This is a genomic window from Collimonas fungivorans (genome assembly GCF_001584145.1).
In the GTDB taxonomy this organism is placed as follows: Bacteria; Pseudomonadota; Gammaproteobacteria; order Burkholderiales; family Burkholderiaceae_D; genus Collimonas; species Collimonas fungivorans.
The window spans coordinates 2,236,577-2,294,247 of the sequence record NZ_CP013232.1; the positions used below are offsets into that span (position 1 = coordinate 2,236,577).

47 protein-coding genes (2 of these 47 running past the window's edge) are annotated in these 57,671 nt (G+C 61.5%); 26 read left to right on the forward strand and 21 right to left on the reverse strand.

Annotated features, from left to right (window positions below; translation table 11 throughout):
- The 7 genes from CFter6_RS09660 to CFter6_RS09690 all read left to right on the forward strand — a co-directional run.
- A protein-coding gene (locus tag CFter6_RS09660; protein WP_061539751.1) for an L-threonylcarbamoyladenylate synthase crosses the window boundary here: on the forward strand, positions 1-527 show its 3' portion. 97 nt of this gene lie to the left of the window's left edge; 527 of the gene's 624 nt are visible here — the last part of the coding sequence; its start codon lies off the left edge, out of view; its stop codon occupies positions 525-527.
- 135 nt (positions 528-662) lie between these two features.
- Complete coding sequence (locus CFter6_RS09665; RefSeq protein ID WP_014005661.1) at positions 663-1,322, forward strand: site-2 protease family protein; 660 nt, start codon at positions 663-665, stop codon at positions 1,320-1,322.
- 35 nt (positions 1,323-1,357) lie between these two features.
- Positions 1,358-2,560: a tryptophan--tRNA ligase gene (locus CFter6_RS09670; RefSeq protein WP_061539752.1), complete on the forward strand. Its 1,203-nt coding sequence runs from the start codon at positions 1,358-1,360 to the stop codon at positions 2,558-2,560.
- A 43-nt stretch (positions 2,561-2,603) separates the two neighbouring features.
- Positions 2,604-3,176 carry a class I SAM-dependent methyltransferase gene (locus CFter6_RS09675; RefSeq protein WP_061539753.1) on the forward strand — a complete coding sequence of 191 codons (573 nt, stop codon included), beginning with the start codon at positions 2,604-2,606 and terminating at the stop codon, positions 3,174-3,176.
- A 141-nt stretch (positions 3,177-3,317) separates the two neighbouring features.
- Positions 3,318-4,196: a 4-hydroxy-tetrahydrodipicolinate synthase gene (dapA, locus tag CFter6_RS09680; RefSeq protein ID WP_061539754.1), complete on the forward strand. Its 879-nt coding sequence runs from the start codon at positions 3,318-3,320 to the stop codon at positions 4,194-4,196.
- Positions 4,197-4,248: 52 nt separating this feature from the next.
- Entirely contained in the window at positions 4,249-5,427 is a 1,179-nt protein-coding gene (gene bamC / locus CFter6_RS09685; protein WP_061539755.1) for an outer membrane protein assembly factor BamC, read from the forward strand.
- A gap of 68 nt (positions 5,428-5,495) precedes the next feature.
- Positions 5,496-6,272 carry an MBL fold metallo-hydrolase gene (locus CFter6_RS09690; RefSeq protein WP_061539756.1) on the forward strand — a complete coding sequence of 259 codons (777 nt, stop codon included), beginning with the start codon at positions 5,496-5,498 and terminating at the stop codon, positions 6,270-6,272.
- 93 nt (positions 6,273-6,365) lie between these two features.
- On the opposite strand, the gene CFter6_RS25970 is transcribed toward CFter6_RS09690, so the two are convergent.
- Together CFter6_RS25970 and CFter6_RS09700 are read right to left on the reverse strand one after the other, a co-directional pair.
- Complete coding sequence (locus tag CFter6_RS25970) at positions 6,366-6,680, reverse strand: hypothetical protein (RefSeq protein WP_041741578.1); 315 nt, start codon at positions 6,678-6,680, stop codon at positions 6,366-6,368.
- A 517-nt stretch (positions 6,681-7,197) separates the two neighbouring features.
- The gene (locus tag CFter6_RS09700; RefSeq protein ID WP_061539758.1) at positions 7,198-8,319 is read right to left on the reverse strand and encodes a cupin domain-containing protein; all 1,122 of its coding nucleotides are present in this window, start codon (positions 8,317-8,319) and stop codon (positions 7,198-7,200) included.
- Positions 8,320-8,497: 178 nt separating this feature from the next.
- Between CFter6_RS09700 and CFter6_RS09705 the strand changes: the two genes are divergently transcribed.
- Complete coding sequence (locus CFter6_RS09705) at positions 8,498-9,040, forward strand: FKBP-type peptidyl-prolyl cis-trans isomerase (protein WP_061542287.1); 543 nt, start codon at positions 8,498-8,500, stop codon at positions 9,038-9,040.
- A gap of 101 nt (positions 9,041-9,141) precedes the next feature.
- Here CFter6_RS09705 and CFter6_RS09710 read toward each other — a convergent pair whose 3' ends face one another.
- The 5 genes from CFter6_RS09710 to ilvD all read right to left on the reverse strand — a co-directional run bounded on the left by CFter6_RS09710 (position 9,142) and on the right by ilvD (position 17,401).
- Entirely contained in the window at positions 9,142-10,107 is a 966-nt protein-coding gene (locus CFter6_RS09710; protein WP_082814681.1) for a hypothetical protein, read from the reverse strand.
- A gap of 64 nt (positions 10,108-10,171) precedes the next feature.
- Complete coding sequence (gene mutS / locus CFter6_RS09715; protein ID WP_417924795.1) at positions 10,172-12,760, reverse strand: DNA mismatch repair protein MutS; 2,589 nt, start codon at positions 12,758-12,760, stop codon at positions 10,172-10,174.
- 173 nt (positions 12,761-12,933) lie between these two features.
- Positions 12,934-13,827: a hypothetical protein gene (locus tag CFter6_RS09720; RefSeq protein WP_061539759.1), complete on the reverse strand. Its 894-nt coding sequence runs from the start codon at positions 13,825-13,827 to the stop codon at positions 12,934-12,936.
- 110 nt (positions 13,828-13,937) lie between these two features.
- A complete protein-coding gene (locus CFter6_RS09725) occupies positions 13,938-15,242 on the reverse strand; it encodes a TIGR03862 family flavoprotein (protein ID WP_061539760.1) in 1,305 nt (434 codons plus the stop codon).
- Between the two features lie 272 nt (positions 15,243-15,514).
- Positions 15,515-17,401 (reverse strand): dihydroxy-acid dehydratase, encoded by a 1,887-nt coding sequence (gene ilvD / locus CFter6_RS09730; protein WP_061539761.1) that lies wholly within the window; start codon positions 17,399-17,401, stop codon positions 15,515-15,517.
- A gap of 322 nt (positions 17,402-17,723) precedes the next feature.
- Between ilvD and metC the strand changes: the two genes are divergently transcribed.
- Positions 17,724-18,935 (forward strand): cystathionine beta-lyase, encoded by a 1,212-nt coding sequence (metC, locus tag CFter6_RS09735; protein ID WP_150118691.1) that lies wholly within the window; start codon positions 17,724-17,726, stop codon positions 18,933-18,935.
- Positions 18,936-18,940: 5 nt separating this feature from the next.
- Here the strand turns inward: metC and CFter6_RS09740 are convergent, their stop codons facing one another.
- Positions 18,941-19,408 (reverse strand): Lrp/AsnC family transcriptional regulator, encoded by a 468-nt coding sequence (locus tag CFter6_RS09740; RefSeq protein ID WP_061539762.1) that lies wholly within the window; start codon positions 19,406-19,408, stop codon positions 18,941-18,943.
- 199 nt (positions 19,409-19,607) lie between these two features.
- On the opposite strand from CFter6_RS09740, the gene CFter6_RS09745 reads away from it, so the two are divergent.
- Positions 19,608-21,500 (forward strand): autotransporter outer membrane beta-barrel domain-containing protein, encoded by a 1,893-nt coding sequence (locus CFter6_RS09745; RefSeq protein ID WP_061539763.1) that lies wholly within the window; start codon positions 19,608-19,610, stop codon positions 21,498-21,500.
- A gap of 123 nt (positions 21,501-21,623) precedes the next feature.
- Here the strand turns inward: CFter6_RS09745 and CFter6_RS09750 are convergent, their stop codons facing one another.
- Positions 21,624-22,229 (reverse strand): DUF2242 domain-containing protein, encoded by a 606-nt coding sequence (locus tag CFter6_RS09750; protein WP_061539764.1) that lies wholly within the window; start codon positions 22,227-22,229, stop codon positions 21,624-21,626.
- 124 nt (positions 22,230-22,353) lie between these two features.
- On the reverse strand, positions 22,354-23,211 hold the full coding sequence (locus CFter6_RS09755) for a metal-dependent hydrolase (protein ID WP_061539765.1): 858 nt from the start codon (positions 23,209-23,211) through the stop codon (positions 22,354-22,356).
- A gap of 88 nt (positions 23,212-23,299) precedes the next feature.
- Here CFter6_RS09755 and CFter6_RS09760 point away from each other — a divergent pair, with 88 nt between their 5' ends.
- The 3 genes from CFter6_RS09760 to selD all read left to right on the forward strand — a co-directional run bounded on the left by CFter6_RS09760 (position 23,300) and on the right by selD (position 26,223).
- The gene (locus CFter6_RS09760; protein WP_082814683.1) at positions 23,300-23,953 is read left to right on the forward strand and encodes a TetR/AcrR family transcriptional regulator; all 654 of its coding nucleotides are present in this window, start codon (positions 23,300-23,302) and stop codon (positions 23,951-23,953) included.
- Positions 23,954-24,047: 94 nt separating this feature from the next.
- Positions 24,048-25,109: a tRNA 2-selenouridine(34) synthase MnmH gene (gene mnmH, locus CFter6_RS09765; RefSeq protein ID WP_061539766.1), complete on the forward strand. Its 1,062-nt coding sequence runs from the start codon at positions 24,048-24,050 to the stop codon at positions 25,107-25,109.
- A 58-nt stretch (positions 25,110-25,167) separates the two neighbouring features.
- Positions 25,168-26,223 (forward strand): selenide, water dikinase SelD, encoded by a 1,056-nt coding sequence (gene selD / locus CFter6_RS09770; protein ID WP_061539767.1) that lies wholly within the window; start codon positions 25,168-25,170, stop codon positions 26,221-26,223.
- Here the strand turns inward: selD and CFter6_RS09775 are convergent, their stop codons facing one another.
- The 7 genes from CFter6_RS09775 to CFter6_RS09805 form a co-directional block, all read right to left on the reverse strand.
- Complete coding sequence (locus CFter6_RS09775; RefSeq protein ID WP_061539768.1) at positions 26,224-27,636, reverse strand: PepSY-associated TM helix domain-containing protein; 1,413 nt, start codon at positions 27,634-27,636, stop codon at positions 26,224-26,226.
- A 30-nt stretch (positions 27,637-27,666) separates the two neighbouring features.
- Complete coding sequence (locus tag CFter6_RS09780) at positions 27,667-30,027, reverse strand: TonB-dependent receptor (RefSeq protein WP_236904592.1); 2,361 nt, start codon at positions 30,025-30,027, stop codon at positions 27,667-27,669.
- Between the two features lie 100 nt (positions 30,028-30,127).
- The gene (locus tag CFter6_RS09785; protein ID WP_082814684.1) at positions 30,128-30,523 is read right to left on the reverse strand and encodes a DUF2946 domain-containing protein; all 396 of its coding nucleotides are present in this window, start codon (positions 30,521-30,523) and stop codon (positions 30,128-30,130) included.
- 189 nt (positions 30,524-30,712) lie between these two features.
- Entirely contained in the window at positions 30,713-31,627 is a 915-nt protein-coding gene (locus CFter6_RS09790; RefSeq protein WP_061539771.1) for a DUF6999 family protein, read from the reverse strand.
- Positions 31,628-31,643: 16 nt separating this feature from the next.
- The gene (locus CFter6_RS09795; protein WP_061539772.1) at positions 31,644-33,524 is read right to left on the reverse strand and encodes a StlD/DarB family beta-ketosynthase; all 1,881 of its coding nucleotides are present in this window, start codon (positions 33,522-33,524) and stop codon (positions 31,644-31,646) included.
- Positions 33,514-34,389 carry a fatty acid desaturase gene (locus CFter6_RS09800; RefSeq protein WP_150118692.1) on the reverse strand — a complete coding sequence of 292 codons (876 nt, stop codon included), beginning with the start codon at positions 34,387-34,389 and terminating at the stop codon, positions 33,514-33,516. Before CFter6_RS09800 ends, CFter6_RS09795 begins: the two co-directional genes overlap by 11 nt.
- Positions 34,379-35,158, reverse strand: coding sequence for a sterol desaturase family protein (locus CFter6_RS09805; protein WP_061539774.1), 780 nt, complete (start codon positions 35,156-35,158; stop codon positions 34,379-34,381). The genes CFter6_RS09800 and CFter6_RS09805 overlap by 11 nt, the downstream gene beginning before the upstream one ends.
- A gap of 432 nt (positions 35,159-35,590) precedes the next feature.
- Here CFter6_RS09805 and CFter6_RS26165 point away from each other — a divergent pair, with 432 nt between their 5' ends.
- Entirely contained in the window at positions 35,591-37,171 is a 1,581-nt protein-coding gene (locus tag CFter6_RS26165) for a hypothetical protein (protein WP_205631461.1), read from the forward strand.
- A gap of 89 nt (positions 37,172-37,260) precedes the next feature.
- Here the strand turns inward: CFter6_RS26165 and CFter6_RS09815 are convergent, their stop codons facing one another.
- Positions 37,261-37,950: a GntR family transcriptional regulator gene (locus CFter6_RS09815; RefSeq protein WP_041741587.1), complete on the reverse strand. Its 690-nt coding sequence runs from the start codon at positions 37,948-37,950 to the stop codon at positions 37,261-37,263.
- 204 nt (positions 37,951-38,154) lie between these two features.
- Here CFter6_RS09815 and dctP point away from each other — a divergent pair, with 204 nt between their 5' ends.
- From dctP to CFter6_RS09870, 11 genes are all read left to right on the forward strand, one after another.
- The gene (gene dctP / locus CFter6_RS09820; protein ID WP_061539776.1) at positions 38,155-39,174 is read left to right on the forward strand and encodes a TRAP transporter substrate-binding protein DctP; all 1,020 of its coding nucleotides are present in this window, start codon (positions 38,155-38,157) and stop codon (positions 39,172-39,174) included.
- Positions 39,171-39,764 carry a TRAP transporter small permease gene (locus CFter6_RS09825; RefSeq protein WP_061539777.1) on the forward strand — a complete coding sequence of 198 codons (594 nt, stop codon included), beginning with the start codon at positions 39,171-39,173 and terminating at the stop codon, positions 39,762-39,764. Before dctP ends, CFter6_RS09825 begins: the two co-directional genes overlap by 4 nt.
- On the forward strand, positions 39,764-41,113 hold the full coding sequence (locus CFter6_RS09830) for a TRAP transporter large permease (RefSeq protein WP_061539778.1): 1,350 nt from the start codon (positions 39,764-39,766) through the stop codon (positions 41,111-41,113). The genes CFter6_RS09825 and CFter6_RS09830 overlap by 1 nt, the downstream gene beginning before the upstream one ends.
- A complete protein-coding gene (gene mdcA / locus CFter6_RS09835) occupies positions 41,110-42,774 on the forward strand; it encodes a malonate decarboxylase subunit alpha (RefSeq protein ID WP_061539779.1) in 1,665 nt (554 codons plus the stop codon). The genes CFter6_RS09830 and mdcA overlap by 4 nt, the downstream gene beginning before the upstream one ends.
- A gap of 55 nt (positions 42,775-42,829) precedes the next feature.
- Positions 42,830-43,144 carry a malonate decarboxylase acyl carrier protein gene (gene mdcC / locus CFter6_RS09840; RefSeq protein WP_061539780.1) on the forward strand — a complete coding sequence of 105 codons (315 nt, stop codon included), beginning with the start codon at positions 42,830-42,832 and terminating at the stop codon, positions 43,142-43,144.
- Positions 43,141-44,046, forward strand: coding sequence for a biotin-independent malonate decarboxylase subunit beta (locus tag CFter6_RS09845; protein WP_061539781.1), 906 nt, complete (start codon positions 43,141-43,143; stop codon positions 44,044-44,046). The genes mdcC and CFter6_RS09845 overlap by 4 nt, the downstream gene beginning before the upstream one ends.
- A gap of 8 nt (positions 44,047-44,054) precedes the next feature.
- Positions 44,055-44,765 carry a biotin-independent malonate decarboxylase subunit gamma gene (locus tag CFter6_RS09850; protein WP_061542291.1) on the forward strand — a complete coding sequence of 237 codons (711 nt, stop codon included), beginning with the start codon at positions 44,055-44,057 and terminating at the stop codon, positions 44,763-44,765.
- Positions 44,749-45,414, forward strand: coding sequence for a malonate decarboxylase holo-[acyl-carrier-protein] synthase (gene mdcG, locus CFter6_RS09855; protein ID WP_061539782.1), 666 nt, complete (start codon positions 44,749-44,751; stop codon positions 45,412-45,414). The genes CFter6_RS09850 and mdcG overlap by 17 nt, the downstream gene beginning before the upstream one ends.
- A gap of 149 nt (positions 45,415-45,563) precedes the next feature.
- Complete coding sequence (mdcB, locus tag CFter6_RS09860) at positions 45,564-46,496, forward strand: triphosphoribosyl-dephospho-CoA synthase MdcB (RefSeq protein ID WP_150118693.1); 933 nt, start codon at positions 45,564-45,566, stop codon at positions 46,494-46,496.
- 90 nt (positions 46,497-46,586) lie between these two features.
- Positions 46,587-47,723 (forward strand): ABC transporter substrate-binding protein, encoded by a 1,137-nt coding sequence (locus CFter6_RS09865; protein ID WP_061539783.1) that lies wholly within the window; start codon positions 46,587-46,589, stop codon positions 47,721-47,723.
- 36 nt (positions 47,724-47,759) lie between these two features.
- Positions 47,760-48,686: an ACP S-malonyltransferase gene (locus CFter6_RS09870; RefSeq protein WP_061539784.1), complete on the forward strand. Its 927-nt coding sequence runs from the start codon at positions 47,760-47,762 to the stop codon at positions 48,684-48,686.
- A gap of 7 nt (positions 48,687-48,693) precedes the next feature.
- Here CFter6_RS09870 and CFter6_RS09875 read toward each other — a convergent pair whose 3' ends face one another.
- On the reverse strand, positions 48,694-49,599 hold the full coding sequence (locus tag CFter6_RS09875; RefSeq protein WP_061539785.1) for a LysR family transcriptional regulator: 906 nt from the start codon (positions 49,597-49,599) through the stop codon (positions 48,694-48,696).
- A gap of 21 nt (positions 49,600-49,620) precedes the next feature.
- Between CFter6_RS09875 and CFter6_RS09880 the strand changes: the two genes are divergently transcribed.
- Complete coding sequence (locus CFter6_RS09880; RefSeq protein WP_061539786.1) at positions 49,621-49,926, forward strand: hypothetical protein; 306 nt, start codon at positions 49,621-49,623, stop codon at positions 49,924-49,926.
- 21 nt (positions 49,927-49,947) lie between these two features.
- Here the strand turns inward: CFter6_RS09880 and CFter6_RS26770 are convergent, their stop codons facing one another.
- The gene (locus CFter6_RS26770; protein WP_335340313.1) at positions 49,948-54,231 is read right to left on the reverse strand and encodes a glycoside hydrolase family 94 protein; all 4,284 of its coding nucleotides are present in this window, start codon (positions 54,229-54,231) and stop codon (positions 49,948-49,950) included.
- Positions 54,228-57,671, reverse strand: partial view of a hypothetical protein gene (locus CFter6_RS26775; protein WP_335340314.1) — the 3' portion only. The gene runs 1,029 nt beyond the window's last position; only the last 3,444 of its 4,473 coding nucleotides appear in the window; its start codon lies beyond the right edge, outside the window; the stop codon is at positions 54,228-54,230. The genes CFter6_RS26770 and CFter6_RS26775 overlap by 4 nt, the downstream gene beginning before the upstream one ends.

Here is a 57,671-nt window from a genome sequence, read left to right on the forward strand (position 1 = left end):
CGACCGATTGCTGTTATGCGCTGGTCTGCCAGCTCGACAACAAGGATGCGGTAGAGCGCGTAAGGCGTATCCGCGGTGTCGACGACAAGCATCACCTGACGATGCTGTGCCGCGACCTGAGCGAGATTTCGCTGTACGCCAAGGTCGACAACCGCCAGTTCCGCCTGTTGAAAAGCGCAACCCCGGGCGCGTACACGTTCATCCTGGAAGCGACCAAGGAAGTGCCGCGCCGCCTGAGCCATCCGGCGCGCAAGACCATCGGCCTGCGCGTGCCGCAGCACAGCATCGTCAACGCCGTGCTGGAAGAGCTGGGGCAGCCGCTGATCGGCACTACACTTATCTTGCCTGGCGAGGGCCATGCCCTGACCGATCCGGAAGAGGTGCGCGGCCAGCTGGAAAAGCAGATCGAACTGGTGATCGACGGCGGCGCCTGCAGCCTGGAGCCGACCACGGTGATCGATCTCACCAGCGATGAACCGGAGCTGATACGCCAGGGGCGCGGCGACGCCGGCTTGTTTGGCTTGTGAGCCTGCGTGAGGCTATACACCCGGCCCTTTGCAGTGCTTGTCTTTTTATAATTTTCTGCCTGCGATACAGTCCGATACAGTTCTTTTGCCAGATGCTGCCTCGGGCTTTAACGCCCCTCTGATAGAATCCCGCCCATGAATGATCTTATCCAAACCGTCGCCGTGTATGCCTTGCCCGTGCTGTTCGCGATTACGCTGCATGAAGCCGCGCACGCCTACGCCGCCAAGTATTTCGGCGATTCGACCGCTGCCATGCTGGGACGCATGAGCCTCAATCCGATCAAGCACATCGACCCTTTCGGCACTATCCTGATTCCGATACTGCTGTATTTTTCCACCGGCGGCGCCTTCCTGTTCGGCTACGCCAAGCCGGTGCCGATCAATTTCGGCCAGCTGCGCAAACCCAAGCGCGACATGGCCTGGGTGGCGCTGGCGGGGCCGGCGGCGAATTTCGTGATGGCGCTGATCTGGCTGCTGGTGCTGATCGCCTTGGCGGCGTTCCAGGTGCAGGAAGATTTCTTCGCCTTGATGGCGCGCGCCGGCATCCTGACCAACCTGGTGATGTTCGCCTTCAACCTGTTTCCGATCCCGCCGCTGGATGGCGGCCGCATCCTGACCAGTTTGCTGCCCAACAAATACGCCTATAAATTTGCCCAGATCGAGCCTTACGGCTTTTTCATCGTGATGGGCCTGGTGCTGTTGAAAGTACTATATTTCTGGATGACGCCGGTCATGGCGATTGCCCGTACTGTCCTGCAATGGATAGTGTCGCCGCTGTTATTCTTGTTAAACTGAAATTGTTCCCCCTTTTCTGACCGCTCATACCGACTATGTATCCTGACCGTGTTGTCTCTGGCATGCGCCCAACCGGCGCCTTGCATCTTGGCCACTACCACGGCGCCCTGAAAAATTGGGTAAGGCTGCAATCCGAATTGCCTTGCCTGTTTTTTGTCGCCGACTGGCATGCGCTGACCACGCATTACGACGATCCGAGCCTGATCGAAACCAGTACCTGGGACATGCTGATCGACTGGCTGGCGGCAGGGGTCGATCCCTCGCAGGCGACTCTGTTCATCCAGTCCAAGGTGCCGGAGCATGCCGAACTGCACCTGCTGTTGTCGATGGCGACGCCGCTCGGCTGGCTGGAGCGGGTGCCGACCTACAAGGACCAGCAGGAAAAGCTGGCCGACCGCGACCTGGCGACCTACGGTTTCCTCGGTTATCCGCTGCTGCAGGCGGCCGACGTCCTGATCTACCGCGCCAGCCAGGTGCCGGTGGGCGACGACCAGGTGCCGCATATCGAAATGATGCGCGAAATCGCGCGCCGTTTTAACCATTTGTACGGCAAGGAAAAGGGTTTTGAAGAGAAAGCCCAGGAAGCCGTCAAGAAGCTCGGCAGCAAACGCGCCAAGCTCTACAACGAACTGCGCACCGAATTTCAGCAGCAGGGCAGCGAAGATGCGCTGGGACAGGCCAAAGCCATGCTGGACGACGCCCAGAACCTGTCGATGATCGACCGTGAACGCCTGTTCGGTTTCCTGGAAGGCAGCCGCAAGCTGATCCTGTCGGAGCCGCAGGCGTTGCTGACCGAAGCCTCGCGTTTGCCGGGGCTGGACGGGCAGAAAATGTCCAAGAGTTATGGCAATGCCATCGCCCTGCGCGAAGACAAGGATGTGCTCAGCAAGAAGGTGCGCACCATGCCGACCGATCCGGCGCGGGTGCGCCGCACCGATCCCGGCGATCCCGACAAATGCCCGGTGTGGCAATTCCATGTGGTGTACTCCGACGACGCTACCCGGCAATGGGTAGGCAAGGGCTGCCGCAGCGCAGGTATCGGCTGCCTCGAATGCAAGCAGCCGGTGATCGACGCCATCGTCAAGGAGCAGGAGCCGATGCACGAGCGCGCCCAGCAATACCTGGACGATCCTTCGCTGGTGCGGGCGATCGTGGCGGACGGCTGCGATCATGCGCGCAAGCTGGCGCAGGATACGATGCGCGACGTGCGCGAAGCGATGGGGCTGAGCTATAGCTGAGCCAACTTCAAATTGCATCAATTCAACCGATAAGCAGGCAGGCGTGGCGATAAATCCGGTTTCTCCCTGGGTCAGCCGCTTCGGCGGCCTGATACCGGCCGCAGCCGGTCCTGTGCTGGACCTGGCTTGCGGCAACGGCCGCCATGCCATGTGGCTGGCGCAGCGCGGGCTGGAGGTGCTGGCGGTCGACCGCAACCCTGAACTGCTGGCGGAGGTAGCAGCGTCCGGCATAGCGACGCTGCAGATCGACCTCGAGACTGGCCCCTCGGAGCCGTTGTCGGCCTTGTTCCAGCCGCAGCGCTTCAGCGCCGTGGTGGCGACCAACTACCTGCACCGACCCCTGTTTCCCCTGATATTGTCTAGCGTGGCGCCACATGGCATCCTGCTATATGAAACGTTTGCCGCCGGCAATGAGCAATTTGGCAAGCCGTCCAGCCCCGATTTCCTGCTCCAGCCCGGCGAATTGCTGGCCCTGCTGGCGGCCGACAGCGCCAGCCGCTGGCATGTGCTGGCTTTCGAGGACGGGTTCGTGGAAGGGCCGAAACCGGCCATGGTGCAGCGCATCTGCGCCGTCAAGCAGGCCGGCGGCCTGGCGCCAGCCCTGCGGATTGGGTGAGGAATTGGATGAAAAGCCTGGCGCAGCCTATAGGTGGATTGCTATTAGGCAACTGTATTTGTAAGCTGTTTTACAAGCGGAAATACCCACAGCCACTATGATCCGCTACAATCAGTCTTTTATTTTTTCGCATTCACGATCATGATCAAGGGCAGCATTGTTGCAATCGTTACTCCCATGCATACCGACGGCAGCCTCGACTTGCCAGGTTTGCGCAAGCTGATCGACTGGCACATCGCGGAAGGGACCGACGCCATCGTTATCGTCGGCACTTCCGGCGAATCGCCGACAGTCACGGTGGAAGAGCACTGTGCCCTGATCAAGCTGGCGGTCGACCATGCCGCCAAACGGATTCCCATCATCGCCGGCAGCGGCGGCAATTCCACCGCGGAAGCGATCCAGCTGACCCGTTTCGCCAAGGAAGCCGGCGCCGACGCTTCGCTGCAGGTGGTGCCTTACTACAACCGGCCGACGCAAGAAGGCATGTACCAGCATTTCAAGAAGATCGCCGAATCGGTCGACTTGCCTATCATCCTGTACAACGTGCCGGGCCGCACCGTGGCCGACATGAGCAACGAGACTATCCTGCGCCTGGCGCAGGTGCCGGGAATCATCGGCGTCAAGGATGCCACTGGCAATATCGGCCGCGGTTCCGACCTGATCCGCCTGGCGCCGCCTGAATTCGCCGTCTATTCCGGCGACGATGCGACCGCCATGGCGCTGATGTTCTGCGGCGGCAAGGGTAATATTTCGGTGACCGCCAACGTCGCTCCGCGCGACATGCACCTGCTGTGCGTCGCTGCCATGGACGGCAATGTCGCCGAAGCTGTCAAACTGAACAACAAACTTTTACCGCTGCATAATAAATTATTTGTTGAGCCGAATCCTTTGCCTGTGAAATGGGCTCTCACAGAGATGGGCATGATGTCCGACGGAATCCGTCTGCCATTGGTGCCGCTGGCCGCCGAGTACCATGCAACGGTGCGGGCGGCGCTGCGTGAATCGGGTGTATTACAATAAACTGCGCTGACAGGCGTTTCCATTTCTCTCGTTTTTTTGATCCTGTATCCACATGACTATTCGCAAGAACATTTCATCGACTCAAATCAGTCTCACACAACGTGGCGTTGTCATCGCTTTGGCGCTCGCCGGTCTGGCAGGATGTTCGTCGATCGGGTCGGTGCTTGAGCCGGATCGCATCGATTACAAAAGCGCAGGCAAGGTGACGGCGCCGAAACTGGATATCCCGCCTGACCTGACCCAGTTGCAGCGCGAGAATCGTTATGCGATTCCCGAATCGAACGCAGGCACCGCCACCGCTTCCGGCTACAACCTGGAGCAGGGCGTGACACGCCCGGCCGAAGCTGCCGCCGCAGTCGCGCCGAACGCCGCGCCGGACATGCATATCGAACGCGACGGTTCGCAGCGCTGGCTGGTGGTGAAGGCCACCCCTGACAGCCTGTGGCCTAAGGTCAAGGATTTCTGGCAAGACTCGGGTTTCCTGATCAATGTCGAAAATCCGGAAACCGGCGTGATGGAAACCGACTGGGCGGAGAACCGCGCCAAGATCCCGCAGGATTTCGTGCGCAACACGCTGGGCAAGGTCTTCGATTCCCTGTATTCGACCGGCGAACGCGACAAGTTCCGCACCCGCCTGGAACGCGGACCTAACGGCACCACCGAAATCTACATCAGCCACCGCGGCGCGGAAGAAGTGCTGTCCGGCGCGCAGAAGGAATCGAGCATCTGGACTGCCCGCGCTCCCGATCCGCAGCTGGAAGCAGAATTCCTGGCGCGCCTGATGGGCCGCCTGGGCAATGACGAAGTGAAGGCCAAGGCTGCTGTCGCCAATGCGCCATCGCTGCAAGCACGTTCGAAGCTGGTCAAGAATGCCGCCGGCGATTACGTGCAAGTTGACGAAGGTTTCGACCGCGCATGGCGCCGTGTTGGCCTGGCGCTGGACCGCGTCGGCTTCACGGTGGAAGACCGCGACCGCACGCAAGGCCTGTACTTCGTGCGCTACGTCGACCAGGACGCGGACGCCAAGGACAAGAAATCGGACAAGGGCTTCTTCGCCAGGATGTTCAGCAGCTCGGATAGCGACAAGGCAAAGAATGCGGCCAGCTACCGCATCCTGGTCAAAGGTTCCGACACCGGCAGCCAGGTCGCAGTGCTGAACAAGGAAGGCAAGCCCGAATTGTCGAAAACATCCGACAAGATCCTGGCCCTCTTGAACGAACAGCTGAAGTAAGCTGAAGTTAAACTGTTACGCAGTCGTAAAAAAGCAATGCGGCTGTCTTCCTGTCACCAGAGCTACCCTTGAAATTCGCAAGTCTGGGTAGCGGCAGCGAAGGCAACGCGTTGCTGATTTCAGCAACGTCAGGCAGCGCCGTCACCAACGTGATGCTTGACTGCGGCTTCGGCATCCGGGAAACCGAACGCCGCCTGGCCCGCCTGGGCCTGGATGGCGCCGCACTCTCCGCAATTATCGTCACCCACGAACACCAGGACCATATCGGCGGCGTTTTTAAGTTCGCTCGCCGCCATCGTTTGCCTGTGTGGCTCACCTACGGTACTTACCAGGCCTTGCGCCAGGACAGCACGGCCGATGTCGCGGTCCGTTTTTGCCGTGACGGCGATGCCTTCGCCGTCGGCGATCTGCAATTGATTCCCTATACGGTCCCGCATGATGCGCGTGAGCCGGTCCAGTACGTCGCCACCGACGGCGATCGCCGGCTGGGCGTGCTGACCGATGCTGGCAAGCTGACCGAGCACCTGGTGCAAGCGCTGGGCGGCAGCGATGCGCTGGTGCTGGAATGCAATCACGACAGGCAGATGCTGAGGGATTCGGCGTATCCGCCGTCGCTCAAGCGCCGCATAGGCGGCGAATACGGCCATCTGTCGAACGAGGCGGCGCGTGAAATCCTGGCGGCGCTGGATCAGTCGCGTTTGCGCAAGGTGGTTGGGGCGCACTTGAGTGCACGCAACAATTTGCCTGAGCTGGCGTATGCAGCGCTGTGCGGCGCCCGCTGCAGCGAATCGGTGGAGGTGACGATAGCGTGCCAGGAAGAAGGCTTTGGCTGGATCGAGATGTAATGCGGGACGTGTAGGGCGCGGGAGATATTTACCCGATGTTCCGGGCAAGAAAAAAGCCGACCCAGGGGTCGGCTTTTTTTAAGCAACCAATGATTACTTGGAAGCAGCAGGTGCGGCAGCAGCTTTAGCAGCGTCAGCAGCAGCGTCAACAGCTGTGTGAGCAGCATCAGCAGCAGCGGAACCAGCAGCAGCAGCAGCGGAACCAGCAGCAGTTGCAGCGTCAGCAGCAGCCGAACCAGCGGCAGTTGCAGCAGCAGCAGCGTCGGATGCAGCGGATGCAGCAGCGTCAGCAGCAGGAGCAGCGACGGATGCAGCAGGAGCAGCGTCAGCAGCAGGAGCTTCGTCTTTTTTGCCGCAAGCAGCCAGAGTCAGAGCCAACAGGGATGCGATCAACAGTGTTTTTTTCATGAATGTTCCTTCAGTAGTAATCAAAAATTTTGCGATGAATAATTACCGGTAATTATCGCTCTACAGGATGTTTTCGCAGTGCTTTGCCGGGACTGCGCATCGCGATGCAACAAAAACTTTCCAGCTCAGAATTATAGCTGGAATTTGTTAAATATGACATTAACGGTTTGCTATTTGGTAAGAATTTGTATCAATGCAACAGCACCTTCACATGTCCGGGTAAACGCCGCTGTTTTGTTGGTGACAGGCGGTAGCCATACATGCTCGGTTTGTCGTTGAGCGCGCATTTGCCGTCGTTGCATGACTAATCGCAGTAAATGCGTATGAATATCCGCTTTCGGTGATTTATTTGTTAAATAATGTGAATTACAGATAATGTTTATACAAATCGGATTAAATATTAACTTCGCTATATGTTTTATTATTAATGGCATTAAAACAAAGTTATATTTATTCTATATCGGGGTTTTAACTCTACAGGGTGGGCATGGCTGCCCCCCTACGCGCATTCAGCTGCTCAGCCGAGCGTAATCCAGCCGTCTTCGTACCAGGTATGGAGCGCCTCCAGCACATCGGTGGAAACCTTGGCGGCGTCTTCGCTATCGAGCCGGCGCTGGTCAGCCAGCAATGTCAACGAAGCTTTGTCGGCGCGGCCGGCAGCAAACGATTCGCCATTGATGAATACATGCTTGCCGCGATACAGCATCTGGGTCTTGCGCGACAGCGCCACGCCACGCTTGTGTAGTGACACGGTAAAGCGCGCCAGGGTCAGGGGCCGTGGCGGCGATTCGAAAAACACGCTGGCCTTGGGTTCGGACAAATACTCGCCGACGAAAATGGCGATATCGTCTTCTGTGAAGCGTACCTTGTTGAGCTCGTCCGAGATTTGCGCCAGCATGCCGGTGCCGATTTCAGCCGGATGCTTGCTGGCTTGCAGGTCCGGGTCGGCATAGCGCCCCGGCAGGTCGATCGAATCGGCCATGAACTGCAGGAAAGCTTCGCCCAGCTCCTGGAACGGCGGCGCGCGGAAGCCGATCGAATACGTCATGCATTCGCCGATTGCGGTGCCGTCGTGGGCGTATTGTGGCGGCAGGTAGAGCATGTCGCCCGGTTCCAGGACAAATTCCTGCTCCGGTTCGAAGTTCTTGAGTATCTTCAGCGCGCTGCCTTCGACCAGGGTCAGGTCCTGGGTAGCGCCGATTTTCCAGCGCCGCTGGCCGTGGGCCTGCAACAAAAACACATCGTAGGAGTCAAAGTGCGGACCGACGCCGCCGTTATCGGTGGCATAGCTGATCATCAGGTCATCCAGCCGTGCATCGGGGATGAAGCGGAACTGGCGCAGCAGGGCGTCGGCGCCGTCGTCGTGCAGGTTGACGCCTTGCACCAGCAGGGTCCAGTCTTTCTGCGCCGTGCTCGGCAGTTCCGGGGCCGGGCCGTTGCTGACTTGCCATTGCTGCTTGAAATGGGTCACCAGGCGCGATTCGACGTCGTCGCGCCGGGCCAGTTCAAACAGGGCGTCGGGCGACAGCAGGGGAATGAAGCCAGGCAAAGCCTGGCGGATCAGCAGGGGTTTTTTGTGCCAGTAATCGCGTAAGAATCGCGCGGGCGACAGGCCGCCCAGGAGTGTTGAATTTTTCATGCCGCCATTATATCGGGTTGCATGCCTTAAAATGAGGGCAGGGAATCTGGATTCGACGCGCAATCAAGGCGGTGCAGGCCGTTTGGATGGGCTTAGTACGTAATTTTTTGCTATCTCGGCAAGACGGGACCGTTCCGGCGGGTATAATCCGAACGCATGTTAAATGAAAGGAATGATCATGAAGATTGCCAAAAATACGGTAGTGACTGTACGCTACAAATTGTCAGATGCCCAAGGCAATCTGATCGAAGAAAGCAGCGAACCGATGGTGTATTTGCACGGCGGTTACGAAAACACGCTGCCGAAAATCGAAGAAGCACTGGATGGCAAGGAAGTCGGCTATCAGACCGAGCTGCAGGTTGAGCCGGACGACGCGTTCGGCGAATACGATTCGAACCTGGTCAAGATAGAGCCGCGCAACCGCCTGCCGACGCCGCTGGAAGTCGGCATGCAGTTCGAGGGCACGCCGGACAACGAGGATGAAGAAGAACAGGCATTGATTTTCACGGTGACCGATATCGCCGATGACAAGGTTGTGCTGGACGGTAATCATCCGCTGGCCGGGATTGCCCTGCGTTTCGACCTGAGCGTGACGGAAGTGCGCGCTGCCTCGGAAGAAGAAATCGCCCATCAGCATGTGCATGGCGCCCATGGCCACGACCATGACGATCATGACGACGATGGCGCTGACGATCATTTTCGCAGCCATCCTATCCACTAAGCTGTCAGTGTCTTGCGCCGTGCAACTGTGACGGCGCCTGAAAAAAAGCCGCAGACCTGTTCTGCGGCTTTTTTGTTTTCAAACAACCGGCTGAGGCGCGGCTAGCGGCGCGACAGCGTAGGCTGGTCGGCAGGTTTTCCGAGTTCGAACAGTTTCGGGCTGGCCGGGTCCACCGTGACTTTCAGCCAGCCGGCGGGGACTTCCAGGTCGCCCAGGTTGCGCTGCCAGACGATATTCGCGGGATTGGGCGAAGCGGTCCCGTGCGGTCCGTGGATTACGAGCACCTTGCCCTCGAAATGCGCGGCGTGTGAATTGATGCGCTGGCGGATTTCGGTAAAGCCGTCACGCTTGACGTTGAAGTCGAACACACGATGGCGCTGGGTGGCCAGCGGATCGCCGTCGCAAAACAGGACCACCGCATCCGATTTCTTCTGCGACGCATTCAGGAAAACGCGCTGCAGCCATTCCCGGTTGGCGATCTGCCGGTCTTCGAATTCGCTGTTGCGGCCGCCTTCCGCCAGGTAATGGTTATTGGCGGCGGGCAGGTTGATGGTGGCGAACACCACGTTGCCGATTTCCCAGCGCGCATTCTCCACGTAGCTGCGGAATTTCGGCGAGGTCGATTGCCGGATCAGCGGGATCTTGCTGTCGCCAAAAGAAAATTCGTCGGAAAAGAACAGGTCGCGGATCCGGCCCAGGCGTTCTATTGCGGCGGAGCGGTCGGCCGTGGTTCTGCACGTCACCCAGTCGCTGGCCGACAGAGAAACGATCAAGCCGTTTTTTGCGCTGCTCAGCAAAGCCTTGCGCTGGCCGTACAACTTGTCGGTGCACGGCTCGCTGCTGGCCTTGATGCCGTTCGCCACCACAAACGCCAGGTTGTCGGCGTCGGTTTCGCTGATGGCGCTGCGCAGTGCTGTTTCATCGGCATTGCTGCGAAACACATGTGCAATCACGCCGAAACTGAAGCCGTTGGTTTGCGCCAGCACCGATCCGCAATTTGCCGCCAGCGCCAGCAGCAGCACTAGCTGAAGCGGCAGTGCGCGGCGCGGGCGGACGAACATGCTCATCAGCTTTTCTGCCCGTTGCTGAGATGTTTAAGCCGATACAGCTGCTCCAGGGCTTCGCGCGGAGTCAGGGCATCGGGTCGATGCTGTCCAGGGCGATCAGCAATTCGCTGTCCAGGACCTCGCTGCCGGCGGTTTCATCGATGTCCAGACTGGCGGCTTGCGCAAACAGGTCGAATTGCGGCGTCGGCTGCATCGATTGCGATTCCAGCAAAGCCAGGTGCTTGCGGGCGGCGCGGATCACCGGCGCCGGTACGCCGGCCAGCTGCGCCACCTGCAAGCCGTAGCTCTGCGATGCGGGCCCTGCCTGCACTGCATGCAGGAAGACGATGCTGTCCTTGTGCTCGACCGCCGACAAATGGACGTTGGCCGCAGACGGATGCAGGTCCGGCAGCTGGGTCAGTTCGAAATAATGGGTGGCGAACAAGGTGAAGCTGCGGGTGGCGTCGATCAGGTGGCGCGCGATCGCCCACGCCAGCGCCAGGCCGTCGAAGGTCGAGGTGCCGCGGCCTACTTCATCCATCAGCACCAGCGAGTTTTCGCTGGCGCCGTTGAGGATCGCTGCGGATTCGGTCATTTCGACCATGAAGGTGGAACGGCCGCCGGCCAGGTCGTCGGCGGCGCCGATGCGGGTGAAGATGCGGTCGATCGGGCCCAGCACGGCGCTGTCGGCCGGCACGTAGCTGCCGACGTAGGCCAGCAGGGTGATCAGCGCCACCTGGCGCATGAAAGTCGATTTACCGCCCATGTTGGGGCCGGTGATCAGCAGCAGCTTGCGTTCGGTTGACAGCTGGCAGTCGTTGGCGATGAAGCGTTCAATCTGCTTTTCCACCACCGGATGGCGTCCCTGCACGATCTGGATCGCCGGTTCGTTCACCAGCCGCGGTACGCACCAGTCATGGCGCGCGGCATGGTCGGCCAGCGCCACCAAGGTGTCGAGCTGGGCCAGCGCGTGGGCGATGTTTTGCAAGGTGCCGATATGCGGCGCCAGGTCTTGCAAGATCTGGTCGTACAGCGCTTTCTCGCGGATCAGCGCGCGTTCCTGCGCCGACAGGGCCTTGTCTTCAAACGCTTTCAGTTCCGGCGTGATGTAGCGCTCGGCATTCTTCAGGGTCTGGCGCCGGCGGTAATCGTCAGGCACCTTGGTGGTCTGGCCGTGCGTGACTTCGATGTAGAAGCCGTGCACCTTGTTGTATTCGACGCGCAGGTTGGCGATGCCGGTGCGTGCCCGTTCACGCGTTTCCAGGTCGACCAGGAACTGGCCGGCGTTTTCCGACAGTCCGCGCAGTTCATCCAGTTCGGCGTCGAAGCCGGTGGCGATGACGCCGCCGTCGCGCACCATGGTCGACGGCTCGGCCGCGATCGCGGTCTGCAGCAGCTGCAGGCAGTCGACCGGGGTTTCCAGCGCGCTTTGCAGCTCCTGCAGCAGCGGCACTTGGTTTTCAGCTTGATTTTCGCTGCCGCACATGGCGATGTCGGCGCGCAGGGAGTCCAGCTGCAGCAGGCCGTCGCGCAAGCCGGCCAGGTCGCGCGGCCGCGCCGACAGCAGGGCGATGCGGGCGGTGATCCGTTCGATGTCCGGCACCGCGCTCAGCGTACTGGAAATGGCGCTGCCGGTATCGGCGGCAATCAAGGCGCCGATCGCCGCATGGCGGCCGCGGGCCACTGCCTGGTCGCGCTTGGCGTGGTGCAGCCAATGGCGCAGCAGGCGCGAGCCCATTGCGGTGCGGCAGTGGTCCAGCAGCGAAAACAGGGTGGGCGCGCCGGACGAGGCATCCTGGCCGCGTATGGTTTCGGTCAGTTCCAGGTTGCGCCGGGTGGCGGCGTCGAGGCCGATGAATTCGTTTTCGGTTTCAACCGTGAGCGTGCGCACATGCTGCAAACCCTTGCCCTGGGTCGACTGCGCATAACGCAGCAGGGCGCCTGCGGCGCCGATGGCAGCGCTCAAGCCCTCGGCGCCGAAGCCGCCCAGGCTGCTGACGGCGAGCTGGTCGAGCAGCGCTTTCTGGCCGTTGGCGATATCGAAATGCCATTCTGGCACGGTGGTGGCCTTATCGACCACGGCGCTGCCCCACATCGTTTCCACCATGTCGGCGGCCAGTATCTCGGCCGGCGCGATGCGTTCCAGTTCCTGCTTTAGCAGGGTATCCAGCGTCGCCGCTTCGCAGGCGAATTCCATCATCTTCAAGGCGCCGCTGGCCATCGACAGCCAGGCCAGGCCGACCTTGAGCGCCTTGCGCTGCTGGGTAACGTACAGCGCCAGCAAGGGCTGGTCCGATTTTTCCGGCAGCAGGTTGGAGTCGGTCAGGGTGCCGGGCGTGATCACGCGCAGCACTTTGCGATCGACCGGCCCTTTGCTGGTGGCCGGATCGCCGATCTGTTCGCACAGCGCCACCGATTCGCCCAGCTTGATCAGCTTGGCCAGGTACTGGTCGGCGGAGTGGAAGGGTACGCCGCACATCTTGATCGGTGCGTTGTTGTAGGTGCCGCGCGCGGTCAGCGTGATGCCGAGCAGGCGCGCCGCTTTTTCCGCATCGTTGAAAAACAGTTCGTAAAAATCCCCCATCCGGTAAAACACGAGCGTGTCCGGATAGTCGGCCTTGATGCCGAGGTACTGCTGCATGCCGGGTGAAACTTTTTGTGCCGCTGCCGTCATCGGGCGGCCCGTTGCTGGAAATTTGATTGCATTAAATGGGTTCTTTCTCAGGTGCCGGATGGCACCTGATCGCTAATATTCGAGAATAGGCGATATTGTAAGCCGAACAAGGCTCAGCCGCCATTTGTTTGCGGTTCGGGATGCCTGTTGCACAAGCATTGGCGCGCTTGCTTTTATCGCGGCGGCGCGCTGTCCTGGAAAAACATTTCGCGCATCAGGAACTGCTGCAGTTCTGCCGTATCCTTCAGCCTGGCGCTGAGCGTGATGACGCGGCCCAGCCGTTGCGAGCGCCACGGAATGTCGGTGCTGGTCTTCTTGCGAATCATCTCTATCATCTTGTTGACGATCGCCATCTCGATGCTTTCGTCGCTGCCGCGCTCGACCGGGATGTTCTGCTGCGCGCTGCGGCTGGCGTTGGCGTTCCAGCCGCGGAAAATCAGGCTGGCGCGGAACGGGGTTTTATCGCGCACTTCGAAGATGCCGCCGGACTTGTCCTTGTCCATGCCCATCCAGCCGCGCTGCGCCTGGATATTGGCGCGCGCGATGTCGTTCGGCGATTGCGGCGCTTCTTCCGCGGTCTCGCCGGCTTCGGCGCGTTCCTGGGCCTGGGCCGCTTCACGCCGCTGGCGCGCGGCCTGGATGTGTGAAGAAAAATCCTCTTCTACCGATTGCTGGTACTTGGGGGCGTCGGGCGGCGGCGGTATGCTCGGTTCCGGCGCGGCTGCGACGACTATCGGTTTGCGGACCTGATCCTGTTTCGATGCGGACTTGCGTGGTTTGGGCGCGGATTTCGGCTTGGCGGGAGGCGTCTGCAGTTTCGGCGGCGGCACGCTGCTGGGCGCAGTCGCGGCGCTGATGAGCAGCAATCCCATGTTGCCAGGCGAGGGCGAGGCCAACGGCAGCTCGACCGCCAGCTTGGTCAGCAAGAACCAGATGCCGATAATGTGGACCAGGACGGAAACCAGCACGCCGATGATCTTGGAAATGCGCCATTGACCGGCCTGCTGCTGGTCTGTCTGCGACGTTTCGCCCGGAGTTTCGCCTGGATTAACACTCCCTTCCTTCATCGATTCAGCCTTGTATCGTCAACGTGATTGCAAGTTTGATAGCGTCGGCGGCGGCTCCGCAGGAAACCGTGCCGTCCGCTGTCAAGGTTCTGGCGCCAAAGGTCGTCATGTTACCGTAACCAGCTTAAAACGCCATTGCCGGCGGCCCGCCCGGAGGCCAGGCAGGCGCTGAGCAGGTAGCCGCCGGTGGGCGCTTCCCAGTCCAGCATTTCGCCGGCACAGAATACGCCCGGCAAGGCCTTCAGCATGAGCCCCTGGTCCATGCCTTCAAACCTTACGCCGCCAGCGCTGCTGATGGCTTCGTCGATAGGGCGGGCAGCCAGCAGGGTCAGCGGCAGCGCCTTGATGGCTTGCGCCAGCAGCAAGGGCTGGCCAAAATCGGCGGCCGGCACCAGTTCCCGCAGCAGGCTGGTCTTGACCCCTTTCAGGCCGAGGCGGCTTTGCAGGTGGCTGGACCAGGAGCGCGCGCCGCGCGGCCGCGCCACTTCGTCCGTGACGCGTTGCAGGGACCAGTCCGGCAACAGGTCGAGATATATCTGGGCGCTGCCGCTGGCGGCGATGCGGTCGCGCAGGCCCGCCGACAGCGCATAGACCAGGCTGCCTTCGATGCCGTCGGCGGTAATCACGAATTCGCCCTGCTTGCGCAGTTCCGGCCGGTCGCCATCGCTGACCGGGGTGCCGGCCACCGGAGTGCCGGCCACCGGAGTGCCGGCCACCGGATTGCCGGCCACAGTGATAGCTACCGATTTCAGATGATGGCCGGCGAAGTGCTCGCGGAAATATTCGCTCCAGCCTGCCTCGAAACCGCAATTCGCGGGCAGCAGCGGTGCCAAGGCCACCTCGCGCTGCGCCAGCAGCGGCACCCATTTTGCATCGGAGCCCAGGCGTGCCCAGCTGCCGCCGCCCAAGGCTAGCACGACGGAATCGGCATTCACTGCGAGCGGTCCTTGCGGTGTTTCGAAAGACAGCGCGCCGGCTTCGTTCCAGCCTAGCCAGCGATGGCGCATGTGGAAGCCGACGCCGGCCTGGCGCAAGCGATGCAGCCAGGCGCGCAGCAGCGGCGCGGCTTTCATGTCGGTAGGGAACACGCGGCCGGAGGAGCCGATGAAAGTTTCTATGCCAAGCGCGTGCACCCATGCGCGCAGGGCATCCGGGCTGAACTGGTCCAGCAGCGGTCCGATTTGCGGACGGCGCGCGCCGTAGCGCGACAGGAAATCGTCGTAGGCCTCGGAGTGGGTCAGGTTCATGCCGCCTTTGCCGGCCAGCAGGAACTTGCGGCCTACCGAGGGCATGGCGTCATACACATGGACTTGCATCCCGCCGGCCGCCAGCACTTCGGCCGCCATCAGGCCGGCCGGGCCGCCGCCGATGACGGCGACTGTTTTTTGCAATCCGGAATTGTTCAGCGAAGTCATCAGTCGGGGCAAGCCAATAAAGCCAATCCTGTAGTGTGGTTCAAGGGAGGTTCAACAGGAAAAATCGCAGGAAGAGTTGCAGGAACTGCCATAAAAATCTGCCAGAGGAAGCGGTCTGCAACTTTACCATATTGCAGCAATCAACACGGCCGGCAAGCAGCCGCTAAAAGCATCTAGTGACATGGAAACAAAAGAGGCTGGTTTGCACCAGCCTCTTTTACAGAGAGTTACATTTTTCCTGCCAGATAAACGCTAGGACACAATAGCCAATACTAGCGTTTCAGCTGGCTGCTCAGTTGGCTGATATCGCGCACCGCGCCGCGGTCGGCCGAAGTCGCCATGGCGGCATAGGCTTGCAATGCCTGCGATACATAACGCTGGCGATTGACCGGTTTCCAGGCGTCCTTGCCCTTTGCTTCCATCGCGGCACGGCGTTGCGCCAGGTCGCTGTCGCTGATCTTCAGGTGCATGCGGCGTTCAGGGATATCGATTTCGATGATGTCGCCTTCCTCCACCAGGCCGATGGCGCCGCCTTCGGCCGCTTCCGGCGAGGCATGGCCGATCACCAGGCCGGACGAACCGCCGGAGAAGCGGCCGTCGGTGAACAGCGCGCAGGATTTGCCCAGGCCCTTGGATTTGATGTACGAAGTCGGGTACAGCATTTCCTGCATCCCCGGGCCGCCTTTCGGTCCTTCGTAGCGGATGATGACGACGTCGCCGGCATGCACGGTGTCGCCCAGGATCGCTTCCACGGCGTCGTCCTGGCTCTCGAAGACACGGGCGCGGCCGCTGAACTTGAGGATGCTTTCATCGACGCCGGCGGTTTTGACGATGCAGCCGTTTTCCGCCAGGTTGCCGTACAGGACCGCCAGGCCGCCGTCTTGCGAATAAGCGTGCGCCTTGTTGCGGATGCAGCCGTTGTCGCGGTCGGTGTCGAGGCTGGCGAAGCGCTTTTCCTGGGAGAACGCGACCTGGGTCGGCACACCGCCGGGAGCTGCGCTGAACATCTTATGTACCGCCGGATCCTGGGTTTGCGTGATGTCGTTATTGGCGATGGAATCCGCCAGGGTCTTGGCGTGAATCGTCGGCCGGCTGGTGTCGAGCAGGCCGGCGCGCGCCAGTTCGCCGAGGATGCTGACGATGCCGCCGGCGCGGTGCACGTCTTCGATATGGTATTTGTCGGTCATTGGCGCCACCTTGCACAGGCAAGGCACGTGGCGCGAGATGCGGTCGATGTCAGCCATCTTGAAATCGACTTCGGCTTCCTGCGCCGCCGCCAGCAGATGCAGCACGGTGTTGGTCGAGCCGCCCATGGCGACGTCCAGCGTCATGGCGTTTTCAAACGAAGCCTTGGTGGCGATGTTGCGCGGCAGGACCGAGTAGTCGTCTTGTTCGTAATGGCGTTTGGCCAGCTCGACGATCAGGCGGCCGGCGCGCAGGAACAGTTCCTTGCGGTCGGCGTGGGTGGCGAGGATGGTGCCGTTGCCGGGCAGCGCCAGGCCCAGCGCTTCGGTCAGGCAATTCATCGAGTTGGCGGTGAACATGCCGGAACAGGAGCCGCAGGTAGGGCAGGCCGAGCGTTCGATTTCAGCGATGTCGGCATCGCTGACGCTGGCGTCGCCCGCCTTGATCATAGCGTCCACCAGGTCGATCTTGAAAATCTTCTGGTCGATGACGGCCACGCCCGGCAGCTTTTCAACCACCTTGCCGGCTTCCATCGGGCCGCCGGAAACAAACACCACCGGGATATTCAGGCGCATGGCTGCCATCAGCATGCCGGGCGTGATCTTGTCGCAGTTGGAGATGCACACCATGGCATCGGCGCAATGGGCGTTGACCATGTATTCGACCGAATCGGCGATCAGTTCGCGCGACGGCAGCGAGTACAGCATGCCGCCATGGCCCATGGCGATGCCGTCGTCCACCGCGATGGTGTTGAATTCCTTGGCGACGCCGCCGGCTGCTTCGATTTCGCGCGCCACCATCTGGCCCAGGTCCTTGAGGTGGACGTGGCCCGGCACGAACTGGGTAAACGAGTTGACTACCGCAATGATCGGCTTGTCGAAATCGCCGTCTTTCATGCCTGTGGCGCGCCACAGGGCGCGGGCGCCGGCCATGTTGCGGCCGTGGGTGGTGGTGCGGGAACGGTATTGCGGCATGGTCTACTTCTCCAGACATGATCTACTTCGATTAGTGGCTTAAGGCTGACGCTAGATTGCCTTGCCCATAAGGCCATGTCAAATATATGATTTATGGGCTATTAATATCTATTGCATATATATTGGATTTTGCGTGTTTGCCGATGCTGGACTGCAGGATTTCTTGCTGATTTGTATTTAATTACTCAATAATATTAAATTATTAGAAAAATATTCTAATAGTTTGTGATTTAGGGATCTTTGTTGCAATAATTTTCCATGCGGATAATCCTACAATGACTGCAGGTAATCTCGCCGTACAGTCCAGCATGGAGCGCTTCTTATGACTTCCGATCATTCCTCAGGTTCGCCGGCAATGCATGCCGAAACACATGTCGACACCCAGCTGGTGCATTGCGGCCGCGAACCGGCGCGTTTTGCCGGCATGGTGAATACGCCGGTGTTCCGCGGTTCGACCATCATCGCCAACAACCTGGAAGACTGGGAAGCCGCGCGCCAGATCGACAATCCGATGTCCAACTACGGCCGCTTCGGCACGCCGACTACCCGTTCCTTCGAGCAGGCGATCGTGACACTGGAAGGTGGCCATAACTGCCTGGTGTTCCCGTCCGGCCTGTCGGCCTGCACCCACAGCATCATGGCGTTCGTCAAAAGCGGCGACCACGTCCTGATTACCGACAGCGTGTATGGCCCGACCCGCACCTTCGCCGACCGCGTCTTGCGCCGCATGGGCGTGGAGGTGGAGTATTTCGATCCGCTGATCGGCGGCGAAATCCGTACGTTGCTGCGGCCGAACACCAGCGTGGTGTTTGTCGAGTCGCCCGGATCGTGGACTTTTGAAGTGCAGGACATCCCGGCCATCGCCGAAGAGGCGCACAAGGTCGGCGCTTACGTATTGCTCGACAATACCTGGGCCACGCCGCTGTTTTTCAAGCCCTTCGAACATGGCGTCGATGTCTCGATCCATGCCGCCACCAAGTACATCGTCGGCCACTCCGACGCCTTGCTCGGCGTCGCCAGCGCCAACGAACGGGCCTGGTGTATCCTCAAGCACGGCGCCCATGATTTCGGCCAGACCGCCGGTCCGGACGATATTTATCTGGCGTTGCGCGGCATGCGCAGCATGGGAGTGCGCCTGCGCCAGCACTCGGAGAGCGGCATCCAGCTGGCCGAGTACCTGCAGACCCAGCCGCTGGTGGAGCGGGTGCTGCATCCGGCCTTGCCGTCCGATCCCGGCCACAAGCTGTGGCAGCGCGATTTCCTCGGCGCCAGCGGGCTGTTTACGATTGCCCTGAAAGAAGTCGGCCGTCCGGCGCTGTCGAAATTTTTCGACGGCCTGCAATTGTTCGGGATCGGCCTGTCGTGGGGTGGTTTTGAGAGCCTGGCTCTACCGCTGGACAAGCCGCCGACCCGGGTGGCTTCGGGTACAACCTACCCGAACCCGCTGGTGCGGATCCATGTCGGCCTGGAAAACATCGACGACCTGGTCGCCGACATGGGCCAGGCGTTCAAGCGCATGGAGCAGGCGCTTTAATCTGGTTAATCTAATCCCATGTAGTCGAGCGGCAGCGCCGTCGTGTGCTTGATCTGTTCCATGGCGAAGCTGGCGTTGACGTCGAACAAGGCGTTCGACTGCGTCAGCTTCTGGTATACCGCGTCGTAGGCGGCGATATTCGGCACCACCACCCGCAGCAGGTAATCGATGTTGCCGCTCATGCGGTAAAACTCGACCACTTCCGGAATCAGCTTGACGGTATTGCTGAACTGCGCATACCAGTTGGCGTTGTGCTGGTTGGTCTTGACCGAAACGAATACCGTGACGCCGACGTTGAGCTTATTGGCGTCCAGCAGCGCCACCCGGCGCAGCACCACGCCATCCTCTTCCAGTTTCTGTATGCGGCGCCAGCATGGCGTCGAGGACAGGTTCACCTTCTCGGCGATCTCCGCCACCGGCGTGCTGGCGTCTTCCTGCAGGATGGCCAGAATCTGTTTATCTATTTTATCCATGGTCGGCTTGATTCGAGATGAGTGTCGGCAGAGGCAGTTTAGCGCCACTTGCGCCAACGCAGCGGATTTCGAGTGTTTTGCCTATGTCCTCGATTGACTTTGCCGCCCGGGAGGCAGATATTAACGGCGCAACATCTATAAATACAAGAGGGAGACACAATTGCGCATTTCTTTACCAAAACCATTCCGCCTGCGCCCCATGGCCCGTGCACTGACATTGGCAACCCGTACTGCTGCCGTACTGGGCGCGGGATTCGTCATCTGCGCGCCGGCCGGCGCAGCGAATTTTTCGCAGATGGTGTTTTTCGGCGACTCGCTGACCGACACCGGATATTTCACCGGCGTCGGCAAGCAGCCGTCGTTTACCACCAATCCCGATCCGGTCTGGGCGCAGATCCTGGCGCATAAATACGGCACCACCGCCAATCCGGCGGCCGTGCTGACGCCGAGCGGGGTGCAAGCGGCCGGCGGCACCGACTATGCAGTCGGCGGCGCCCGCGTGACCAGCCAGAACGGCTGGCCCGACGCCGCCACGGCGCCTCTGGTGCCGACCGTCACCAGCCAGGTCCAGGCTTACCTGGCCGCCAATCCGCGCCTCGACAGCAAAGGCTTGTACGCGGTCTGGGCAGGCGCCAACGACATATTCGGCTATACCCAGACCAATATCGCAGGCCTGCTCAATCCGGCGACGCAGACCGCCACCGCGGTGCAGACGATCCAGCAAGTCGCCGGAGAAGCCGGCAATGTGGTCAGCCTGGTCAGGCAATTGCAGCAGGCCGGCGCCGGCACCGTGATTGTCATCAATCTGCCGGACGTCGGCCGCACTCCACAAGGATCGTCGATCCCTGCGCTGGCCACCTTGTGGACAGCGGCTTCGACCAGCTTCAACGACAGCCTGAACAGCGGCCTGAGCGGCCTGGGCGGCAATATCGTCGCGCTCAACGCCTTCGGCTTGCTGCGTGAAGCGATCGCCAATCCTGGCTTGTACGGCTTCACCAACGTCACCACACAGGCTTGCACCACCAGCTCTTCGTCGACTTGCACCACCTCGACTCTGGTGGCGCCGAACGCCGACCAGACTTATCTGTTCGCCGACGGCGTCCATCCTACCGGCGCCGGCCATGCCATCCTGGCGCAGTATGTCGAATCGGTATTGCAGGCTCCGGGCCAGATCGGCATGCTGGCGGAAGCGCCGCTGGCCGGCGCCCAGGCTTTCACCCGGGTGATCGACGACCGCCTGCGCCTGACGCCGCGCGCAGGACAGGTAGAAGCCTATGCCGCCTATGACAACACCCACCAGAGCCTGGACCACAACGGCAACAATCCTGGCCTGGACGGTTCGTCCAACAGTTTGTCGGTCGGCGTCGACTATGCGCTTAACCAGAACGTTACGGTCGGCGGCGCTTTCGGTTTCGCCCATAACAAGGCGAATTTCGGCAACGACACCGGCGGCTTCAAGCTGGACCAGGCTATGTTGTCGGCCTATACCCAGTACCGCGACGGCGCCTGGGCGCTCAACGCGCTGGGCATGGTCGGTTCGCTGCAGTACAAGGACGTGACCCGCAACATCGTCTTGGGCGCCACTACCCGCAGCGAGAGCGGCAGCAGCAACGGCCACCAGTTCCTGCTGCGCATCGGCGGCCAGTACGACTTTGACCTTGGCGCGCTGGTCCTGAGCCCGGTCGGCAACTTGACCTGGCAACAGGTCAATGTCGGCGGCTATACGGAAAACGGCAACGACAGCACGGCCATGAACTTCCAGTCGCAGCGGCGCAATTCGCTGGTGTCGAGCCTGGGCGCGCAGGTCAGCAGCAAGCTGACGCTGGGTCAGTATGCGGTGCAGCCGTTCGCCAAGCTGGCGTGGGAAAAAGAGTTTGAAGACAGCGAGCGCGACGTGCGCGCCAATGTGGTCGGCATGGCCGGCAGTTTCGGTTTGCCGGCGTACCAGGGGCCTTCCAACAGCGCCCGGCTGGATCTCGGCGCCAGCATTGCGCTGGCGACGGATTTCAGCGCTTACGCCAGCTACAGCGGCCAGTTCGCCGGCGGCAACAAGACCAACTCTTTCCAGGTCGGTTTGAAAAAAGCGTTTTAAGCACGTAGGGTGGGCACGCTTTTGTGCCCACGCCCACGTGCGATCTCAAATCTCTCTGCTGCGTTTACACATAACGCGTGGGCACAAAAGCGTGCCCACCCTACGGTTTTTTATGCGCAGCATTTATTCAGGGGCTTTGGCCGCCGGCTTGACCGGCAGCGCAGGCTTGTCGTCGAAATCCACTGCGGGCAAGCCGGTATCGAGGCCCAGGTAGTGTTCGATCAGGCCGAAGAAACGATCGTAGAACTGGCCGGCGGGGATCGTCTCGCTGGCGACCTTGACCAGCGAATCGGAAGTGCTGCCGATCGGCATCGACACCGAGCCCAGTACGCTCAGGCCGACGCTGGCCGAGTTGTTGGTTTTCTTCAGTGCGTAACGGTCCTGGGTGGCGCTGACAAACAGCGTGCTGCTTTTGCCTTGCTTGTCGTTGGCGGCGCATACCACGTGGAATTCGATCTCGACGTGGACGTCGCTTTCCGGCTGGAAGTGCTTGTGGCCGTCGACCAGGTCATCCTTGGCTTGCTTGATGATGTAACCCTGGCTCAGCAAGGTGCGGCGCGCGGCTTCGCAGGTGTCGGCGCTGGACTTGGCGAAGTCGTGGGAAAAAGTGCTGGTTTCGCTGAACTCCTCACCCTGGTAGACCTTGGGTTTGGTGCTCGAGCAGGCGGCGAGGGCGCTGCCCAGCAAGACCAGCAGCGAAACGCGCGAAAAACTGTACATCCTGGACATGAACGAAAACTCCTTGAATCGGCTGAGGCTAAGTAATAGCGGCGATGGCATTTTAGACCATCGCGCTCAATATTCAGCCGATTCGACAGAAGTCCGGGCGTTTCGTTGCAATTCTAGGGCCTGTTCAAGCTGTCCTTGGCCCGCGGACCACGGTGTATTGTTCGGAATTGCCGGAAAGCCATTGTTCCGCCAGCTCGCGGTTGTCATGCTGCCATGGATGGAAATCGCGGCGCAGGTAGGCCAGCAGCGGGCCTGTGCTGAGCCAGACCAGGCCGTAGCGGCCAAAGAAGAAACGGGCGGCGTCCAGCCATGTGCCAGGCTTGAACAGCACTCGGTCGTGCCAGAGGTTGTTGATCGTTTGCCCGGTCGCCATCAAGGTTAAATGCAGCATGGCAAAAGCGTAACCGCGCATCCGCGCCCGATAGTCGCCACCCAGCGTGTGGAACAGGTCGAAAGCCACCGCCTTGTGTTCGGTTTCTTCCACCGCATGCCAGCGCCACAGGGTTTGCAATGAAGGTTCCGCGCCGTCCAGCAGCGGCGGGTGGCGTAGCGTCAGGTCGGCCATCGCCGCAGTGTAGTGCTCCAGGGCTACGGTAACCGCCAGCCTGCGCATTGCAGGAACCTTATGCTGGTGTCCCAGTGCGATCAGGTTGCCGGACCAATGCTGCCAATGGTTGTGCAATCCTTGTTTTTCCAGCTCGGCGTTGTACAAATCGTGCACGCGGCGGTGAGCGGCTTCCTGCCCGACAAAGTCCTGGATCATGGCGCGCAACACGCTGTTCTCTGGCGAGTCCGGCAGCGCTTGCGCGGCCTCACGCACGGAGTCGATGAATTCCTGCTCGCCGACTGGAAAACTCATCGACAAGGCGTTGAAGTATTGGGTGCGGAACGGTTTTCCTGCCAGCCAGTGACGCGGGAAGCCTTGCGACAGGTCGACCAGCAGTCTTCTTACCATCAATGGAGTGGAGGTATTCACGGACATGCCTTTGTGGATTTGCGATATAACCACTATACTGAGCTTTATTCAGTTTTTAAACTCGCAACTTGCTCAGTTTTCGACAGGCACGACCATGGCCAAGCGCAATCAAGCTTCTTCCTCTGAAATCATGCGGAAATTGCCGACCCAGGAGCGTGCGCAGCGCACCATAGAGACCATTTTTGAAACCACTGCTCAGATTCTGGAAAGCGAAGGTCCAGCCGGGCTGACCACCAATAAGGTGGCGGAAAAGGCCGGTTTCTCGATCGGCACCCTGTACCAGTACTTCCCCAGCAAGGAAGCGATACTGACCGCCTTGATCGCGCGCGAGCGGCGGCGCGTGATGGATGAGCTGGATGCATTGATGGAAAGCGCCGAAAGCCAGGTCGGCCAGCTCGAGCCGAAGAGTTTCCTGCGCCAGTTCATCCGCATCAATATCGAAGGCCTGGGCAGCGGCCGCAGCGCCAAGCGGGCAATGGTCCGCTTCGCCTGGCAGCACGATCATCACGAAGACATTACCCAGGCCTTGCGCGAGACGGCGGAACGGATCGCCATCAGCATGCAAAGGATCCACCACCCCAAGCTGCGATCGCCGACGCCGGCCATGATGTTCGTGGTCACCCGCGCCGTGATAGGCGCCATCCGCAGCGCTTCACTGGAAAGGTCGCCGCTGCTCGGCAGCATCGAATTTGAAGACGAGCTGGTGCGGCTGGCCTGGGGCATGTTGTCGGAACAGGACGATTCCTGATGAAAGTGTCCGATTCAAGAGAGGGCGGGGCAAATGCTTATAATGCATGGCAACTGCCGCTCCGCCAGCCAAAAACCGATCCAGAAAAACGCGAATGAAATACCCCGCATTGCTTTCCTTTCAAGAAGTGCTTCCTCAGCTCAGGCAGTTCGACGCCGTCATCGATGCCCGCAGCCCTTCGGAATTTTCCGAGGACCATATTCCCGGCGCCATCAACTGCCCGGTGCTGGACGATGCGCAAAGAGCGCAGGTCGGCACCATGTACAAGCAGGTCAACACATTCGAGGCGAAAAAGTTGGGAGCGGCGCTGATCGCCCGCAATATCGCCTTCCATATCGAGACCCTGTTCCTGGACAAGCCGCGTGAATGGACGCCCCTGGTTTACTGCTGGCGCGGCGGCAACCGCAGCGGCGCCATGGCGCACATCATGGCGAAAATCGGCTGGCCGGTGGCGCAGCTGGACGGCGGCTACCAGTCGTATCGCAGGCATGTCAACGCCAGCCTGGCCGAGCTGCCGCTGCGCTTCGGCTTCAAGGTGATTTGCGGCCCCACCGGCAGCGGCAAGAGCCGCCTGCTGCAAGTGCTGGCGCAGCAGGGCGCGCAAGTGCTGGACCTGGAACAGCTGGCGGCGCATCGCGGTTCGGTGCTGGGCAACTTGCCGAGCGAACTGCAGCCTTCGCAAAAAGCTTTCGAGAGCCGGCTGTGGGACATGCTGCAGGGTTTCGATCCGCAGCATCCGGTGTTCGTCGAATCCGAGAGCAAGAAAGTCGGCAACCTGCGAGTGCCGGAAGTGCTGATGGCATCCATGCGCAATTCGCCCTGTTATGCGGTGGCGCTGTCGCGTCCGGACCGGGTGCGGCTGCTGCTGGAAGACTATGTGCATTTCATCGCCGACCCCGCCTTGCTGAATACCCAGCTGATTTGCCTGGCTTACGTCCATGGCCGTGACAAGGTCGCATACTGGCAGCAGCTGAGTTTGTCGGGACGGATCGAGGAACTGGTCGATGAGCTGTTGCTGAAGCACTATGACCCGGCTTATGCGCAGTCGATCAGGAGGAATTTCGACCAGTTTTCCGAGGCGCAGGTAATCGATCTCCCGGATATTTCGAGCGCCGCTTTTGCCCGCGCGGCGAAACAGCTGCATCAAGAGAAATAAGCGCCGATGGCGCGTATACTTCATTCTTATCTTTGACCGACTTTACCTCAGGACGCGTATGCCCGATCTCGCTGAACCCAGTATCCGACTGACTTCCTTTTCGCACGGCGGCGGTTGCGGCTGCAAGATCGCGCCGGGCGTGCTGGCGGAAATCCTCAAGGGCTCGAACGGATTCCCGGTGCCGAAAGAATTGATGGTGGGGATTGAAACCGCCGACGACGCTGCCGTCTATAAGCTCAACGACGAACAGGCGCTGATCGCGACCACCGATTTTTTCATGCCCATCGTCGATGACCCTTACGACTTCGGCCGCATCGCCGCCACCAACGCAATCTCGGACGTGTACGCCATGGGCGGCACGCCGATCATGGCGCTGGCCCTGGTCGGCATGCCTATCGACAAGCTGCCGCTGGAAGTCATCGCCAGCATCCTGAAAGGCGGCGAGTCGATCTGTGCCGAAGCCGGCATCCCGATCGCCGGCGGCCATACCATCGATTCGGTCGAGCCGATCTATGGCCTGGTGGTGCTGGGCCTGGTCCATCCGTCCAAGGTCAAGCGCAACGCCGGCGCCAAGGCCGGCGACAAGCTTATCCTCGGCAAGCCGGTTGGTGTCGGCATCTTGTCCGCGGCCTTGAAAAAGGGTGCGCTGGACGCCGCCGGTTATGCCGCGCTGATCAGCAACACGACCAAGCTGAACAAGCCGGGCCGCCTGCTGTCGGAACTGGCTGGGGTTAATGCCTTGACCGACGTCACCGGCTTCGGCCTTCTGGGGCATATGCTGGAACTGGCGCGCGGCGCCAAGCTGTCAGCCCGGCTCGAGATGGGAGCCATCCCCTTGCTGCCGCAAGTGCAGCAGCTGGCCGAGCAGGGATATGTCACCGGCGCTTCGGGCCGCAACTGGAACGGCTACGCCAAGGATGTGACCTTGGCCGACAGCATCACGCCGGTGCAGCGCAGCTTGCTGACCGATCCGCAAACTTCGGGCGGCTTGCTGGTTTCCTGTGATCCCGCCGCAGCCGGACAGGTGCTGGAACTGTTCCGGCGCGAAGGGTTTGCCGACGCTGCCGTCATCGGTGAAATGACAGCAGGCAGCGGTGTGCAAGTCGTATCCTGACTAAGCGCGGTTCCTGAAAAACAACGTATCGCCAAGCCAGACCGCAATCATCGTGACTCCCATCAACGGGAAGATGATGCCGAGCAGCGCCATGTAGCCTTTCCAGCGTGTGATCGACGGCGGCGGCTGCATCACGCGCTTTGGCGCGCCGATCGAATTTTGTGGACGGCGCTTCCACCACATGATGAATCCGGTCGCGGCCATGCCCAGCAGCGTCAATGAAATGGCGGCGCAGATCAGCTGGTTGGCGAGGCCGAAATACTCTCCCATATGCAAGGCAACGCCGAGCGAAACCAGCTTGGAGACCGGGTTGTACTCGGAAAAACGCATGTCCTTCATGATCTTGCCGCTGTACTGGTCGATGTGCAGCGTGCGCTGCTGGTCCAGGTCGGAACGGACGAATTCCCCTGCGCCGGGCGCATACGAGGCGGTGAACACATCGGAACTCTTGCCGGGCAGGACCAGCTGGTAGGTCTGCATGCCGTTGTGTGCGGCGATCGCTACCACCTGGTCGATGGCCAGGCGCCGTTGCGGCATGTCGTGTGACATGGGCACCATGGTGGCGCCGACTGCCCACGGGACGTTGGCTAGCGGCAGGTCCTGCATTTTCATGCCGGGCATGTCTGCCATCGAGGCGTGCGCGTCTGCATCATGGACATGGGTTTCCTTCGCTGCTGCCTTTGGCGCCGCCGCCCAGGTAACCACTGCCTGGAAGTTCTTGCCCCAGAAACTGGACCACGGCAAGCCGCTCATGATGAAGAACACCGCGCCTATCGAGACCCAGATGCCGACCACCAGGTGCAACTCGCGCCAGACTGCCCGGCCGCGCAGGCTGAGTCGCGGCAGCAGCGTGCCCCACACTGAAAACTGCTTGCGCGGCCACCAGAGCGCAATGCCGGTGCCGACCATGACCAGGGTCCAGCAGGCCGCCAGTTCCATCAGCCAGCCGCCCCATTTGCCCAGCAGCAGGTCGCGGTGGATTTGCCGCACTTGTTTCATCAGACGGTGCTCAACGCTGAGCGTGCCCAGCACCTGGCCTGTGTAGGGATTGACATAGACGCTGCTGCTGTCGCCGGAAGCCAGGCGGAATACTGCTTCGGTGCTGCGCCTCGGGTCCTGGCTGACAGTGATCGAGCTTGGCTTGGCATCCGGTGGCAGCGCGCCGGCGGCGATGCCGAGCAGCTTGTCGTAACCCAGCCGGGCCTGGGTGCTGGCGGGCACGAACAGCTTGTCGCCGTAGAGAGCGCTTTCTATCTGCGGCTTGAAGACATAGATGGTGCCGGTGATCGCCAGTACGATCAGGAAAGGCATCACGAACAGGCCGGCATAAAAATGCCAGCGCCACAGGATGCGGTAATTGCGCGACGAAACTGAGCTCGTTTCATCAGGCGCGTTTTGCTGAATTGTCTGCATGACTGTTCCTTGCTAAAATTTTTGCAGCGTTTACAAACTGACTTTGGCTTCCAGGTAGAAGGTCCGGCCTGGATAGGGGTAGTAGACGTAGTAGCGCTTGTCGGTCAGGTTGTCGATGCCGATTCCCAGCTCCGTGTTCCTGGTCGGCTTGAAGGTCAGCTTGGTGTCGAACACCAGGAAGGAGCTGGTGCCGCCGAAGGTGTCGGGGTTGGTGTCGGTATTGGTCAGCGTGTTGTACTGCCGCCCCGAATAACGCCCCGCCAGCATCACGGTGGCCTGGTCATTGACGTGATAGCTGCCGACCAGGTTGCTGCGCCACAGCGGGATGCGATAGAAATTCTTGCCGACGGTCGCCGGGTTCTTGCTGTTTTCCAGGATGATCGACCTGGTATAGCCGACGCTGGCGCTCAGGTCCAGTCCGCGCAGGAACACATCTTCGCCGGAATAGCTGAGCTCGATTCCGCGCGAGCGCACCCGGTCTATGTTCTGGATGCTGGTGACGTTGGGGAACACCGTGGTGTTGGTCTGGCTGAACAAGGTGTTCTTCACATCGTCTTCAAACAGCGACATGCGCAGCATGCCGTTGAATTGCGACCATTCCGCGCTCAATTCTTTCGCCAGGTCGTTTTCCGGTTTCAGGTTGGGGTCGTTGTTGACCAGCGTCGACCCGGTCAGGCTGCCCTGGAACAGCTCGCTGACAGTCGGGAATCGGTAGGCGCGGCCGGTGGAAAAGCGCAATGTCAGGTCGGAAGTCGCCTGGTAGGACAGCGCCGCCTTCGGTGACCAATAGGACAGGCTGCGGCTGTCGTAACTCTTGCTGTAATGCTGGGCCGCGGCGCTGGTGGCGCGTGCGCCGTCGTAGGCGCGCCAGTCCTCGTAACGCAGGCCGTAGGTCAGTTTCCACAGCTGGTTCAGTTGCCAGGCATCCTGGGCAAACAGGGCCTGGGTTTCGGTCTTGCCGGCGAATGCGTTGTTGAAGCCGCTCGCGTCGTTGCTGCGCCAGTTGCTCAGGTTGTAGGTGGTGTTTTCCAGGAAATAATTGTCGTAGTGATAGCCGAGGGTCGGCCAATGGCTGCCGGCGGCGACGGTTACCGGTTTGTAGTCGGCTACCAGGTCCAGGGTTTTCCAGCCGGAGCCGTCGCCGTAGGTGGCGACGCCGCTCAGGTTGCTGGCCAGCCCGCTGCTGGCGGAGCGGGAGATGCTTTTCGAGACGTCGAAATACGATGCGATCGCCGAGTAGTTCCAGCCGCTGGCATGGCGGGTTTTCAGCGTCAGGCCGTATAGCTGGTTTTCGCTTTCGCTGGCTGCCGGCGCAAAGAACGACGCCGGCAGGTTGTACTGGTAGCCGCCGATATTGACCAGGCCCGAATACACCGGATTGCCGTTGGCGTCGCGCAGGAAGGTCTGGGTGCTGTTGCTCACCTGCTGGCGCCAGTAGCCGAAGGTAAAGCCGGCTTGCAGGGTCGGCGTGATGTCGTAGGCGGCCTTGAACTTGAACTGGTCCTGCACCGCACGCTCGGCGCCTTCGGCATTGACGCCGAAGATGGTGGCGGGGGCGCCGTTCGGATCGGTATATTGGTAGGCGCCGGTCACCGGGATCGCGGCAGCGCCAGCCGCTTGCCCGGAGCGCGGCTGGCTGGCATACACAAACGGCTGGCCGGCGTTGCTGAGATGGTCGATGCCGAGCAGGAAGGAGAGGTCGCCGACCTTGTTGCCGATCGCCGCAGTGCTCTTGTTGCCGTCGAAATGGCCGTCGACGCCGAACAGGCTGAACTGCTGGCTGAATACCTGGGCCTTGAACATCGCTTCCAGCCTGGTCGGCATCTTGGTGGTGATCGCTACCGTGGCACCCATCGAATTGCCGGGGTAGAGGGCAGAGAAGGGGCCGTAGACCACATCCACCTGTGCGATGTCTTCCGGGAATACCATGGACCAGCGCGGCGGGAAGCTGTGGGTATTGCCGAGGAAATTGCTGAGCAGCAGGCCGTCGGCATACACCAGGCCGCGCGCGGTCTGCGAAGTGCCGTTGCCGCGCACTGAAATGGTGGCGTTCTCGTCACCGATAAAACGTTTGCGGACCGCCATGTTGGGCATGTACTTCAAGGCGTCTTCGGTATTGATGACGTTGAGGTTTTCCAGTTGCGCGGCGGTGATCCGTTCGCTGCTGGCTGGCAGGTTGGGATCGAGCACCCGCTTTTCCCGGGTTCCCGTGACAAACACCTCGGGCACTGCATGGATATCTTCATCCGCCGCCCACGCGCTTTGCGAGAGCACGGGCAGGGCCAGCATGACGGCCAAGGACGATGTCTGGCGTAAAAAAGACGGCAACTGATGTGGCAACAGGTAGCGGCGCGATGAAACATTCCTAGTTTGCGCGAGCAAATCAAGCATAAAAAAATTCCCATGGACAGACGATAATCGTCCCCGGATTGCAAGTGCGATCGGGGATAGGCGGCGCTGGAAGTTATTTCTCAAGCGCCGGCAATGACAATCAGGAGAGAGCCGAGGGTGGGTCTAGCGGATGGGTTTGCCCGCGGAACGGGCGTGGCGGGATGTAGTCGTAAAGCAGCGGGACGGCATGGGTGACACTGGCCGCAATGTTGGGCAGCAGCCCGAAAGCAGCTGTCGGCGGCGGGCTGTTGGCCAGTAAAGTACAGTAGCCGCAGGCATTCCAGTGGTCGGCATGCGGCGCGGAAGATTTGCCGCTGTCGCCCGGATCGGCGCTGACCAGTCCGGCCGCGGTGCAGATCTCGCCGTGTATTTCTCCGTATCGCTGTATCGCCCCCGCCGCCTTGAGCGACTGCGAAACCGTCGGCATGAGGATGCCCAGCCAGATGGCAAACAGGCAGGTCCAGACCACAAGTTTTTGACGGCGGATACGTAACATGGATGACTTACGGAGATGTAAGCATTGCGAAGACAGGATGAAACGGGCCAATTATATATGACGATGAGAGCCGCACAAAACCGTTATGCCAGGCAGTGTATTTTTGTTAACTGTCGGTTCGGAAGCATCCAGATACCGGCAGCGCCGGTAAAACCGGAGCGGTTGCCAGATGATTGGAACTGTCCGCTTTCAAGCGGGCTGCACCTCCGGCTGGCTGGCCAGCACCGCGCTGCTGGCCGCTTGCTGCGCTTGTTTCATCTCGCTCAGCAGGCAATGCAGCATCTCGCTCGACAGTCCATGCAATACCAGGCGGTAGCCGGCGCCCAGGGTCGACATCGGCACCAGTGGATGCTTGTTATTCAGCAGCAGCAAATGCTGGGGAGAGTTGAGTATGGTGGCTGCATACACCGCCATGGTTTCATCCAGCTGCAGCGAGTTGGCGGCGCGCCAGAAATCGTTATCGGTCAGGAACAGCTGGTAGACCGGCGTGAAAATCTCGATGGCGGTCTGCAAGTCGATGAAGTTGAGAGCACACTGCGGCATGGCCGCCAGCGCCAGCGGCGGTTCGCTGATCATGCTGAAGTCGACATCCTGCAGCGCTGCCAGGGTTTTGCCTTCGGCGCGCAGTTGCTGGTTGAGGCGGATCACGAAATTGAACAGGTTCAGGTCATGCTTGAGGAACAGTTCATCCCCCAGGTCGTCTATCGTTAGTGGCTTGAGCGGAGACAGGGCGACGCTGACCGGTGCATTGCGCTCGATGAATTCGATGATCTGGGCGCCAAGGTGGAAATGGCGCAGTATCAGCCAGTTGGCCTCGGGCGAGACAAATCCTTTCAAGCCCCATACCAGCAGGCGATGCAGCGTTTTCGAGGCGGACCAGCGTTTCGGCAGGATCGTCTTCAGGATCTGGATCAGGATGATCATCAGCCGCGCCAGCGGCCGCACGAACGGCAGCAGGTACTGGCGCGAAGGCGACGCCAGGTCGTGCAGCCAGGCGCTCTTGACCGCATCCGGCAGCGGCGTGCTGCCATCCAGGTAGAGCGCCAGCCAGGGATTGGGATCGCGCGGATCGTGTGCGCGTTGCAGGAAATCGTCGCTTTGCATGGTGTTGGCCCGGTGGTTAATCTTGTATGTGTTCCAGCTGCATCAGGTACAGCTGCGCGGTGCGCTTGGCCGTTGCGTAGATGGCCTCGGCTGCCTTGGGATCCAGCGCCAGCGTGATTTCTATCGCGGCCAGCCAGCGCGCCAGGTGGTGTTCGTCGTTGGCGCCATGGTATTCCAGGAAACGGAAGGCCTGCGGCGGCAACGCGACCTGCTGGCGCAGCAGCGGCAGCAGCGCCGGCACGATGCGTTGCCCGGTGCCTTCGATAATATAGATCGCGCCCAGCAGCCCGACCGGGTTAGGGCTGGATGCCAGGGTGTGCAGATAACTGTTGAGCGCCTCGCCGCCCGGATTGCGCTTGAGCGCAGCGAGCGGCAGTTCGCCGCCGGCGGCCTGGTAATCCTGGTACAGGATCATGAAATCGTTCTGCTCTTCGCCGGCATGGGTGGTGATCAGCTGGCCGAGCGCGGCAAACTCGCCGTTGAGCGAGGCGACCGCTTCACGCATCCACAAACTGCCTTCCTTCACCTGCGGCACCCATTGCGCGGTCCAGTTGCGGTAGGCGGCGACGTCGAAACGGCCGCTCACCAGGCGATGGATCACCGGGGTGCGCCAGGCTTGCGAACGGTAGTCTTGCCACAGGCTGGCCAGGCGCGTCAGCAGAGGCTGCAGCGGCAGCGGCGCAGCCTCGGGCTGGTGCGGCGCGGCTATCGCCGGCGTCGACGCAGCGGTGCTGCTGTCGCCTGCCGCCGCTGGCCGGGCGGATTCAGGCGCGTTCGCATCTTCCACCTCGAACAGCATGTAGGCGGCAGTGATGCGGCCCGATTCCGGAATGAAGCAGAAAATCTTTTCTCCGGCGCGCAGCGTTTTTTCCTGCAGGAACTCGGCCAGCATGATGAAAATCGATGCGGCGCCGGTATTGCCGCGAGTGGCCAGGTTGCTGTACCAGCGTTCCGGCGGGATCGTCAGCCCGGCCTTTGCCAGCAGCTCTTCAACCACCGGCATGAATTTGGCGGAAGAGTAGTGGCACAGGAAATGGTCAACCTCTTCGGACTTGATCCATCCTGCTTCCACCAGCTTGACGTATTCATGGATGCAGACGTCGAACAGGTGCGGCAGCAGGCGGATGTCCTGGCGCAGCGACAGCGCGCCGGCCGCCTCGGCTTCGCTCGAGGAGGCAAAATCCAGGAACGATTTGCTGCGGTCTTCCGTCAGGCCGAGCTGCATGCAGACCGGATAGTCGCCGGAAAAACTTTTCTGGTGCACCCATTTCAGCTTGATGCGCAGGCCGTTGCGCGGCTGCGGCTGGCGGCTGAACAGCATGGCGCCGGCGCCGTCGGACAGCATCCAGCGCAAGAAATGGGCGTCGAAGTCGCTCTGGTAGCCGCGCGGCGCAAAGCGGCTGCGCTTGAACATGCGCGACGGCATTTCGGCAGCAACCGCCAGCGCCTGCCGGTGGCTGCCAAGTTCTATCGCCTGTGCGGCAAATTCTATCGCGCTGACGCCGGCCGCGCACACGCCCTGGCTGGACAGCGTTTGCATCGGCGGCGCGCCCAGCTCGCCCTGGATCATGTTGGCAAAACCGGGCATCAGGGCATCGCCGCCGGAAGAGCCGACGCTCAGCAGGGAAATCTGCTCGAGCGTGGTCTCGGTCTGCCGCAAGCAGTCGCGGATGGCGCTGGCCGCCAGCTGGGCATGGTTTTGCACAGTATTGCCTTCGGCATCGATGGCATAGTGCCGTGTCTGTATGCCATTCTCCGCCAGGATGCGTTGCTTGATGCGGCCCGAGATCCGGTTGATGGGAGCGATGTAATGATCCATCTCGTCGTTGCCGACGGGCTCTCCGGGCATGTGGAATCCTGCGGCGGCGAGATACACGCGATTGAACTCAGTTGGCATTCTTTTTCCCTGGCGGCATAAGGCTGCGGCTGGACCAGCGCGACCACAGCAGACTCAAAATGAAAGTACGGAACATGTATGGCAGCAGCGGCCCTGCATTCAGTTGCGGGTGCAGCAAGTGGCGGTAGCGCTGGTGCAGGCCAGGCAAATGCGTCCAGTGCGCACGCGGATGGTGATGGTGGGCCGTATGGAAGCCGATATTGAATAACAGCGGATTGACCAGGCCCTCGAAATTGCGGGCGAAGTCGGCCGGCGAGCGGCCGTCGGCATGGGCATGCTGCAGGTAATTGGTCGCCAGCAGCCAGTGCAAGCCATGCAGCTGCGGCAGCAGCACCAGCAGCAGGAATTTATGCCAGTCGAGCCAGCCTAGCAGTATCCACAGCAGCGCCACCGCGAAGTATTGGCGCAGGAAATAATGAAATACGCCGGCGTGGCGCCGCCGCATCCGGAGCAGCCAGCGCCATATCAGGGGATACAGGACAAGCGCCGCCTGCAAGGGGTGCAGCAGATAACCGAGCAGATGGTTGGTGTCGCCGCCAAAACGATAGGTGCGCGCCACGTCCAGCGGGCCGTGGCGGTAGCGATGATGGTTGCCGTTGTGCGCCGGATAGAAGACGAAGGTGGGGTGGCCCTGCAACAGGGTGATCCAGAAGTCGGCGAGGCGATTGAGCCAGCGTCTGTCCCACATGCGCAAATGGGCGTGGTTGTGATGGATGACCCCTGTGCCCAAGGTCAGGAACAGCAGCAAGCCGTACAGCAGCATGTTAAGCAGCGATAGCTGCGGATGACGCCAGAGGTAGGCGACCAGCAGCGGCAAGGCAAGGATATATGCCAGGCTTTGCCAGTCGCTCCTGTTACGCAGCATTCTGCTTCTCGTCCGGTTTTGCGCCGCGGGCAATCCTGGCTTCCGCGGCATCGGGCGCCAGTTCGGTGGCAAACAGCCGATCCATGAACGGGAACATGAAGCCGTAGTTGCCGCGGTAGCAGGCGTGGTGCAGATGATGGCGGCGCGCGCCGTTGAGCCACCAGCGATCGCGGTCGGCGTCGGGCAGGTAATCGTAGTTGGAGTGCCCGATGTTGTTGAATACGATGCTGAAGACCGGCACGAAGGCCAGCGAGTAGATGCTGAAATCGTGCAGCAGCATGGGCAGCAGCAGTACATTACCCAGCATCATGGCTTCCAGCGGCGTGAAGCTGTAGCAGGTCCAGGGCGTGGTGACGACAGAGCGGTGGTGCGGCAGGTGGAAACGCTTCAGCCAGGACACATGCAGCAACCTGTGGCTGAGGTAAAAATGCACTTCGTTCCATACCACCATGAACAGGATTTCGAACCCGATCTGCCAGCCGGATGCCTGTTCGGCCAGCCTGGCCCAACCGAGTTGCAGCAAGCCCCAGGGGAACACCATGCCGGTGCCGAACAGAAAGATGGTTACAGCGGATTCGCCTAGTTCGCGCCGCAGCTGCTGCGGCGCCAGCGGCCGCGGATCGAGCACCCGGCCATAACCGAAGGCGGGCAGGATGCGGCGGCTGAGCAGCCAGTTGAGGCTGCCGAATACAAAATACAGGCAGGCGAAAAATACGACGCCAACGCCCATGATGGTGTACCACTGGCAAGTCAGGATGAAATCGCGCATGAGATTTTGGGGCTGGCTTTAGGAGCCGGTTCTTTTAATGATTGTCGCGAACGTATGTTGTCTCGACGCAACCCTGAATTTCGCGATGATAGCATGTTGCCAACGACGCGCAGGGGGTGCGGGAACAATAAATATCACTGTAGCGCCGCCCCCTATTGGGCTAGCCGTTAAACAGAGATGACGGCAGGCTGACCAAGAATGTCACCTGCCTGACCGTGTTGGTCAGCGTTGCAGCATGCGTCATGCGCAAAATATCTTTCTAGTCCGCCCGGCAGCCATTGTGCGCGCGCGTAACGCACTGTTTCCCTGTTTTGCCGCGACGTGGTGGCACGATGTTTGCGATACATCGGCAAATCCGTGAACAGGCTTCATTCCGAAGCCTGGAGTACGGCGTGGCCTATGGTTCACGCATCTACCGCAAAGATTAAAACAATGCCCTCAAAAATGCTTTCTCCGGCGCCGTCCCGCCGGATTCGTCCGCTCGCGCTGCCCTTGCTGCTTTCTCTGCCTCTGCTGCTTGCTGCCTGCGGCGGCGGTGGCGGCTCATCCGATTCTTCTGCCAGCCAGAATCCCCCTTCGAGCGCCGCGCCGGCCACCCCTCCTGGTGCACCGGCGGCGACGCCGCCGGCCACCGCAACACCGCCAGCTTCGGTGCCGGTCGCGGATTTTAGTGTGACAACGAAAGTAATCGCCACTGGCGCAACGGGCAAGGTCTTCGGCCTCAAGGCCAATTTTTTCAATGACGGCCTGGTCCCGCCCAGCCCGATGTCCAACTATGGCTTTCCCAACCCGGTCATCCCCGTGGTCAATGCGGATGGCAGCCTGGATGTAGCTTGGCTGGATTACTCTGGCGCGACCCAGTCGGCGGTGTCCGGCCTGGCAGCGCCTGGCACGATCAGTATCACCCATGTCAATCCTGACCTGAGCGCCGGCGCGACAACGGCGACCAGCCTGCGCTCCTACAAGCTGCTAGGCTTTACCAAGGATGCCAGCGGCGCCTTCTATGTAGCCTATAACGTCGACCATCCGTACCGGAATGCGGTCGCCGGCGACGTCAATAACGTCAATGGCAATGAACTGCATATCGCCAAGGCGTCCAGCGCCAGTTTTGCAGCGAAAGCCTGGGATACCCTGGTGTTCGGCAACCAGGACAACAGCAAGGACAAGAGCAAGGGCAACCCCGGCACGGCAGGCGGCGGCGCCTTGAGCTATGACGCGGTGAACCAGAAGCTGGTGCTGTATGTGGCGCACCAGATGGCCTGGGGCGATAACGGCACGCGTCACCAGGCCGGCTATTTCCGCTACTTCGATGGCATTACCGGAAACGTCGTGACGCCTGCCGGCAATGCGATGAACATGGGATCGGCCTGGTTCTATTCGCACAATTTCAACCAGCGCCTGCTGATCGACAACGGCATCGCCTACACGCTGGCGCATGGCGACGCCTATCCGCGTCAGCTGGGCTTTTCGGCGCGGACCTTGGCCGCCTACCTGGGCAACGACAGCACTGTTTTCGACAAACCTTACCAGGCCATCGACGGCGCCGAGGGCGACAACACCACCAACGCCGAGACCGGCCAATTCATCAAGCTGAGCAGCGGCGATTTTGCGATGGTCCACGCGACATCGCAAGGCCGTGCGGCTCGCGACGTGCGGATCAGCCTGGTCAGCGGCACGGATGGCAGCGTGCGCTCCAGCGCCTGGCTGACCAGCAACGCCGCCAACACGCAAGCCATCATGCCTAAGCTGGAAGCTTACGGCAGCGGCTTTGTAGTTTCTTATGGTCTGTGGAATTCAAGCAACCGCACCAACCGCGCGATCGAGTGGCATTTCATGCAGCTCGACGCCAGCCTGAATCCGCTGCAGCTTTCGAATCCGGTGCCCGGCATCGAATTCGTCGCCGATCTGCCGCTGCTGCGCTTCACTGGAGGTCCTAACTCCGGTCGCGTGGGCTGGGTTTCCGGCAATGACCAGGGGACCTTGAGCGTGAACCTGGTTCCCGCCGCACACTAAGCAGACAGTAGGCAACGGGACAGCACAAACCGTGCTGTTCCACTCCGCTGCCTAAGCCGCTGCGGCGATTCCGCCGCCAGGAGCAGCACTTAATTGTAGATGTGCTGCGGCTCTGGCATGGCGGTCAGCTGCTGCAATGAAGCTATCAGGTCGACAAAACGCTGCCCCTGCACCGTGACGTGCTGGCGCAGCAGGTCGGCCGCCAGTTCGCTGTCGCCGGCGATGATGGCTTGCACCACGCCGTCGTGCTCCTGGTACGACACTTTCAGGCGGTCGCGCACCCGCAGCTGCAGCCGCCGGTAAGGCCGCAGCCGGCGCTGCAGCGACTGCGCCTGGGCCGCCAGGAAGGCGTTATGGCTGCCTTCGTAGATGGCGCCATGGAACGCTTCGTTCATGTAGAAATAAGTATCGGGATCCTGCGCGTCGCGCGCTTCCATGCATGCCTGGTGCGCCGCCAGCAGGCTGGCATGTTCCTCGCCGGACATCCGGCGCGCCGCCAGGCGGCCGCACATGGCTTCCAGTTCTGCCATCACCTCAAACATTTCCACCAGCTGCCGCGGGCCGATTTCGGCAACCACGGTGCCGCGCCGCGGCCGCGTCACCACGATGCCCATTGAAGCCAGCTGGATCAATGCCTCCCGCACGGGCGTGCGGGAAACCCCGAACTTGATGGCCAGGTCGGTTTCATCAAGATGCTGGCCTGGACGAAACTCACCAACCGCGATCATCTCTTCGATGGTTTCGCGCAGCGATTCCGAGCGATTTTTTGTCGTGAGCATAATTTGGCCGTTTCTGGGATTATGTGTATTTGTGTATTCGAGATTTGATTGTAAGGCGTATTTATTCGTTGACATGAAAATGTTTTATGGAATATTGTGTATACAAGGAAATGAAAAAAGAATACATAGCATCTATCTTCAGCAATAACCGCATGAAAAGTAGCTAAAACTGTATCGATAGTTTTTCCAACACAGGGAGGGGATATGTCTTTAATCAGCAGGAGGACGGTGCTGGGCGCGCTTGCGAGCACACCGTTCTGGTCCATGTCGTCAGTCTGGGCGCAATCGGGCGCCTTGAAAATTTCCCACCAGTTTCCCGGCGGTACCATCAGCGAAGGCGACTTCCGCGACCGCCTGACCCGCATGTTCGCCGCTGAAGTCGGCAAACGCACCAAGGGTAGCCTGAAATTCGAAATCTATCCTGGCTCTTCCCTGATGAAGACCAATTCCCAATTCTCTGCATTGCGCAAAGGCGCCCTGGATTTTTCCCTGGTGCCGCTCAACTACGCCGGCGGCGAAGTGCCGGAAGTTAACATCGGCCTGATGCCTGGCCTGGTGACATCGTATGAGCAGGGCGCGGCCTGGAAGAATTCGGAAGTCGGCAAGGAATTGTCGCGCATCCTGCTGGAAAAGGGCGTGATCATTGTCAGCTGGATCTGGCAGGCCGGCGGCGTGGCTTCGCGCGGCAAGCCGATCATCGATCCGTCCGACGCCAAGGGCCTGAAGGTACGCGGCGGTTCGCGCGAGATGGACCTGATCCTGAAAGAAGCCGGCGCCGCCGTGGTGACCCTGCCTTCCAATGAAATCTATGCGGCGATGCAGACCGGCGCGATGGATGCCGCCATGACGTCGTCGACCTCGCTGATCTCCTTCCGCCTGGAAGAAGTTTCCAAGAGCCTGACCAGCGGCCGCGACAAGGCCTACTGGTACATGCTGGAGCCTTTGATGATTTCGAAGGCGACCTTCGACCGCCTCACCAAAGAGCAGCAGGTGGCGGTAATGGAGGTCGGCGCCGAGATGGAGAAGTTCGCCACCAACGCCGCCCGGCTGGACGATTCCGGCGTCGCCGCGGTGTACCAGAAGGCCGGCGCCAAAGTGGTCGACCTGAACGCGGCGACTGTCAAGAAGTGGCAGGACATTGCCCGCAACACAGCGTGGAAGGACTACGCTGCCAGGAACGACAACTGCGCCAAACTGCTGAAACTGGCTGAGAAACTGCTATGAGCCACGGCTTCGACCCGAAGCCAAACGCCGGACCCGCCTTGCCTGCCATGCCGGACAATCCGGTAGTGGCAGTCCTGGCCGGTGTCCTCGAACGCTTCCATAAACTCGCCCTGTATCTTTCCATGACAGCACTGATGCTGACGTCGCTGATCATGACGTACTCGGTGGTGGCGCGCTATTTTTTCCATGTCCCCACCGACTGGCAGGACGACGCCACGGTGTTCATGCTGGTCGGCGTGATCTTCCTCTGCGCCGGCTACGCCCAGTCGTCGCGCGGCCATATCGGTATCGAAGCCTTGTCTTCGATACTGCCGGCCGGGGTGAACGCGGTGCGGCTGCTGCTGGTCGACCTGGTGTCTTTCCTGTTTTGCGGATTCTTTTCCTGGAAATCGTGGACCCTGTTCCATGAAGCCTGGTCGGAAGGCCAGACCACCTCATCCACGTTTGCGCCGCCGCTGTGGATTCCTTATTCGCTGATGGCGCTGGGCATGACCGTGCTCACCTTGCAGCTGCTGGCCCAAGTGCTGGCGCGCCTGACCGACCGCAGCAAACCACGCAGTACACCTGCCCACACTGTCCCGGGAGAGTAATGAGTCCGCTTGCCTTAGGTGCCTTGTATGGCATCGTCACGATTGTCGTGATGTGTTCCGGCATGCCGATAGCGTTTGCGCTCGGTGTAGTCGCGACCAGTTTCATGTACTTCTTCATGCCGGCCTCATCGCTGGATACCATCACGCAAAACGTCTACGAGGAAATCGCCTCGGTGACCCTGCTGTCGATTCCCTTGTTCATCCTGAAAGGGGCGGCCATCGGCAGATCGCCGGCCGGGCGCGACCTGTATTCGGCGATCCATGCCTGGCTGAGCAAGGTGCCGGGCGGGCTGGGCATCGCCAACGTGTTTGCCTGCGCCTTGTTTGCGGCGATGGCCGGTTCTTCGCCTGCAACCTGTTCGGCGATCGGGTCCGCCGGCATCCCGGAAATGCGGCGGCGCGGTTATTCGCCCGGATTCGCCGCCGGCATCATCGCTGCCGGCGGCACGCTGGGCATCTTGCTGCCGCCATCGATCACCATGATCCTGTACGCGGTGGCGTCGGAACAATCGCTGGGCCGGCTGTTCCTGGCCGGCGTCGGGCCGGGGGTGTTGCTGGTGATCCTGTTCGCCGGTTATGCCGTGTACCGGGCCCGCAAGGAATACCGCCTGGCGCATGAAATCTACAGCCAGGGCGGCATCAAGTCTGCCTACCTTGACGACGAGCATTTCACCTTCGTGCAAAAGGTCGAGATGCTGCCGCGCGTGCTGCCTTTCCTGATCTTGCTGATCGGCGTCATGATCGCCTTGTACGGCGGCTTCGCCACGCCGTCCGAAACCGCCGGCCTGGGCGCCTTGCTGGCGATCGTGCTGATCGCAGTGGTGTACCGCATGTGGCGGCCGCGCGACCTGATGCCGTTCCTGAATTCGACCATCAAGGAATCCTGCATGCTGCTGCTGATCATCGGCATGTCCCTGCTGTATTCCTATGTCATGAGCTACCTGCATATCAGCCAGTCGGCGGCGCAATGGGTAGTCGCCTTGCATCTGTCGAAATGGCTGCTGCTGGCGGTGATCCTGCTGATGGTGATCGTGCTCGGTTTCTTTTTGCCGCCGGTATCCATCATCCTGATGACCGCGCCTATCATCTTGCCGCCGCTGCGCGAAGCCGGCTTCGACCTGATCTGGTTCGGTGTGGTGATGACGGTGGTGATGGAAATGGGGCTGATCCATCCGCCGGTAGGACTGAACCTGTTTGTCATCAAGAACATTGCGCCCGACATACCCTTGTCGGACGTGATCAAGGGTACTTTGCCGTTCCTGCTGCTGATGTTCCTGGCGATCATCCTGCTTTGCCTGTTTCCAGGCATCGTCACCGGCCTGCCTGATTTGCTGATGGGAGCCCGATGATGGAAAACCGGCGCTGGGACTTGCGGAACGCCAATCGCGAGCAGCGCCTGCAGCGCGCTGCCAATCTCCTTGGCGGCGCCTGCAAAGGCAAGCTGGTGGAAGCCGGCCGGATTGCCGACCTGCTGTACAGCGTGCTGGAATCCGGCGACCGCGTTTGCCTGGAAGGGAACAACCAGAAGCAGGCCGATTTCCTGGCCAAGGCGCTGGCCAGGCTGGATTCCGCCCGCATCAGCGGCCTGCACATGCTGCTGTCGGTGCTGGCCTTGCCGGAGCACCTGGATGTGTTTGAAAACGGCGTCGCCGAGCGCCTCGATTTTTCCTTTTCCGGACCGCAGGCGGTGCGCCTGGCGCGGCTGGTGGCGGCCGGCAAGCTGAATATCGGCGCCATCCATACTTACCTGGAATTGTTCGGGCGCTACTTTGTCGATCTCACGCCGCGGGTGGCGCTGGTGGCGGCGCAGGCGGCTGACCGCCACGGCAACCTGTACACCGGGCCAAATACCGAGGACACGCCGGCGATTGTCGAGGCCACCGCCTTCAGCGGCGGCATCGTGATCGCCCAGGTCAACGAGATAGTCGATGTGCTGCCGCGCGTGGACATTCCCGCCGGCTGGGTCAGCTTTGTGGTGCAGGCGCCGACGCCGCACTATATCGAACCGCTGTTTACCCGCGACCCGGCGCAGATTTCCGAAATCCAGGTCTTGATGGCGATGATGGCGATCAAGGGCATCTATGCCGAATACGAGGTGCAGCGCCTGAACCATGGCATCGGTTTCGATACCGCCGCGATCGAACTGATCCTGCCGACGTACGCCGCGTCGCTGGGCCTGAAAGGCAAGATCTGCCAGCACTGGGCGCTCAATCCGCATCCGGCGCTGATCCCGGCGATCGAAGCCGGTTTTGTCGAATCGATCCATTCCTTCGGTTCCGAACTCGGCATGGAAGATTACATACGGGCCCGCCCGGATGTGTTTTTCGTCGGCGGCGACGGCTCCATGCGCAGCAACCGCGCCTTCAGCCAGGTGGCCGGCCACTATGCCTGCGACATGTTCATCGGCTCTACCTTGCAGATCGATTTGCAAGGCAATTCATCCACCGCAACTACAGGACGCATCGCCGGTTTCGGCGGCGCCCCCAACATGGGCGCCGATGCGCGCGGCCGGCGCCACGCCAGCCCGGCGTGGCTGAAAGCCGGACGCCAGGCACGCGACGGCAAGAACCTGATCCCGCGCGGACAAAAGTTGGTGGTGCAGATTGTCGAAACCTTCCGCGAGCATATGCAGCCGGCCTTCGTCGAACGGTTGGACGCTTGGGAACTGGCAGAACAGGCCGACATGGCGATTCCGCCGGTGATGATCTACGGCGAAGACGTCAGCCACATCCTGACCGAAGAAGGGCTGGCCAACCTGTTGTTATGCCGCACCGACGAAGAGCGCGAACAGGCGGTGCGCGGCGTCGCCGGTTATACCCCGGTCGGACTGGGGCGCGACAAGCGCATGGTGGAAAACCTGCGTGACCGCGGCATCATCCAGCGGCCGGAGGACCTCGGCATCGACCAACGGCTGGCGACGCGCGACCTGCTGGCGGCGAAAAGCATGAAAGACCTGGTGCGGGCTTCAGGCGGTTTGTACGATCCGCCGAAACGCTTCAGAAACTGGTAGCAGCAAGAAGCAACAAAAAACAGCAAGAAACAATCAGAAGAGCAAGGAACTGTTGATGGAAACCTTGAATTTTCGTTTTGAGCATGGCCGGCGCCTTTTGCCGCCGCAGGCCCAGCTGTCCGGCGTAGTCAGCTCGGGCAACCTGGAAGTGCTGGTCGAAGCGGTGGCGCTGAACGGCGCTTGCACGATTGAAATCAAGACTGCGGCGCGCGGCTTCGGCGCCATCTGGGAAGCGGTACTGGGCGATTTCCAGCAGCGCTGGCAACTGGCCGACGCTCGTATCGCCATCAACGACATGGGCGCCACGCCGGCGGTAGTCAGCCTGCGCCTGGACCAGGCGCTGCAAGCCATGACAGGGAGCGCGCCATGAACAGCTACCTGGAAGCGAATGCCCGCGAGCGCCTGGCTGCGGTGCTGGACGCCGGCAGTTTTTACGAATTCCTGCCGCCCGCGCTGAAAATCGTCAGCCCGCACCTGGCGCAGCTGGATGCGCCGGTATCGTTCGACGATGGCGTGGCGATCGGCCAAGGGCGACTGTTTGGCGAATCCGTGTATGTGGCGGCGCAAGAGGGCGGTTTCATGGGCGGCGCGGTGGGCGAGGTGCATGGCGCCAAGCTCACCGGCTTGCTGCTGCGTGCGGTGCGCGAGCGGCCGTTTGCGGTAGTGCTGCTGCTGGAAAGCGGTGGCGTGCGGCTGCATGAAGCCAACGCCGGCCTGATCGCAGTGTCGGAAGTGATGCGCGCCTTGCTTGAGGTGCGCGCCGCCGGCATTCCTGTGATTGTGCTGATCGGCGGCTCCAACGGTTGTTTCGGTGGCATGGGCATCGTCGCCCGCTGCGCCAATGCGATCGTGATGTCGGAAGAAGGGCGGCTGGCGATGTCCGGGCCGGAAGTGGTTGAAACCGCCAACGGCGTCGAAGAATTCGATTCGCGCGACCGGGCGCTGGTATGGCGCACCACCGGCGGCAAACACCGCTACTTGCTGGGCGATTGCCAGATACTGGTGGCCGACGATAGCAGCGCGTTCCGCCAGGCCGCTTTCGACCTGGCGCGGGAATGCCATGCCCACGCTGGCGGCATCGGCTTGACGCTGGCGACGCTGGAAGCAGAGCAGCAGTTGCTGCAGGATCGCATCGACAGTTTTGGCCAGGCCGTCGATCCGCTCGATATCTGGGCCAGCATCGGCGTGGCCGACGCCGCCCGCCTGCCGATGCTGGAAGCCGAGGCTTTTGTCGCCGCTACCGCTGCACTGCGCCTGGGAGCACAAACATGAGCAAAAGCATGGATTGGAAGAACCTGGCGGCGACCTTGTTCCCGGATGGCCATGCGGTGGCTGAGCGAGATGATTTCCTGAGCGGCACGGCACAGGTGGGCGGCGACACGGTGACCGTGATCGGCACCACCGGCCATGCCGCGATCGGCGTCGAAATCGCCTTGCTGCAGGCACAGGCGATCCTGGCCACGGTGCGCGATCATCCGCAGCGTTCCATCGTGATCCTGGTCGATACCCAGGGCCAGCGCCTGCGCCATCGCGACGAAATGCTGGGCATCAACAGCTACATGGCGCAGCTGGCAAAATGCATCGACCTGGCGCGGCGCCGGCAGCACAAGATAATCGGCCTGGTGTACGACCAGGCCTTGTCCGGCGGCTTCATCACCAGCGGCCTCATGGCCGACGGCTGCTACGCCTTGCCGGAAGCAACCATCCGCGTCATGGGACTGGCGGCGATGGCGCGCATCACCAAGGTGCCGGAAGCCAGGCTGACCGAGCTGGCCAAGAGCAATCCGGTATTCGCGCCCGGCGCCGTCAATTACCTGCAGATGGGCGGCGTCGAAGCGATCTGGCATGCCGACCTGGCGCAGCAGCTGGTGCAGGCTCTGAATCAAGCCAACCCGCAGGACCTGCGCAGCGCCGCCGGCCTGCAGCGCGGCGGCCGCAGCCAGGCCTGGACCGTAACACAGGCTGTGATCGATCATGCCGGCCCGCCATAGCCTGGTCTGGCTGAGCGCCGACGGCTGGCAACGCGCGGCGCAGACAGCGGCGGCAGGCAACCGCGCCATACTGGAGCGCTGGCAGTCGCGCGACTGGCCGGCAGTCTTGCGCCGGCGCCAACCCGATACCCCGGAAGACCAGTTATGCCTGGGATTGGCGCTGCCGCCTGACGCCAATGGCGACAAGGGCAGGATCCCGTTCCTGGCGCAGTTCGGCGACGTCCAGAGGATTACCGATCCGCTGGCGTTGAGGGCCGCGTTGCCGCAGGCGCCGCCGGCCTGGAGCCGCGCATTGAATGCGTTTGCGGGTGATTGCCTGCACAGCGGCATAGCGATGCGCATATACGGCTCTTGGGCATGGCAGATCCTGACGCAGCAGAGTTACCTGACCCGGACTTCGGATATCGACCTGCTGTTCACGCCAGGCAGCGCGGAAGAACTCAGGCGCGGCATCGCCTTGCTGGCGCAGCATGCGGCGCGGCTGCCGCTGGACGGCGAGGTAGTGTTTGCGGACGGCCAGGCGGTAGCCTGGAAGGAATGCTGGCAGGCGCTGCAGGGCGACGGCGGCCAGCAGGTGCTGGTCAAGGCGCGCAGCACGGTCAGGCTGGCGCCTATGGCCGGGCTGGTAGCGACGCTGGAAGGCGCATGATGCTAGTGTAATGTTTTGCACATAATGACACTTAATAAATGGCGTCTTTTCGCGCCATGCGTCGTTGCAAATCCTCGCGATAGTCCCGCTATCGCTCCGGTTTACGCCTAGCCTGACACGAAAATACACCATTTCTTAAGCGCCATTACATGCAAAACACTACACTAGGCAGCCGCTCCGCTGCGACGCAGCTGCCGGCATCGCCCCAGTTGCGCCGCCAGAACCCGGTGCAGCAGCTGAGCGCGCGCCAGCAACGGGCGTTCTGCCTGGCGGCAGGGCGGCTGGCCTTGCGCAGTTTGTACCGCGAATTGCAGCTTTACCCAAAACCGGGCCTGGTGTCGCTGCTGGACAGCGGCAGCCACGACGACATGGACGCAAGCACTTTCATGCGCAGCCTGTTCGCGCTGCGCCACTATTTCATACGGATCACGCAAGCCGGGATGGCCGACAAGGATTTCGCCGTGCTGAAGCAATTGGGCATGGACGCCGAGCAAGCCATGCTGCGCGCCACCGGCGGCGTCAATACCCATCGCGGCGCGATTTTTTGCCTTGGCCTGCTGTGCGCGGCGGCCGGTTATTGCCATGGCCGCCGCATGCCGCTGTCGGCGGCGGCGATCCGCGCCACGCTGCTGATACAGTGGGGCGATGCCCTGGGCCGGCACATGCAGGACCGGGCCGGCGTCTCGCATGGCCGGCAAGTGGCGCAAAAATACGCGGTAAGCGGCGCCAGCGAAGAAGCCGCACTGGGTTTCCCGTCGCTGTTCGAGATCGCCTTGCCGCGTTTCCTGCAGACCCTGGGCGCCGCGCGCGGCTACGACGCCGCCGCTGTCGATACCTTGTTCGCCCTGATGGCGGCCATCAGCGACACCAATCTCTACCACCGGGGCGGGCCGGACGGGGCCGCCAGGGTCAAAACCAGCGCTCGCCAGTTCCTGGATGCGGGCGGCTGCGCAACAGATGGCTGGCGCGAACGCGCAATTAGTTGCCATAAGGTATTTATTCAGGATAAGCTGTCGCCCGGTGGCGCAGCCGATTTATTGGCCGCGACCTATTTCCTGCATGGACTTAGCTATTTGCGGTGATCGAGAGGTTGCCGATCGGCCCTGCTGCTATTGCTCTTATACACACATCGCATACACATCGATTAATCCACAATCATTTCTGGAGTACAAATGAAGAAGTTGTCTTTGGCCGTCAGCATCGGCCTGTTTGGCTTGTTTGGAATTGGTAGCGCTAACGCAGAGCCCGGCATCACCTCGAATACCATCGTCATCGGCCAGTCGGCCGGTTTTACCGGGACCGCCGCCGAGGAAGTAAAACAGGCGACCGCAGGCGCACAGCTGTATTTCGACATCGTCAACAAGCAGGGCGGGGTATTCGGCCGCAAGATCGTGCTGGAATCGCTGGATGACGGCTTCGAACCCAAGCGCACTGTGGAAAATACCCGCAAGCTGCTCAATGAAAAGAATGCGTTTGCGCTGTTCCTGTATCGCGGCACGCCGACCACCGAGTCGATCCTGAGCGCCATCAATGACGCCAAAGTGCCGCTGATCGCTCCGGTTAGCGGCGCCACTTCCTTGCATGAGCCTATGCAGCGCTACCTGTTCAATGTACGCTCCAAGTATCGCGATGAAGTCGGCACGGCGATCGAGCAGCTGTCGGGCATGGGCTTGCAGCGCTATGCGGTGCTGGTGTCCAACGATTCGTTCGGCAACGACGCACTGGAAGGCTTGAAGCAGGCCATCAAGAAATACAAGCTGCCGGAACCGGTGATCGCCAATTACGAGCGCAATACGGTAGCGGTGGAAGGCGCAGTGAAAAAGATTTTCGACGCCAAGCCGCAAGCCGTGCTGCTGATTTGCACTGCCAAGCCATGCGCCGCTTTCATCAAGGAATACCGCCTGGCGGGCGGCCAGCAGCAGTTGATTGCGTTGTCGAATGTCAGCTCGCAAGTGTTCCTGCAAGGCTTGGGCAAGGATGCGCGCGGCCTTGGCATGACCCAGGTGTTTCCGAATCCGAGAAGTTCAAGCGCTCAGATTTCCAAGGAATTCATGACCGCGCTCAAGAATCGCAGTGAATTGTCCGACTCCTACCCGACGCTGGAAGGCTTCATTTCCGCCAAGGTGCTGGTGGAAGGCTTGCGCCGCGCAGGCAACAAGCCGACCCGCGAAAACCTGGTGAGCAGCCTGGAAAGCATGGGCGGCTACGATATAGGCGGGATGGCGTTGAAATACGGTCCGGGCAGCCGCGACGGCCTCAACTTCATTGAACTGACGGTGATCGGCAAGGATGGTTACGTTCTGCGCTAAGAAATTCCGGCAAATCGGGCCGGGTCCGGGCCTGGCATGAGCCAGCGCCTAGCGATCCTGTGCCCGGGCCAGGGCGGGCAGCATGCCGGCATGTTCGACTTGCCGTGCACCGATCCGGCCACGGCAGGGCTGCTGCAGCAATGGCTGTCCTTTGCCGTGCCGGGACAGCAGCTGGAGCAGGTGCTGGCTGACGAAGAATTGTTGTTTTCAAACCGGTTCGCGCAGCCGCTGATTGTGGCGGCGAGCGCTGCCGCCTGGTCGGCATTGCAACCCTTGCTGCCGGCTCCGGCGCTGGTAGCCGGATACAGCATAGGCGAGCTCACGGCCTACCATGTCGCCGGCGCCATTTCGGCGCCGCAGGCGATCCGGCTGGCGGCATCGCGCGCGGAGCTGATGGATGCCTGCCTGCAGGCCGCCGCGCCGCAACTCCTGTGCGCGCTGAGCGGCATCGCCGTCAGCACCCTGGGCAGCTTGCTGGAATCCGAACATTTATATCTTGCGATTGAAACCGGCGCCGACAGCTGCATCGTCGGCGGCCTTGCCCATGACATGCAGCGGGCGACCAGAAAAATCGAAAACCTGGGCGGTAAACTCCGCCTGCTGCCGGTGGCAGTGGCTTCCCATACGCCATTGATGGATGGCGCGGTGCAGCCGTTTGCGCAGCAGCTGCAGCAGCAGTTTTCCGTGGCCCCGCCGGTGCCGGTGCTGTCGGGATTAAGCGGGCAAGCGTTAACAAAAAAAGAACAGGCAGTCAACGTGCTGTCCCGGCAGCTGGCGCAAACCATACGCTGGAGCGACTGCATGGACGCCTGCGCCGAACAGGGCATCACGGTAGCTCTGGAGCTGGGGCCGGGGGCCGCGTTGTCGCGCATGCTGCAAGACCGGCATCCGCAGATCGCCTGCCGCTCGATAAGCGAATTCCGTTCGCTGCGCGGCGTTGCCAGCTGGCTGCAGCGCCTCTGATTTGCGGTCAGAATTTATCCGCATCCGGCATCAGCCGCAAGAACGCTTCGATGAAATTGGCAGTCATGACAGGTGCATCGCGCCGGTAGATCAAGGCAACGGCGGAGTGCGCATCCGGCTCCGGCAGCGGCAGGAAACGGACGCCGGCCGGCGCCACCTCTTGCATGCTGTGCGGCACGACCGCGATTCCCAGGTTGGCTTCAATCAGGTTCAGCTGCGACGACTTGCGCGATGTGGCGCGTGCCGCTTTTGGAAAGAAACCATGCCGCATGCAGAGTTCAGCCACCAGGTAGCTGAGGCCGCCCCTGTCCTTGTGCGGGAATGATACGAAATGTTCATCGCGCAGTTCGCCGATTTCGACACTGCTCTTTTGCGCCAGCCGGTGTTCAGCGGATACCGCCAGCATCAGCTTCTCATCGAACAGTTTCTTCACCTGGATGTTCGGGAACTTGCGCAAGATCGGCAAGCGCACCAGGCCGAAATCCGCTCGGCCTTCATCGATATCCAGCGCCTGGTGCTCGGACGGCGCCTTGGAAAAATCCAGCGATACGCCGGGAAACTGGATCAGCAGCACGTTGAAGACGGCGCCGATGGCAGCGGTCAGGGTCACCGAGCTCGAATGCAGTACGCGGATCAACCCTTGCTCGCCTTTGCCCACCTGGTATGCCTGCACTACAGCGTCGGCCAGGTCTTCCAGTATCCGTTTGCTTCTCTCGTAAAACAGCTGGCCGGCCTGGGTCAGTTCGACATGGCGCGAATCGCGCTGCAGCAGCGACACCTGCATCTCGCCTTCCAGTTCTTTCATCTGCCGGCTCAGCGCCGACTGCGCGATATACAGGCGTTCGGCCGCCCGCGTGTAGCTGCCGGCGTCGACAATTTCGACGAAATACTTCAGCTGCCTGAGTGAAATCATGGTTATGCCGTTTCGAGATAGATGCCCGCCATATTCGATATTGGCGCTGCCGGACCTGGTGAGGCTACAGTGACAACAACAGCAGTTTTACCTTGGCTTTTTGACGTGGTCAATCAGTTTGCAAGAAAACCAGAGGGCGTGATGTTCGAATTATTATTGATTGTGGTTGGCGCGTGCGGCGTCGCAGCCAGCATTATCGCCAAGGTCGTTTACGGCCGTCGAAGCGATGTTGCCGAGGACAGCCGTGATGCAGGGCGCCTGGAGCGAAAGCCGCAGTTGTCCAAGCCGGGCCGGACCGAATCCGGGCGGCGTGGCGGCGATCGTTGATGAACCGATTGTTCGCTTGCATCAAGCCTTGGGCACTGCGGTTGCGCCGGGCCGCGAGCGCAGCAGGACATCTACCGCGTGTTCGCGCTTGTCGTCCAATAGATTGACCGCGCCGTCTTCCTGCGCCACGCCGTCGACTTTGAAATGAGTAACCGCATCCTCGGCGGCGCTTTGCGTCACGACAATCCTGTACATGGTCTCGCGGTAGCGGTAATCCATGCGACAAGTATCCCAGTCGTGCGGCAGGCATGGCGCGACATGCAGCTTGTCGCCTTCCAGTCTTAAACCCAGCAGCGATTCCACGATCAGGCGGTACATCCAGCCGGCCGACCCGGTGTACCAGGTCCAGCCGCCGCGGCCAACGTGCGGCGCTCCAGCGTAGACGTCGGCCGCAACGACATAAGGCTCGACCTTGTAGGTGGCGATTTTCTCGGCAGTCTTGCCATGGTTGAGCGGATTGATCAGGCGCATCAGTTCCCAGGCGCGTTGCTGGTCGCCCAGCTTGGCGAACGCCATCACGGTCCAGATGGCGGCATGCGTATACTGGCCGCCATTCTCGCGCACGCCGGGAACGTAACCGCGGATATAACCCGGATCCTGGTCGGATTTGTCGAACGGCGGGTCGAGCAGCTGGATGATGCCGTCTTTGCGCCGCACCAGGCGCTGGTCGACGGCCTGCATCGCGGTCTGGACCCGTTGCGGATCGCCGGCGCCGGACAGCACCGCCCAGCTTTGCGAAATCGAATCGATCTGGCATTCGACATTCTGGGCGGAGCCAAGCGGGGTGCCGTCGTCGAAATAGGCGCGGCGGTACCAGCCGCCGTCCCAGCCGTTCTTGGCGATGTTTTTCTGCAGCTGGCCGGCTTCGGCCTGGCAGCGGTCGGCGAACGCCTGGTCTTGCTGGCCGAGCGCGATTTCGGCGAAGCTGGTCAGCACGTCGTACAAGAAAAAACTGAGCCAGACGCTTTCGCCTTTGCCTTTGTCGCCGACCTTGTCCATGCCGTCGTTCCAGTCGCAGGATCCCATCAGCGACAAGCCGTGCACGCCGAATTTCAAGCTTCTCTCAATGGCGCGCACGCAATGCTGGTACAAGGTTGCGGCCTGGCTCGAATGGCCCGGCAAGTCGTAGTAGGAATCCTCATCCGGATTGACCGCGCGGCCTTCCAGGAAGTGCGCGCTTTCCTCAAGCACGGCATGGTCGCCGGTGCTGCTGACATAGCGGTGGACCGCCAGCGGCAGCCACAGGTAGTCGTCGGAGCAATGGGTGCGCACGCCGCGGTCGCTGGGCGGATGCCACCAGTGCTGGACGTCGCCTTCGACGAACTGATGGGTGGCGCACAGCAGCAAGTGCGCGCGCAGCAGTTGCGGCTGGCAGTGCACCAGCGCCATGGCATCCTGCAGCTGGTCGCGGAAACCGAAAGCGCCGCCGGACTGGTAATAACCGCTGCGCGCCCACAGGCGGCAAGCGATAACCTGGTACATCAGCCAGCCGTTGGCCAGCAGGTTCAGTTCACGGTCTGGCGTGTCGACCTGGACTGCGCCCAGCGTACGTTCCCAGAACGCATGCACGGCTTGCAGCGCTTCATGCGCCGCCGCGGCGCCGCGATAGCGCTGCACCAGGCTGCTGGCATTGGTCTGGCGGCTATCGGCCATGCCGAGGATGAAGACAATTTCGCGCTGCTGGCCCTGGTTCAGCTCGAACTGCACCTGGATCGCGGCGCAAGGATCGAAGCCGGCGCCGACCTTGCCGGACAGGCGCAGCCGTTCCATTGCCGCGGGTTTTTGCAGGGAGCCGTTGCGGCCGATGAATTCATTGCGGTCGCCGCTGACGCTGCGGTTGCTGGCGTCGACATCGAAGAACGCGGTGCGGTCGGTGAATTCGGTGTTGTAGGGATTGCGTGCAAACACGGCGCCGGTGGCCGGATCGGTTTCGGTGACGATGTGCATGGCAGATTTGGGGCGCAGGTCACCTAGCACCCATTCGACATAGCCGGTGGCCGACAGTTTGCGCATGGTGTCGGATTCGTTGCGCACCCGCAGTACCGAATACTTGACCGACGCATCGGCCGCGACATATACGGTCAGCTCGGAAACAATGCCATCCTCGATATGTTCGAACACGCTGTAGCCGAAGCCGTGCCGCGTCACATAATCGCCTTTGCCGCGCCTTGGCAGCGGAGTGGGGGACCAGTAATGTCCGCTTTCTTCGTCGCGCAGGTAGAATACTTCGCCGCCGCCGTCGCTGACCGGATCGTTGGCCCACGGCGTGAGCCGGAATTCATGGGCGTTTTCACCCCAGCTGTAGGCTTGCCCGCTTTCCGAGATCACGCTGCCGAACTGCGGATTGGCGATGATGTTGACCCAAGGCGCCGGCGTCAGCTGGGTATCGGAGGTGGTGATGACATACTCTCTTCCGTCAGCCGTGAAACCGCCGAGGCCGTTCGCCAGGTCCAGTTCGCGCGGTGGTAGCTGAATTTGCAGCCGGATTTCATGGGCGACTGCAGGCAGCGTCTGCCGCAATGCCGGTATCAGGCGCGGCAGGCGGATTTCCATCAGGTCGCGGCGGTTGATCTGTTCGGCCAGCGTGCCGCGGCTGTCGCTCAGGATGACCCGCGCCACCGACTGGAACAGGACCCGGTCTTCATCCGAGATCTGGTCGACCAGCCGCACGAAAATGCCGCCTGGGCGGTCGATTTCATGGGCGCCGGTGACCGATGAAATCAATCCCATGATCTGCTCTTGCAGCAACTGCCGGTAACCGGCATGGTCTTCGTTCCAGATCACCAGGTCGACCGCCAGTCCTTTCGAACGCCAGTAGGCATGGGCTTGCACCAGCTGCCGCACCAGTTCGATGTTTTCCTGGCTCTTGAGGCGCACCAGCACGATCGGCAGGTCGCCGGAAATGGCGTAGCCCCACAAGCCTGACTGCCCGCGATGGTTGCGGATCAGGACGCTGGCGTCGGCGCGCAGCAGCGGATTGACGTAGATCACCGAATTCGCCAGGCGGCTGTAAAGCTGGGCGTCGGCTTCGCTGGCATTGAGCTGGCGCAGCACGACCTGGCTATGCGGCCAGGACAGTTCGACCACCCGGTCCGCCAGGTGGCGATCCTGGTATTTTTCGATCAGGCCGAGGCAGATGTCGCGCGAATCGCCGATGCCGGTGACCATGTCGATGGTGGCCGTCTGTTCCGCTTCCAGCGTGATCTGGTAACGGATAGCGACGATCGGGTCGAGCACCGGGCCGGCGCTCCCTGCCAGCGGTCCTTGCCGGCGCATCGCTTGCGGCGCGGTCACGGTATTGCCGCGGCCGATGAACTGCATGCGGTCGGTTTCATACGACACCGCATCAATGTCGGCGCCGTGCAGCGCCATCAGATGGAACATCCATGGCATTTTTTCATTCATCGAACGCGGCCGGCGCGTGCACAGGATGGCGCGCTGGGCCGCCACGATTTCGGTTTGCACGAACAGGTTGCTGAACGCCGGATGGGTGGCGTCGGCGGCGGCCGGCGCCAGCACGACTTCGGCGTAGCTGGTGATGTCTATGGTGCGCCGCGAGCGCGAGCGGTTGACGATGCGGGTGCGGCGCAGTTCGATATCGTCTTCCTGCGACACCACGATTTCGGTATGCAGGTCGAAGCTGTTGTCGCGCCGGCGGAATTCGGCGCGGCCTTCGGAGAAGATCACTTCGTAGCTGTCCGGCTGCGCCAGCGTCGGCTGGAAGGCGGTCGACCAGAAATGGCCGGGTTCGCCGCCGTTCAGTTCGCGCACGTAACAGAAGGTGCCCCAATTGTCGCGCGTGCTGTCTTCCTGCCAGCGGGTGACGGCGAGATCGTTCCAGCGGCTGCGGCTGCCGCCGGCGCTGGTGATCATCACGTGATAGCGGCCGTTCGACAGCAGCTGCACTTCCGGGGTGCGCGGATCGGGGCGTTGCAATACCCGCATCTGCAAGCCCTGGTCGGCTACGGCGGTACGGATGTCGGCCAGTTCCGTGGTGTTGGAATAGGTGGCGCTGGCTTTTGGCACGCGTTCGTGCAGCAGCGACATGGTGGCCTGGAACAAAGGGTCCGATTCGAAGCGCTTTTGCATGGGCCGGTCCAGCAGCAGATAGGCCAGCGACAGGAAACCCATGCCCTGGTGATGCGCCATGAAAGAACGGATGACGACGCTGCTTTGTCCGCGCGGCAGGCGCGACGGCGTGTAGTCGATCGCTTCGAAGAAACCGTATTCGCCCTCGAAACCTTCGGCTGACAGCTGCTGCAGGTTGCGGCAGGCTTCTTCCGGCGCCACCATCAGCGCCATCATCGATGCATAGGGGCTATCACCAGGTCGTCGCCGAGCCCGCGCTTGAAGCCGAGGCCGGGTACGCCGAATGCGCGGTACTGGTAGTTGAGGCTGGCGTCGAAGGTATGGTAGCCCGATTCTGAAATGCCCCAGGGCACGCCGCGCTGCATGCCGTATTCGATTTGCCGCTTTACCGCCGATTCGTAAGTCTGGCCGAGCAGGGTGTTTTCAAAGTTCGGCATGACCAGCAAAGGCATCAGGTATTCGAACATCGATCCGCTCCACGACAGCAGGATCGGATCGCCGCCGGCGATGGTGAGCTGGCGCCCGAGCGCGAACCAGCTTTCCTGCGGCACTTGTCCCTGGGCGATGGCGACGAAGGTGGCGAGCCTGGCTTCGGACGCCAGCAGGTCGTAGAAACTGACGTCGCGCCGGCGCTCGCTGACGTTATAGCCGATGGCCAGCAGATGGGTGGCGGGATCGTACAGGAAACCGTATTCCATGCGGGCGAACTCGCCGGCCTGGGTCACCAGCTGCTCGATCAGCAGCATGCGTTCGGCGGCGTGGCGGCTGCCTTCGGCCACCAGCTGGCTGAGGGCAGCCAGGGTTTCGCTCTTGGGCGCATCGCCGACGCCGGCCAAGCCTGGTTCCAACAGCGGCGCCAGGTCGGCATGGGTCTTGGCCAGCTGGCGCAAGGTCGGGATCTGGTCGAGCTGGGGAAGTTTTGTGATCCATTCCGCCGGCGCCAGCGCGGATATCCAGGGCGCCAGGATATCCAGCTCGTTCAGGGCTTCGCGGCACTGGCTGGCCAGCGCGCGCGCCCAGACATTGAGCTGGGTGTCGGGCACGGTGTCGAGGCCGGCGACAAAACCGGCGGCGCAATGGCTGAGGCCTTGCAGACAATCGTGCGCCACGGTCAAGGTAGCCGGCGCACAATCGCAGGCGTCCTGCAGGTCTTTTTCGAACTGGACCAGTTTCGCCAGCGGCCCGCCGCCGGCGGTGTCGCGCAGGATTTCATAGGTGTCGCGGATGCCGGAAAATACCCGCGCCTCGAATATTGGCGTATCGAGCAGCTCGCTCAAGCCCGGCCGCAGGGTCAGCAGGTGGCCGGCAAGGTTGCCGCTGTCGACGGTCGAGACGTAGATCGGATGCAGCGGCTTCAGGTATTGGGTGTCGTACCAGTTGTAGAAGTGGCCCTGGTAGCGTTCCAGCGAGGCCAGCGTCTGGAAAGTGTTCTGGGTGCGCTCCAGCAGCTGGCCGGACGGGATGTAGCCGAAGTCGCAGGCGCTCAGGTTGGCCAGCAGCGACAGGCCGATGTTGGTGGGCGAAGTGCGGCGCGCCACCACGGCGACCGGGTGCTCTTGCACATTGTCGAGCGGCAGCCAGTTGTCTTCGGGGCCGACATAGGTTTCGAAAAACAGCCACATCTTGCGCGACAGCGATTTCAGGAACTGGGTCTGCTCGTGCGACAGCTGCGCTGCGCGGCGTGCAATCGGCTGGCTGATCCAGTAGGCGATGAACGGCGACAGCCACCACAGCAGCAGGATGGGCGCGGCCGCCTGCAGGGCCGGTGGATTGCTGATCACCAGCCAGGCAGCGGTGGCCAGCGCCAGCGCCGGCGCGATCCACATCGAGCGGTAGTAGGACAGCAAGCTGTTGCTGGCTTGGCGGCCGGCCTCGCTGGACGGCTGCCATTCCAGCAGCTTGCGGTGCGAAACCAGGATCCGCCATTGGGTGCGGACGATGGCGTCGAGGTTGAGCGCGGCTTCGTAAGGCAGGAAAATCAGGGTCAGCGCGGCGTGGGCGAAATGCTGCAGGGTCGCGTGCAGCGAAGCCGAAAGATGCTGCCGCAGCAGTACGTCGTCCGGCTTGCGCAGCAGGCTCAGGATGCTGGCGCAGAGCGAGGGAATCAGCAAGATGCCGAGCGCTGCGGCGGTCCAGAACCAGGCCGAAGGCAGGCCGATCCAGCCGCTCAGCAGCAACGCCGTCAGCGCAAAAGGGAAGACGCTGCGGCGCAGGTTGTCGAACAGTTTCCAGCGCGACAAAGGGGACAGCGGATTGCGATGATGGCCGATCTTGCCGCTGGCGGCATCGCGTGCGCCCGGCACCCGCGGCAGTAGCCAGGAAGCGATCTGCCAGTCGCCGCGTATCCAGCGGTGGCGGCGGCTGACGTCAGCGCTGTAGCGCGACGGATACTGCTCGTACAGCTGGACGTCGCTGAGCAGGCCGGCGCGCGCATAACAGCCTTCCAGCAAGTCATGGCTGAGCACGCGGTTTTCCGGCATGCGATCTTTCAAGGTTTGTTCGAAGGCGTCGACATCGTAGATGCCTTTGCCGACGAAAGAACCTTCGCCGAAGATGTCCTGGTAGACGTCGGACACGGTGCGGGTGTAAGGGTCGATGCCGGTTTCGCCGCCGCACAGCAGTTCATAGTAGGAAGCGCCGGCGCTGGGCAGGCTGACTGCTACGCGCGGCTGCAGGATGCCGTAGCCTTCCACCACGCGCTGGCGGCTGGCGTCGTACCGTGCGCGGTTCAGCGGATGCGCCATGGTGGCCACGAACTGGCGGGCAGCATCGCGCGGCAGCTCGGTGTCGGTGTCGAGCGTGATCACGTACCTGACATTGCCGAGGTCTTCGATATCGCCGACGATCAGCGAAAAGGTGTCGGCCGCGCCGTCGCGCAGAAGGGCGTTGAGGTCAGCCAGCTTGCCGCGCTTGCGTTCGTAGCCCATCCAGGTTTTTTCCAGCGGGTTCCAGCGGCGCGGGCGGTGCAGCAGCAGGAAATTGTCGCCATGGTCTTGGCGGTATTTCCCGTTCAGCTCCTCGATATTGTGTTCGATATGCCGCAGCAAGAGAGCGTCTTCCGGCAGCACTTCCGCCTCGGCGTCGGCGAAGTCGGTCAGCAGGCAAAAGCGCAGGTTGACGTCGCGGTTGGCGAGAAAGCGCACCTCGAGGGCTTCCGTCAGGCTGTCGATGTTCTGCTTGCTCGACAATATCGTAGGCACCGCCACCAGGGTGCGCGATGCGGCCGGAACGCCGTCCGAGAAATCCATGCGCGGTAGCGGGTGCGGTATGGCGACCAGGGTAATCAGCCAGTTGACCATGGCGTGCGCTAGCTGGCTGCTGGCAACCAGGGCCAGCGCTGCAACCACGGCCAGCAGCCAGTGGCTGGCGCCGTCGGCATGAGCTTTGAAGGCAATGCCGGCGGTGGCGGCGAGGGTGATCAGCACAATGCTGCCGAGGTAGCAGCTCAAGGGCGCAGCCTTGCCCATGCGCCGGAGCGCCTCCAGCGGCGACAGCTTGAATCCCACGGCCTGCTCCAGCTGCGGCAGTCCCTGGCCTATCAGGTAATAGCCGACATGCGCACGACGCTGGTCGGCGCTGTCTTGCGCGGCATGGACGGCGGCGAGCCGGACCGCATGCCCGGCGATTTCAAATTCCGACAAGCTGCTGTGGCGGGC

Bases quoted from the DNA above. Each gene is read 5' to 3' on its own strand.
- CFter6_RS09665 (WP_014005661.1), top strand. From the start codon at position 663: ATGAATGATCTTATCCAAACCGTCGCCGTGTATGCCTTGCCCGTGCTG.
- CFter6_RS09670 (WP_061539752.1), top strand. From the start codon at position 1,358: ATGTATCCTGACCGTGTTGTCTCTGGCATGCGCCCAACCGGCGCCTTG.
- dapA (WP_061539754.1), top strand. From the start codon at position 3,318: ATGATCAAGGGCAGCATTGTTGCAATCGTTACTCCCATGCATACCGAC.
- bamC (WP_061539755.1), top strand. From the start codon at position 4,249: ATGACTATTCGCAAGAACATTTCATCGACTCAAATCAGTCTCACACAA.
- CFter6_RS25970 (WP_041741578.1), bottom strand. From the start codon at position 6,680: ATGAAAAAAACACTGTTGATCGCATCCCTGTTGGCTCTGACTCTGGCT.
- CFter6_RS09700 (WP_061539758.1), bottom strand. From the start codon at position 8,319: ATGAAAAATTCAACACTCCTGGGCGGCCTGTCGCCCGCGCGATTCTTA.
- CFter6_RS09705 (WP_061542287.1), top strand. From the start codon at position 8,498: ATGAAGATTGCCAAAAATACGGTAGTGACTGTACGCTACAAATTGTCA.
- CFter6_RS09710 (WP_082814681.1), bottom strand. From the start codon at position 10,107: ATGAGCATGTTCGTCCGCCCGCGCCGCGCACTGCCGCTTCAGCTAGTG.
- mutS (WP_417924795.1), bottom strand. From the start codon at position 12,760: ATGACGGCAGCGGCACAAAAAGTTTCACCCGGCATGCAGCAGTACCTC.
- CFter6_RS09720 (WP_061539759.1), bottom strand. From the start codon at position 13,827: ATGAAGGAAGGGAGTGTTAATCCAGGCGAAACTCCGGGCGAAACGTCG.
- CFter6_RS09725 (WP_061539760.1), bottom strand. From the start codon at position 15,242: ATGACTTCGCTGAACAATTCCGGATTGCAAAAAACAGTCGCCGTCATC.
- ilvD (WP_061539761.1), bottom strand. From the start codon at position 17,401: ATGCCGCAATACCGTTCCCGCACCACCACCCACGGCCGCAACATGGCC.
- metC (WP_150118691.1), top strand. From the start codon at position 17,724: ATGACTTCCGATCATTCCTCAGGTTCGCCGGCAATGCATGCCGAAACA.
- CFter6_RS09740 (WP_061539762.1), bottom strand. From the start codon at position 19,408: ATGGATAAAATAGATAAACAGATTCTGGCCATCCTGCAGGAAGACGCC.
- CFter6_RS09745 (WP_061539763.1), top strand. From the start codon at position 19,608: ATGGCCCGTGCACTGACATTGGCAACCCGTACTGCTGCCGTACTGGGC.
- CFter6_RS09750 (WP_061539764.1), bottom strand. From the start codon at position 22,229: ATGTCCAGGATGTACAGTTTTTCGCGCGTTTCGCTGCTGGTCTTGCTG.
- CFter6_RS09755 (WP_061539765.1), bottom strand. From the start codon at position 23,211: ATGTCCGTGAATACCTCCACTCCATTGATGGTAAGAAGACTGCTGGTC.
- CFter6_RS09760 (WP_082814683.1), top strand. From the start codon at position 23,300: ATGGCCAAGCGCAATCAAGCTTCTTCCTCTGAAATCATGCGGAAATTG.
- mnmH (WP_061539766.1), top strand. From the start codon at position 24,048: ATGAAATACCCCGCATTGCTTTCCTTTCAAGAAGTGCTTCCTCAGCTC.
- selD (WP_061539767.1), top strand. From the start codon at position 25,168: ATGCCCGATCTCGCTGAACCCAGTATCCGACTGACTTCCTTTTCGCAC.
- CFter6_RS09775 (WP_061539768.1), bottom strand. From the start codon at position 27,636: ATGCAGACAATTCAGCAAAACGCGCCTGATGAAACGAGCTCAGTTTCG.
- CFter6_RS09780 (WP_236904592.1), bottom strand. From the start codon at position 30,027: ATGCTTGATTTGCTCGCGCAAACTAGGAATGTTTCATCGCGCCGCTAC.
- CFter6_RS09785 (WP_082814684.1), bottom strand. From the start codon at position 30,523: ATGTTACGTATCCGCCGTCAAAAACTTGTGGTCTGGACCTGCCTGTTT.
- CFter6_RS09790 (WP_061539771.1), bottom strand. From the start codon at position 31,627: ATGCAAAGCGACGATTTCCTGCAACGCGCACACGATCCGCGCGATCCC.
- CFter6_RS09795 (WP_061539772.1), bottom strand. From the start codon at position 33,524: ATGCCAACTGAGTTCAATCGCGTGTATCTCGCCGCCGCAGGATTCCAC.
- CFter6_RS09800 (WP_150118692.1), bottom strand. From the start codon at position 34,389: ATGCTGCGTAACAGGAGCGACTGGCAAAGCCTGGCATATATCCTTGCC.
- CFter6_RS09805 (WP_061539774.1), bottom strand. From the start codon at position 35,158: ATGCGCGATTTCATCCTGACTTGCCAGTGGTACACCATCATGGGCGTT.
- CFter6_RS26165 (WP_205631461.1), top strand. From the start codon at position 35,591: ATGCCCTCAAAAATGCTTTCTCCGGCGCCGTCCCGCCGGATTCGTCCG.
- CFter6_RS09815 (WP_041741587.1), bottom strand. From the start codon at position 37,950: ATGCTCACGACAAAAAATCGCTCGGAATCGCTGCGCGAAACCATCGAA.
- dctP (WP_061539776.1), top strand. From the start codon at position 38,155: ATGTCTTTAATCAGCAGGAGGACGGTGCTGGGCGCGCTTGCGAGCACA.
- CFter6_RS09825 (WP_061539777.1), top strand. From the start codon at position 39,171: ATGAGCCACGGCTTCGACCCGAAGCCAAACGCCGGACCCGCCTTGCCT.
- CFter6_RS09830 (WP_061539778.1), top strand. From the start codon at position 39,764: ATGAGTCCGCTTGCCTTAGGTGCCTTGTATGGCATCGTCACGATTGTC.
- mdcA (WP_061539779.1), top strand. From the start codon at position 41,110: ATGATGGAAAACCGGCGCTGGGACTTGCGGAACGCCAATCGCGAGCAG.
- mdcC (WP_061539780.1), top strand. From the start codon at position 42,830: ATGGAAACCTTGAATTTTCGTTTTGAGCATGGCCGGCGCCTTTTGCCG.
- CFter6_RS09845 (WP_061539781.1), top strand. From the start codon at position 43,141: ATGAACAGCTACCTGGAAGCGAATGCCCGCGAGCGCCTGGCTGCGGTG.
- CFter6_RS09850 (WP_061542291.1), top strand. From the start codon at position 44,055: ATGGATTGGAAGAACCTGGCGGCGACCTTGTTCCCGGATGGCCATGCG.
- mdcG (WP_061539782.1), top strand. From the start codon at position 44,749: ATGCCGGCCCGCCATAGCCTGGTCTGGCTGAGCGCCGACGGCTGGCAA.
- mdcB (WP_150118693.1), top strand. From the start codon at position 45,564: ATGCAAAACACTACACTAGGCAGCCGCTCCGCTGCGACGCAGCTGCCG.
- CFter6_RS09865 (WP_061539783.1), top strand. From the start codon at position 46,587: ATGAAGAAGTTGTCTTTGGCCGTCAGCATCGGCCTGTTTGGCTTGTTT.
- CFter6_RS09870 (WP_061539784.1), top strand. From the start codon at position 47,760: ATGAGCCAGCGCCTAGCGATCCTGTGCCCGGGCCAGGGCGGGCAGCAT.
- CFter6_RS09875 (WP_061539785.1), bottom strand. From the start codon at position 49,599: ATGATTTCACTCAGGCAGCTGAAGTATTTCGTCGAAATTGTCGACGCC.
- CFter6_RS09880 (WP_061539786.1), top strand. From the start codon at position 49,621: ATGCCCGCCATATTCGATATTGGCGCTGCCGGACCTGGTGAGGCTACA.
- CFter6_RS26770 (WP_335340313.1), bottom strand. From the start codon at position 54,231: ATGATGGCGCTGATGGTGGCGCCGGAAGAAGCCTGCCGCAACCTGCAG.